This is a genomic window from Rhodococcus jostii NBRC 16295, from assembly GCF_001894825.1.
Classification (GTDB): domain Bacteria; phylum Actinomycetota; class Actinomycetes; order Mycobacteriales; family Mycobacteriaceae; genus Rhodococcus_F; species Rhodococcus_F jostii.
The window spans coordinates 1-52396 of sequence record NZ_BCWY01000069.1 but is presented as its reverse complement, the minus strand read 5'-3'; the positions used below and the strand labels follow the sequence as shown (position 1 = coordinate 52396).

The window sequence follows — 52396 nt, the reverse complement described above, 5'->3', positions numbered from 1 at the left end:
CTAGACCTGCACCGCCGCAGAAACGCTCGATTCGACGCCCGAATACGGTCGTTGTGTCGCGTCGCTGTGCCCGGGCGTATGGCGAACATGAAGGACAAGACGAAGCTATCGGGCAGTGATCTGGTGCATGTCTTCCCGATCGATTGCGTCCGGCGACCTGCATGACGGCGACGCTGGACACGTGGCACATGGCGAAGGCCTGCCGGCCGGGACTGTGGTCACCGGCAGGCAGGCCTCGTATGTGGGTCAGACTCCGCGCTGCGCCTTCGCGGCTTCGCTGGCGGCCTTGCTCTTCTCCCGGGCGGTTGCCCAGTCCTCGCTGCTCATCGAGGTCAGACCGGCGAAAGTGCCGGGGCCGGCGAGCATCTGGCCACCGTCCATGGCGATGGTCTGGCCGGTGAGGTAGTCGCAGGCATCCGACAGCAGGAAAATGGTGAGGTTGGCGAGTTCCTCCATCGTGCCCATCCGGCCCATCGGCACCTGGTCGGCCTGGGTTGCACCGACGGCACTCTCTTCGGTCGGGTTGAGCATCTCCCACGCGTAGTCCGTCGGGATGGGTCCGGGAGCCAAGGCGTTGAGGCGGATGCCGTAGCGAGCCCATTCGACGGCGAGCGACATCGTCATCGAGTGCACGGCGGCCTTCGCCATTGCGGACGGGACCACGAACGCGGATCCGCTCCACACCCAGGTGGTGAGCGTCGACAGGACGACACCCTTGGTTCCGCTTTCGATCCAGCGGCTGCCCGCGGCGTGGGTGGTGTTGAACGACCCGTTCATCACGGTGGAGGTGACGGCCTCGAAGGCGCGCGGGCTGAGCGATTCGGTGGGGGCGATGAAGTTCGCGGCGGCGTTGTTGATCACGCCGGTCAGCGGGCCGTGCAGCGTCCAGATCTCGTCCATCGCCGACGACACCAGTTCGGCGTTGCGGACGTCGACGGTCTGCCAGTGGACCGAGCCCGGCCGGGAGACGGACGCCTCCGCCGCGGCCTCCTCGAGGACCGCGGGCCGGCGGCCCCACAGGTGGACTTCGGCGCCGTGGTCGACGAGGTGCTTGGCTACGCCGCGGCCGAGTCCGGTGCCGCCGCCGGTGATGAGGACGCGCTTGCCCGCGAGGGTGTCGGGACTGAACGGAGAAGTGGTCATGCGATGGTCCTAAAGGTCGGGAACGAGGGCTACAGGCCCAGGCTCTTGCTGATGATCTCGCGCTGAATCTCGTTGGTGCCGCCGTAGATCGGCGGTGCCAGAGAACGGCGAACCTGTTCCTCCATGCCGTACTCGCGGGTGTAGCCGTAGCCGCCCATCATCTGCATCGCCTCGAGTGCGGTCTTCTTCGCGATCTCGGTACATTTCAGCTTGGCCATCGAGCCCTCGCGGTTGAGGTTGTCTTCCTCGCCGGCGTCGATCCGCTCGGCCACCTCGTACACGAAGGACTTCGCGAAAGCGATCTCCGTGGCGAGGTCCGCGATCCGGTGCCGGACGGCCTGGAAACTGCTGATCTTGCGGCCGAACTGTTCGCGCTCGGTGACGAAGGCGATCACGTCGTCGAGCGACCGCTGGGCTGCACCCAGGGCCATCGTCGCGATGATGAGCCTCTCGACGCTCAGCCCGCGCATGAGGTGGCGCCACGCCTGGTTCGGTGTGCCGACGACCGCGGTCACCGGGACCGCGACGTCGGTGAAGTACAGGTCGTTGCAGGTCCGGGCCTCCATGGTCTTGATTTCGTGAATCTGGAGGCCGGGCGCGTCGGTCGGCACCATGAACAGGGTCAGACCCTGGTGCTTGTTACCGGACGAATCGGTCCGGGCGAGCAGGAGGATGTGCTCGGCGACGTGGGCTGCGGAGATCCAGGTCTTCTGCCCGTTGACGACGTAGTGGTCGTCGACCAGTTCGGCCTTGATCCGCACACCACCGAGGTCGGAGCCGGCGCCGGGCTCGCTGAGGGCGATCGCCTCGAGCTTGCCGGCCGCCATGTTGCCGACGATGGTGCGCTTCTGGTCCTCGGTTCCGTAGCGCAGGTAGGTCTGCGCGGCCGTGAGGCCGGTGGAGTAGCCGGTGATGGGGGCCAGGCCGCGGGCGGATTCCTCGAGGAAGATGCATTCCTCGACCATTCCGGCCCCGCCTCCGCCGTATTCTTCGGGCAGCGAGACGGCGAGCCAGCCGAGGCCGGCGAACTTGTCGAGGATGACGGTGCTGTTGGCCAGGGTGCCGCCGTCGGTCAGCAGATCGCGCTGCTGGAGGGTCTTGCATTCGGCGTCGCAGAACTCGCGGACAGCGACCGCGAACTCTCGTTGTTCTCGGGTGAAACGCATAGCGGCGGCTGCTCTCTCGCGTGAGCGGGCGGGGTAGGTTCGAAGCGGCCGGCGAGGAGGCGGAGCGAATACGCCCCGCCTCCTCGATCCGTCAGGCGCCGCGGAACTTCGAGAAGTCGGGCTTGCGCTTCTCGTTGAACGCGCTGATGCCCTCGATCGCCTCGGCGGACTCGCCGAACAGCTTGAGCGTCGAGTAGGCCATGTTGCCCTGCGCGATGAAGTGCTCGGTGTCGGCGTTGAGGGACTGCTTGAGTACCTTCAGCGACGTCGGCGACAGCTGCAGAATCTCGTCGGCCCAGGCCCGGACCTCTGCCCGCAACTGGTCACCGGGCACCACCTTGTTGACCAGGCCCCAGTCGAGGGCCTGCTCCGCGCTGTAGCGCCGGCACAGGAACCAGATCTCCCGCGCCCGCTTCTCGCCGATGGCGCGGGCGAGGTACCCGGTGCCGAGGCCGGCATCGAACGATCCGACGCGCGGCCCGTTCTGCCCGAAGATCGCGTGTTCGGCGGCGATGGACAGGTCGCACAGCAGGTGCAGCACGTGTCCGCCACCGACCGCGACACCGTTGACCGCGGCGATCACGGGCTTGGGCACGTCCCGGATCACCCGGTGCAGCGCCTCGACCTCGAACAGGCCGCTGTCGGACGGGCCGTAGTCGCCCGTCTCCATCCGCTGCTTCTGGTCGCCACCCGAGCAGAACGCCTTCTCCCCGGCGCCGGTGAGCGCGATCGCTCCGACCTCGGAGCTGCCCCACGCCTTCTTGAACGACTTCACCAACTCGTCGACGGTCCGCGCGCGGAACGCGTTGTACCGGTCGGGCCGGTTGATCGTGATCCAGGCGAGTCCGTCCTCGACCTCGTACGTCACATCTGTGAAGTCACTCATCGACCTGCTGGTCCTTTCCTGTTGCACGCGAAACGGGAGTCCGCCCGCGAAGCTCTTTGGTCTTACCTTATGACGAAAGTACCGCTGATAACGAGCGTTTTCAAGAGCGGCGGAGAAGAAGGCTGTCACCTGCAGTGATGGATTCGCTTCGATCTGCAAAAATGGCGCTGCGATGTGTAATCGGGTCGCAGGGTTCGGCGCGCCGAGGCCTGGTCGGTCTGGATTCGTCAGGCGGTACTCACGCACTGAATTCGAAACTCTGTCAACGGAATCGGGTCGAGGATTGCCGCTGACGCGCATCTTTTCGGTGGACGCACCCGTTGTCGGGCCCTAAAACGCACGCGGGAACCGAGGAGGTGTGCGTCTGTCCCGGATGCTTGGAAGGAACGTTGCTCAGGCCCGGGCGCGGATACCCATCGCGCCGCAGACGGGGGCGGCCCAGTCGACGTCGGTGCGGGCCAGTTCCCGATCGACCGCGTCCGCGACGTCGTCGGCGAAGGGCACGACCCGGCGGGTGGTGAGGTCGACGTGGGTCGCGGTGACCTCGAGCGTGCTCGCGAGGCGTTCGGTGGCGTCGTCGACGAGGAACGCCATGGCGTGGACGATCTTGTCGGAGCGTTCGACGATCCGCGCGTGGACCGACACCCGGTCGCCGACGTGCACCTCCGCGTAGTACCGGATGTGGTGCTCGGCGGTGAAGAAGCCCTGGCTGCGGGTGGCGCGGTAGCTGTCGGTGATGCCCATTCTGTCGAACACGACGGCGATCGCCTGTGCTTCGAGGTCGAAGTAGTGGCGGATGTTCATGTGGCCGTTCTCGTCCTCGTAATCGGACGGAACGAGCACCGGACCGGCCTCGCGGGGCAGTGCGACCACCTGGGCGTATGCGGGGATTCCGGCTGGGGGCGTCATCGATATATAATAACGATCGTTCACGCCCGGTGCTAGAATGGCCCGGTGGACCGCAACCGCAAGATCCTCGACACCGCCGCAGAGCTGTTCTACGAAAAAGGCTTTCACGGTACGAGTGTCGACGAACTGGGATCGCGGGCCGGCCTGAGTGGTCCCGCGATCTACCGCCATTTCTCCGGCAAGGACGAGATCCTGGCCACCCTGTTCGACGAGGCGATGGACGAGTTGATCGGTGCCACCGAACCGGTGCACGACGACGCGGAACTCGATCTCCAGAGGATGATCCGGCACCACGCCCTCTTCGCTGCCCGGCACCGCCATCTCGTCAACGTCAGCCAGCGCGAGGACAGGTCGCTCGTCGACCCGTGGCGGAAGGCGATCAATCGGCGGCGCAAGCAGTACGTCCAGGGCTGGGAGGCAGCGGTCGCGCGGTCGATACCGGCCGCGTCCGCCGCCGAAGTCACCGTCGCAACGCAGTCCTGCCTGGGCATGATCTTCTCGATCGCGTACTGGCCCGCGAAGGCGACCCGCACCGCCGGGCTCGCCGACCTCATGGTGCGAATGGCGAGCGAGGGCCTGGACGCGTTCCGCGCATAGCGCTGCCCCTGCACCTTTCGGTCGGTGCAGGGGCAGTGACCGGCGCGGGTCAGCGCGTCAGCGTGGGGCGGTAGGTGTACGACGACGACCGCGACAGGGCGAATTCGAAGATGCCGTAGCCGGTCTGCCCGTTCCACTCGAACGTGCAGCACCGGTCGGTGAGGGCCGAGTCGAGAGTCTTCGGGCCCACGGTTCCGTCGAGTGGGTAGACGTCGAACTCTTCGTGGTCGCGGCCACGGACCTTGCCGTGGTGCCCGCCGTAACCGCCGCCCGCCATGTAGCCGCCGCCCGCCGAGGCGTCCGAATCGATGCGGTAGGTCGCGCCGGCGGCCGTCACGACCTCGACCGGGCCGCCGGTGAGGTCGTTGCCGGTCGTGAACACCAAGTCGTGCCGGACGTCGGTGATGTCGTCGAGTCGCCCGTCGTCGTGCATGACGGCACCCTCCAACAGGATTCGTCCGCCTTCGCGATCCTCGACGAGCAGGAATCCGAACGTGCGGTCCGGGAACTGCGCCTGATACCAGATGTGCAGTCCCTGGCCCCCGGACATGGTGCGGACCCCGCGGGAGCGGTCCCGCAGTCCGTACCAGCCCCCGACGTCGGTGGTGGTTCCGTCCAGGGTGAGCTTGCCCTCGTAGCGGCCGGGCTGGAAGAGGTGGTCGAAGGAGGTGACGTTTCCGTCGGTGTTCTCCACGTCCACCGATCCGAGCCAGTACGGTGCCCTCGCGTGCCAGGACAGTTCCAGCTCGAGTCCGGTTTTGTTCTCGCCCAGCTCGATTCGCCAGATCTTGTTGTCCTCGAGCGTTTCCCACCTCAGCGGTCCGACGGAGGCGCCGTCGGTCGCGTCGTGTTCGGTGGAGAAGCGGAGGTTTCGTTGCTCCGACTCCGTGGTGAGGACGACGAATCCGTCCACGACGTTCCTGGGCGGATAGACCCCGGCGCCGAGGATCACCGACGGTGCGGTGCCGCCGTCCGGATGAAGATTGAACATGAACCGGTCGAAGAACCTCTCCGGCATGTCCGAGGTAGCCCGAGTTACCAGGGCGTCGTGGAATCCGTCGGTCATACGTGCTCCTTCTGTTCGATGGCTACATTGTCGGCGCCGATCTCGCGGTGGTCCAGGGTGAAACGGTACGAACCCATCATCAGCAGGCAGGCGATGGCGACGCCGACCAGCACGATGATCGGCAACGCGCCGGCGCGATAGGAGCCGGTGGCACCGTAGACCTGCCCGAGCAGGAAGATGCCGAACGCCGACCCCTGCGCGTACAAGAAGTAGATGAATCCCAGCACCCGGCCGTACGAGTGCTTGGGGAAGTAGCGGCTCACCATGTAGGCGGCGAGATCACCTTCGGCACCCAGACCGAGTCCGATCAGTGCAGCGCCCAGGAAGAGCAGGCCGGCCTCCGTCGACGTGATCATGAAGAAGACGCCGACCCCGCACAGCGCGAAGATGATCGACCCGATGGCGGGGGCGTAGAACCGGTCCAGCAGGTAGCCGACCAGCAGTCGGGCGGAGATGGACGCCAGGCTGAGGACGGACAGGACGGAGACGGCGGTGCCCTGACTGATGCCCTTGTCGGTGGTCATGGGAACGATCTGGGACATCAGGCCGAAAGTCGCCGAGGACACCAGGAAGATGGCGATGGAGAGCAGCCAGAACTGTCGGTATTTTCTTGCCACGGTCAGCAGTGATTCTCCGGCAACGTGCCCTTGCACGCGCGCGGCCTTGCGCTCGGCCTCGTGCTGGGCGGGCATCCGGGTGACGAACGCGTAGACCGACGCCGGAATGACCGTGCACAGGGCACCGATGACCAGGAAGGCCATCCGCCACCCGCCGATGCCGAGCATCCAATTGGCGAGGTACGGCATGAGTACTCCGCAGGAGCCGAGGCCGGCCATGAGGATGCCCAGCGCCATGCCGCGACGGTCCTGGAACCACGCGCTCACCACGGTGGAGTGCGCGACCGGGTTCACGGCGCCCGCTCCGGCACCGATCACCACACAGAGCAGGTAGAAGGTGAGTTGACTGTTCGGGAGGGCAGACATCAGCATCAGGCCGAATCCGAACGCCAGCGACAGCGGCACCGAGGGGATCTTGGGCCCGTAGCGGTCGATGAGGAAACCCAGGATGACGATGCTGATACCCACCAGCACCGTTTCGATGGACAGACCGTTGCTGATGACACTGCGTTCCCAGCCGAATTCCTCGGTCATGGGCTTACCCAGGATGTTGAACAAGACGTTGACCGCGGTCGTGCCGAACAGCAGAGTCAGAAAGCCAGTGACGACGTACCACCAGCGGTTCAACTGCCGTGTGGAGGCCTGCGGCTGAGTGGTGCCGACTGCGCTCATGGAAGCTCCTGTCGATCGATGTCGATGGTCGGAGAGGGACTGGGGGTGCGGGCGCGCCGCGGCGGGTGGCGCTCGTCACAGCATGAGATCATATGGACAGTCCAAATGCAAAGGACAGACCAAAGAGGTTCAAGAGATTCCCACCGTCACCCCCGTCGTGATCCGAAGTCGAACATCGTGCTCGCGATGCGGCGCAGCTGGAGTTCGTCGGTGCCCTCGGTGATGCGGTAGCGACGGTGGTGGCGGTAGATGTGCTCGAACTGCTTGTGCCGGGTGTATCCGACGCCGCCGTGGATCTGGATCGCGCGGTCGGCGGCCCGGCAGGCGAGCTGGTTGCTGCGCAGGTTCACCATCGCTACCTTGTCGGTGACGGCCGTCTTCCCGAGCTCGTCCATCATCGACGCCGTCTTGTAGATCGTGTTGCGGATCAGCTCCGCGTCGGTCTGCAGTTCCACCAGCTGCCACTGGATGCCCTGATGCTCGTGCAGCGGCTTCCCGAAGACCACGCGTTCCTGCGCGTACCGCACGCTCTCGTCGATGCAGTATTGCGCGGCGCCGAGCGACGACGCCGCCTGCCGGATCCGGTTCTCGTGAACGAACAGCTGCGCGCAGTCGAGACCGCGACCGACTTCGCCGACCACGGCGCTCGCCGGAACGCGCACGTCGTCGAGATGGACCTCCGAGTGGTCGCTGGGCATGTTGAACGTCCAGTGGTTGAACGGCACCGAGAAGCCGGGGGAGTTCGTGGGCACCAGGAACGCGGTGATCCCGTCCGCCTTGCCTGCCTGCCCGGACGTCCGCGCGAACACGAGGTCGACGTCGGAACAGTCGACGAGACTGTTGAAGCGCTTCGCCCCGGTGATGATCCAGTCGTCACCGTCGCGTCGGGCGGTCGTCTCGAGGTAGGTCGCATCGCTGCCGTGTCCCGGTTCGGTGAGTCCGAAGGCGATCTCGATGTCGCCGCGGATCAGCGGTTCGAGATACTGCTCCCGCTGTTCACCGGTGCCGTATTCGTGGAGCACGAGGGCGAGCGGGAGGTTCGCGACCACCGACGCCTCGTCGGAATGGGGGAAATGCAGACCGGAGCCTCGGGTGAGGAGGTGTTCGCGGACAACGGCCATCGCGAGGTTGCTGCCGTCGTTCCCGCCGAGGGCCTGCGGCAGCGGAAACCGGAAGAATCCGGCGGCGTCGGATCGACGCCGCGCCTCGAGCAGCAATTCACGCCACTCCTGCTTGGGGAAGCCGTCCCGCTCCCAGTCGGTGCGCGCGTACTCGCGGCGGTGATCGAAGAACTGCGGGTGCTTGGCCTCGAGCGGCGCGATCTCGCGATCGATGAACGCGTCGAGGTCGGTGACGAACTGTTGCACGTCGTCGGGAATGGTCCAGTCCATGGGGCGTCCTCCGAGTCGGGATCCGATGTGTCGGACGGTAGGGAGCACCTGGACGCACGGCGAGGACCACGGTGCACGGCACTGTTGATTTCTCCAGTGCCCGGACCGACGCCTCCTGTGGTCCCCGGGGTCGCCGTGGTTGCATGCGGGCATGCTGAAGCTGAACGGGATCGACGAGTTGATCGCGAGGGTCGGCACCGACCTCGGCACGACGGACTGGTACGACGTGTCCCAGGCTCGCATCACGGCGTTCGCCCAGGGCACCGAGGACTTCGAGAGCATCCACCTCGACCCCGACCGAGGCCGGGAGGCCGGATTCGGCGGCACGATCGCCCACGGGCTGTACACGCTGTCCCTCGGCCCGAAGTTCCTCTACGAGATCTTCGAGATGACCGGGCACTCGCTGGGACTCAACTACGGGTTCGACACGGTGCGGTTCCTGAGCCCCGTCCGGGTCGGCTCCCGGATCCGCATGACCGCGCGGCTGATCGACACGCGGCCGATCGAGAACGGATACCGGTTCACGATCCGGCAGATCTTCCAGATCGAGGGCCCCGACAAGGCGGCCTGCGTCGCCGACTCGGTCGTGGCCTACTTCCACTGAACAGAAGAAGGTGACCTACATGCGCGCAGTCGTCGTCGAGGAACTGACCGGACCGGAGGCCGCGAGGTTGGTGGACGTGCCCGAACCACCCGGCGCCCACCCGCGGGCGGAGGGACAGCGACTGCTCGTCGACGTGCACGCCGCCGGGCTGTCGTTCATCGACCCGTTGCAGACCTGGGGGAAATACCAGAACGGCGTACCCACGCCCTACGTGTGTGGCAGTGAGTTCGCGGGCGTCGTGGTCGAGTCGCCGGCCGGCACCGACTTCCGGCCGGGGGACCGGGTCGGCGGCATCGTCTGGCACGGGGCTCTGGCCGACCGCGCACTGGCTCTGCCCGATTACACGGTCAAGCTGCCGGCGTCGATGTCGTTCGTGGAAGGTGCTGCCCTGTGCATGAATTACTCGACGGCCTGGTACGCGCTCCATCGAGCGCAGGTTCAACCGGGTGAGTTCGTTCTCGTCCACGGCGCCGCGGGTGGGGTGGGCACCGCGGCCCTCGACCTCGCGGCGGCCTTCGGTGTGAAGGCGATCGCCGTGGTGTCGAATGACGAGAAGGCGGCCGTTGCGCGGCGGTGCGGTGCACACGCGGTCGTGCGGTCGGACGGACCCTGGCTCGACGACGTCCGCGATCTGACCGACGGGCGCGGCGTGCACGTCGTGATCGACCCGGTCGGTGGCGACCGGTTCACCGACTCCCTCCGTTCACTGCGGCAGGGCGGCCGACTCGTCGTCGTCGGATTCACCGGAGGTGCGATCCCGACCGTGAAGGTCAACCGGCTCCTCCACCGGAATCTCACCGTCACGGGAATCACCATGGACAACATGGAAACCGAATATCCCGGGACGCTGCGGATGGTCCGGGACGCCGTCGAGACACTGGCGGCCGAGGGACGGATCCGCCCGTACGTCGGTGCGACATTTTCGCTCGACCGGACCGCAGCGGCGCTGCGCACGCTCGACCAGCGGGGTGCGATCGGGAAGGTCGTCGTCGAGGTGGTGCCGTCGGCCTGACGGCAGCCGACTCAGTGAACTGCCGGGGCGCCGAGGACGGCCAGGCCTCGTTCGACGACCTCCGCGAGGCTCTCGGCGGCGACGACCAGCGAGGGGTCCGGATCGGACCTCCTCCGGTTGCGTTTGACGAAGACTGAGAGCGTCGACGCCGTCTTGTAGTAGCAGTAGCCGAGGAACCAGTCGAGTTCGGTGACGGGAACTTCGCGCTCGGCACGGTAGGCATCGAGGAGTTCGGCGCGGGAGAGCATGCCGACTCCCGCTGCGGTATCGGCGGCGGGACGGGACCGCCGGAACCGGTGGGCCGGGTCGGTGTGCATCAGCAACCACGCGAGGTCGGTGCGGGGATCGCCGACGGACCAGATCTCCCAGTCGATGATCGCGGCGAGGTCTTCGCCCGCGAACAGCATGTTCGCGAGTCGGTAGTCGCCGTGCAACAGCGTAGGAGCCACTGCCGCAGGGATCCGTTCCGCCAGGGCGGCATGGAGTTCGGCGTGCCGGGGTGCGATGTCGTCGTCGACCGTGTCGAGCAGACGCCGCCAGCGGCCGAGTTCCTCCGCGACCGTGACGACGGGTTCGTCGCCGACGCCGAGCGCGACGGGATCGAGGTTCTGCATCCGCGCGAGCATCCCGGCGGCCGCACGGGCGCGGACACCGACGGTGCCGGGATCAGGCGGGGAGTCGGCAACATCGAGCAGCGGTTCGTAGGACTGGCCGTCGACGAGCGACATGGCGAAGAACGGCGGGCGATCGGCGGTTCCGTCCTCCTCGAAGAAAATCGACGGCACGCGGACGCCGGGCGCGGCAGCGAGGAGACGGATGACGCGCGCCTGTCGGAGCACATCGCGGTTACGGACCGGTTCCAGCCCGGGCGGTGCCATCTTGAGCACGATCCCGGTGTCGGTCAGGCCGGGTCGCGTCAGCGTGGCCCGATACGTCAGGCTCGACACCCCACCCGGTAGCGCCGAGGGCGCGGACACCACGGCTCCCGGCCATCGGCGACCGGCCGCCCGGGTTGCGCGTGTGGTCAGCGAGTTCACGTCGAATTCCGTCACGAGACCACCATCGGACCGGCCCGTCCGTCCCGCAAGCACGGGCGCGGGCGGCGCTGAAGAAACCCACAGTGGCTTCCTGGTCGATGCTTCGGCAGGCACCGGACCGCGTGGTAGAGCTTGCCTATGACGAATACCGCCCATGACCGAAACAATGCTGTGCTGGAGCGATTCTCGTTGCACGGCAAGGTGGCGATCGTGACCGGGGCTTCGTCCGGACTCGGAGTGGCGTACGCACTCGCGCTGGCGCAGGCGGGGGCGGACGTCGTCCTCGGCGCCCGGCGCGGCGACACACTGGCCGCGACCGCGGAGCAGGTGCGGCAGTTCAACCCCCGCGTGGTGGCGGTGGAGACCGACGTGACGCAGGTGGAGCAGTGTGAACGGCTCGTCGAGGCCGCCGTCGAGACGTTCGGGCGGGTGGACGTCCTCGTCAACAACGCCGGCACCGGCGGCGAGTACCACCACGTGACGCAGGACCCGCCCGACCACTTCCGGTCGGTCGTCGACGTCAACCTGCACGGTTCCTACTGGATGATTCAGGCGTGCGCACGGGTGATGGGGCGCGGCAGTTCGATCGTGAACGTCTCCAGCGTCATGGCGCTGACGACCGCTAAGATGCCCGCCGCCGCGTACAGCGCGAGCAAGGCGGCCGTCCTCGGCATGACCCGCGACCTCGCCGCGCAACTGGGGCCGAGCGGCATTCGTGTCAATGCGATTCTGCCGGGGGTTTTTCCGTCCGAGGCAACCGCGCACTACACCGAGAACTACAAGCGCAAGATCATCGACGCCCGGATTCCCCTCGGACGCATCGGCGATCCCGAAGACATCGCCGCGGTGGTGGTGTTCCTGGCGGGCGACGCGTCCGCGTATCTGACCGGCGTGAGTCTTCCCGTAGACGGCGGCGTGCTGGTGAACTGAGAACCTGCGCTCGGTTTCCGTCCGTCAGTGCTGTGCCACCGAGGAGGTGACCGTGCGGGTGTTGAGACCGTCGCCGGCGTCGACGGTGAGGAACTGTCCGGTGACGCTGCGGGCGGTGGGGGAGGCGAAGAACGCGACTGCGTCCGCGATGTCGGCCGGGTCGACGAATCCGTTGGGCATCGACGCGAGCCACGCGTCCTGAATGTCCTGGGGCATCGACAGGATGCCGGAACTGGCCGTCATGCCGGGGAGGACCGCGTTGGCGGTGATGCCGAGAGCGACGTTTTCCGCCGCCACCGTCTTGACCAGACCGAGCAACCCGGCCTTCGTGGTGCTGTACGAGACCTGGGCGGGCATACCGTGCGTGCCCGCGGTACTGGAGATGACGACGACGCGCCCGTACCGCCGTTCCCGCATCCCCGGCAGGCACTGTTGGAGCACCCGGAACGTCCCGGTGAGGTTGACGTCGAGGTCTTTCCGCCACTTGTCGATCGACAAACTGTGTGCGGCACCGAACATCGTCGTCAGCCCGGCGTTCGCGACGTAGACGTCGATGTCGTCGAGCGGAGGCAGCTCGTCGGTGGAAATGTCGGCCTGGTACGTGCACCCGGGGGAGCGGTCGAGAGTGACGACTTCCAACCCGTCGGCTTCGAGCCGGGCGACGATGGCCTTGCCGATACTGCCCTCGCGTGCGGCACCGGTCACCAGTGCCTTGCGGCGGTGCGGGTCGGTCATGCGGATCTCCGTTCGTCGGGAAGCGGCAAGGTGTCGTCCTTCGTTTCGGCGCACCGGCTGTCGATGTGGAGCGCCGGATGGTCGCGTAGTCGGAGGACGAGGAGCGCGGTGTGGATGCTCAATTGATGGGTCGCGTCGCCGGTGACATCGAGACCGGTGAGGGCGTGCACTCGCGACAACCGGAGGCGGACCGTGTTCTCGTGCACGCTCAGCCGGGTGGCCGTGCGGCGCATGCTGCGATTCTCCTCGAACCAGACGGCAAGTGTGCGAATCAGTTCGGTCGAGGCCGCGTCGTCGCCCAGGAGGGGGCCGAGCATGTCGTCGATGAAATGCCGGATCGCCGAGACCTCGCCGTTCGCCAGGAACAGCCGGGCCGGTCCCAGATCGTCGACAGCGAGAACCCGGTGGCCCGTTCCGTCGGTGAAACGATCGATACAGCGCACGACCTCGCGTGCCTCCCGGTATGCGCGGGCGAACGAATCCGGTTCGTACACGGACGACACCCCGGCAATCAGCCCACCCGTCGGGCTCAACTCGGTGGCCGCCCTCTCCAACGTCGACGTGATGCGCCCGACGACAGTGGGGGACGCGACATGCGGATGCGCCTCGATGAGCAGGAGGATTCCCTCCGACCCCCGCGTCGACAGCACCTCCAGGCCGAGAGCCCGCTCGGTGTACTCGGCGAGTGACCGGTCGAGGTCCTCGTGAGCACCGTCCGGTTCGAGGACGTACACCAGGGCGCGGTGGGCGTGGACGTTCACGCCGAGATACTCGGCACCGGCCGCGAGATCGGCCCAGGCGCCGGAACCACGGACGAGTTGCCGGGCGAGATTCGACCGGGCGTTCCAGGCGACCCGAGTGATGCGGCGCTGGGCAAGGAACTGTGCCCCGATGCGGCGAGCGCAGCGCAACGTCACGTACTCGTCGGTGGGATGGAACGGCGTCGGATGTTCGTCGACGACGAGCCATCCGAGGTGTTCGCCGCGTTCGACGACTGCGCTGAGGAGCTTCCGCCGAGACAACCCGGTGCCGAGTTCGGCTGCCAGCAGGACGGGGTCCGCGCTGGGCGGCACGGTCGTGGTTCGTCTGCGCAGGATGTCGCGGAGTGGCGGGAACGTCGCCTGCCCTCCGGCACCCGGGCGGGTGGATGCGACGGAATGTCCCTGCAGATCGAAGAGCGTCACCGCTTTGCCGGTAGCCTCCGAACAGACCCGGACGATGGCGGACAGGCAGTCGACCGCGACGGCGGCGTCGTCGAGAAGCTCGTCGAACACACTGAGTGGCAGGTGCTTACGGCCGGTGCGCTCATCGGAGGTGGACATCGGTGTCCTCGATTCTGCCCCGGTCAGCTGTGATGGCCGAGTAGCAGCGCACGGACCGAGGCCGTGTGCTCGATCGCTGCTTCCATCGAGGCGGCTGCCGGGACCAAGGTGATGTTGTCGGCCCCCGCGTCGACGAACGTGCTCAGCCATTCGGCCACTTGCTCGGGCGTTCCTGCGGGTGCCAGGTGGCGGAACTTCTCGCGTGGCAACTGGTACAGCGCCTGCATCTGGTCGCCGACAAGCCGATCCGCGACATCCGCGTCGGCGTCGAGCCCGCACCAGACGTTGACACCGAACGAGTCGGGGGCACGGTTCTCACGGGCGGCGGCGTCGAGGATCGCGGCGCGCGTCTCGGCGAACCGGCGTGGAGTGCAGAAGATTCCGAGCCAGCCGTCACCGTAGCGGGCGGTGCGGCGGACGGCGGACTCGCCGCGGCCACCGATCAGGATCGGCACCTGCGGCTGTGGCGCCGGCAGGATGCGCGCCCGGTCGAGGGTGAAGAACTCACCGTGATGCGTCACTTCCTCGCCGGTGAGGACGGCGCGCAACACCTCGAGGGTCTCGTCGAGACGGCGACCGCGGGTGCTGGGGTCGACCCCGCTGTTGGAGATCTCGGAGCGGTCCTCCCCGCCCACCCCGGCGCCGAGGACCAACCGTCCGGGCGCGATCTGCGACAGTGTCGCGATCTGACGGGCGGCGAGCATCGGATGCCGCAGGCCGAGCAGGTAGACACCGATGATCACCGACAACGTGTCGTGGGTCGAGAGGATGGACGTCGCCGACACCAAGCCGTCGAACCCGGTACCGCCGTGGAAGCTGATGTGGTCGCCCACCGTGATGTGGTCGAGTCCCGCCTCCGCCGCCGTATCCAGCAGCAGTCGCCGGTCAGCGGGTTTCGGGACGAGGAGCCCTTCGGTGACCGACAATCCCACTCTGATCGACACGCTGATCTCCTCTCATGCGAATGGACTGACCATAAACTTCTCAGGTAAGGGCGGCGGGGAATCTGGGGTTCAGAGAAGCCGTCTGAACTGGGCGTATCGAGCCGATGGCCGAGGACCAGCCGACCTGTGAATCCCATCCACGGTCATCGTGCCTGGCTTTTCAGGTCGAGTGCGATGTCGGTGATCATGTCTTCTTGTCCTCCGATGAGGCGGCGTTTGCCGACTTCGAGGAGGATGGTGCGGACGTCGATGCCGTGTTGTGTGGAGGCGGTTTCGGCGTGGCGGAGGAAGGACGAGTAGACGCCGGCGTAGCCGAGGGTGAGGGTTTCGCGGTCGACGCGCACGGGTCGGTCCTGCAGCGGCCGGACGAGGTCGTCGGCGGTGTCCTGGAGGGCGAACAGGTCGCAGCCGTGCTTCCAGCTCTGGAGGTTGGCGACGGCGATGAAGGGTTCGATGGGGCAGTTGCCGGCGCCGGCGCCGTGTCCGGCGAGGGAGGCGTCGACGCGGGTGACGCCTTCCTCGACGGCGACGACGGAATTCGCGACCGAGAGGGAGAGGTTTTCGTGGGCGTGGATGCCGATCTGGGTGTTCGGGTCGAGGATGTCGCGGTAGGCGCGGACGCGTTCGCGGACCCCGTTCATGGTGAGGCGGCCGCCGGAGTCGGTGACGTAGACGCAGTGCGCACCATACGATTCCATGAGTTTGGCCTGTGCGGCGAGCTCGGATGCGGGCACGAGGTGGCTCATCATCAGGAACCCCGAGACGTCCATGCCGAGGTCGCGGGCCTTGGCGATGTGCTGGGCGGAGACGTCCGCTTCGGTGCAGTGGGTGGCGATGCGGATGGAGCGGACCCCGAGTGTGTGGGCGTGTTCGAGTTCGGCGATGGTGCCGATGCCGGGTAGCAGCAGCGTGGTGAGGGTGGCGTGGGTGAGGTTGTCGGCGGCGGCCTCGATCCATTCCCAGTCGGTGTTGCTGCCGGGCCCGTAGTTCAGGGAGCCACCGGCGAGGCCGTCGCCGTGGGCGACCTCGATGGCGTCGACACCGGCGGCGTCGAGGGCGGCGACGATCGTTCCGACGTCGCCGGGGGTGATGCGGTGCCGGACCGCGTGCATGCCGTCGCGGAGGGTGACGTCCTGGATGTAGAGCTGGGGGGTGGTCACGGGTGGGCCTCCGCGGGAATCGTGGTCTGGATGCGTCGGGCGATATCTTCGGCGGTGCGCAGGGCCGCGGAGGTCATGATGTCGAGGTTGCCGGCGTAGGCGGGCAGGTAGTGGGCGGCGCCCTCGACCTCGAGGAAGGTCGACACCTTGGTGGTGACCGGGCCGGCGCCGTCGGGTAGCAGGGTGTGGATGGGTTCGCCGTCGGGGATGGGGGTGAACTGGACGTGCTGTTTGAGCCGGTAGCCGGGCACGTATTCGGCGACGCGGGCGGCCATGTCGTTGACGGACGCGCGGATGGCGTCGTGGTCGGCGTCGCCGATCAGGGCGTAGACGGTGTCGCGCATCAGCAGGGGCGGTTCGGCGGGGTTGAGGATGATGATGGCTTTGCCGCGTGCGGCGCCGCCGACCTGTTCGATGGCGTGGGCGGTGGTTTCGGTGAATTCGTCGATGTTCGCCCTGGTGCCGGGCCCGGCGGATTTGGAGGCGATGGACGCGACGATCTCGGCGTAGGCGACCGGTGTCACGCGGGAGACGGCGGCGACGATCGGGATGGTGGCCTGACCGCCGCACGTGACCATGTTGACGTTGGCGGCGTCCCGGTGTTCGTCGAGGTTGACCGGGGGCACCACGAACGGGCCGATGGCGGCGGGGGTGAGGTCGACGAGTTTCTTCCCGTAGGGGGCGAGCTTGGCGGCGTTGGCGTGGTGGGCCTTGGCGGAGGTGGCGTCGAAGACGATGCCGATGTCGGCGAAGTTGTCCATTTCGATGAGGCCGTCCACGCCGTCGGCGGTGGTCGGGACCTTCAGCCGGGCGGCGCGGGCGAGTCCGTCGGAGGTGGGGTCGATGCCGACCATCGCGCCCATCTAGAGGGTGTCTGAGTTGCGCAGGACCTTGATCATCAGGTCGGTGCCGATGTTGCCGGATCCGATGATCGCGACCTTGATCTTGTTGTCGGTCATGCGTTGTCCTTCGAGAAGGTGGCGGTGACGTTACCGAGGGTGGACAGTTCGGCGCGGATGATGGTGCCTGGTGGGGTGGGGACCATCGGGCCGAGGGCACCGGCGAGGATGATCTGCCCGGCGCGCAGGGGGTGGCCGTAGTCGCGGGCGGTGCGGGCGAGCCAGGCGAGGGCCTCGAGGGGGTCGCCCAGGCAGGCGGCGCCGGTGCCCTCGGAGGCGAGTCCATCGTTGGCGTACAGGTGCATGGTGACGTCGCGGGGTTCGAATTCGTCTAGGGTCAGCCAGTTGTCGCCGAGGATGTAGAGGCCGGACGAGCCGTTGTCGGCCACGGTATCGGTGATGGTGATGTCCCAGTCGGCGATCCGCGAGTCGACGATCTCGAGGGCCGCGGCGGCGCGGGCGACGGCGGCCCGGACCTGGGTGAGGTCGAGGTCTCCGTCGGTGAGGTCGGTGCCGAGTTCGAACGCGATCTCGGCTTCGGCCTTGGGCTGCAGCAACCGGCGGCTGGGCACTTCGGGTAAGTCGGTGACGTTCATATCGGCGAACAGCACCCCGAAGTCCGGTTGGTTCACGCCAAGCTGCTGCTGCACCGCGGGGGAGGTGAGGCCGATCTTGCGGCCGGTGACCGTGCCGCCGGCGGTGAGCCGCTGGTCGGTCAGCAGCTGCTGGACAGCGTAGGCGGTGTCGACGTCGGTGGTACCGAGCAGGTCCCGGACCGGGGGACACGGCCGTGCGGTGGCGGATGCCGCGGTGAGGCGGTCCGCGGCGGCAATGATCGCGGAATCAGTGTGCGTGAGAGAAGAATTGATGGTCATTCGAGTCCTCGACAATCGAGTTGCGAAATCGTTTCGTACACCGGACAAACCGTGGTCAGAGCATCGAACTTCCGCCGTTCACGCTGATTACCTGACCCGTCACGTAGGAGGCCTCTTCCGAGGCGACGAAGGCGACTGCGGCGGCGACCTCTTCGACCGTTCCTGGACGATTCATCGGGATGAGGTTGCGCATCTGGGCGCCGAAGACCGCCATGTCGTCTTTCACTTCGGGGGCTGCGGACGCCAATGTGGCCGCGGCCTCCGGGGTCTCGATCCACGCCGGAGCGACCGTGTTCACGGTGATTCCGGAATCCGCGAACTCACGCGCGAGCCCGGTTCCGAATGCATGGACTCCGCCCTTGGCAGCGTTGTAGATCGCGTGCCGGTACAGCCCGTTGCGTACGGATTCGGCGCCTATGTGAACGATCCGGCCGTATCCGGCGTCCACCATGTGGGGTAGTGCTTCGAGGGTGGTGTACAGGGTCGTCCAGAGGTTGCGGTCGATGGTGGCCCGCAACGTTTCCTCGGTGTGGTCGAACGTCGGACGGATGACGCCTCCACCCGCGCAGTTCACCAGTACATCAACCGCGCCGCGCTCGGTGACCGTCCGTCGGATGAGGTCGGCGGCGCCCTCTCGTTGCGAGAGGTCTCCGACGACCGTGGTCACCGACGCCGCGTTGCCGGGCCGAAGGTGTTCGGCCACGGCCTCTACTGCGTCCGCGCTGAGGTCTCCGAGGACGAGATCGGCACCCTCGTCCGCCAGTCGCACGGCGATGGCGCGGCCGATGCCGCTGCCGGCGCCGGTGACAACCGCGGTCCGGCCTTTGAACCTGTTCATGTGGTGGTACTACCTTCCGCTGGAATGCGCTGGACGCGAGGGTGCTCAGTCGTTGTTCGGCGCTATGTACACCCGGCCGTCGGTTACGACGGTTCGGTACTTCTTCAGTGCGATAACCGCGGGAAAGCACAAGGGTGCTCCGGTGCGGACGTCGAACCGGGCCATGTGGAGCGTGCAGAGCACCTCGTGCCCCTCTAGTTCGCCCTCCTCGCCGAGCGACCACTTCTCGTGACTACAGGAGTCGGATGTGGCGTAGAATTCGCCGTCGACGCGATACACGGCGATCCCACCTTCCGCCTCCAACCGAAGGTTTTCACCGTCAGCCAGATCCTTCTCGTTGCACGCGAAGGTCAGTGCTTCGGTGGACATTTCTGGTGCCATGGTCGGCCCTCTCGTCAAGCGCGGATGCGGGGATCGCCTATTCGCCGGCGGTGCGAATTGTGGATCGTGGAGGCGTTCAGATGATGAAGCTGATCTTGCCCTGGGGATCGAGCATGTCGTGAGCCAGGACGGCTCGTTTGCGACGGATCAGGAACGACGAGTTCCGGGGTATGAGTTCGTAGTCGTATCGGCCTACGTAGGTGTCGAACTTGCCAGCCTTTGCGCGGTTGATGATGAAATTCGCAGTGACGGAGACCGATTCGTCGATCTCTGCAAGGATCCGCACGTTGCCGACGATCCGACTGGTCTGAGAGTGGGGAAACTCGGCATGCGCCTCCGGCTTCTTGAGACGAATCACCCTCTGTTCGAGCATGGTGCGACCGTCGTGGATGAGCGACCACGTGAGACCGGGGTCTGCGTCCGGCCGATCCGTGGCGGGCACTTCGTACGTGCAGTCGAGGGTGAACAGGTCGAGCCACTCCTCGAGGCGCCATTGATCGATCAGGCCGGCTTCGTGGAACAGGAATTCCTCGATCGCGCTACGAGTGGTGATGGATGGTGCCTCTGACACGGAAGTCATAGGGATGCCTTTCTGAGGTGACTGGCGGCGTTGTGGATGATTCGGCGTGATCGAGAGAGGTCAGGCATCGACGCCCTGCTTGTCGAAGGGAACGAACGACGTGCCCTCGGTGGGGAGTTGCTGTCCGGTGATTCGCCTGTTCCATTCTCGCCACCACGAGCGCATCTGCAGCTCGTCGTTTGCTGCGGGGACGGGCTTGCCCATACCTTTCGACACGTCGGACCAGCCGACTTCGCCCCGTGCACCGAACCCCTTCTGGGCCTGTTCGAGAGCCTCGACATCGTCTGGTGTCGCGAGCCCCGCCGGTCCCCAGAAGGTGAGTGCATTGTTGATGCGGTATTTGACGAACTCCTCGTCGACACCCTTGGGGATGATCTGCCAGCCGGTGACAAGGGTTTCCGATGGGCTCACCGGGTAGAATGTGCGCAGCGTCAATCCGAAGCTGAGATCGATCAGGATGAGAGTGGGGAAGAACACCGAGTTTCGTGCGAGGCCGAACATCGCGGTGGCGTAGTTCTCACCGAAGGCCTGCTCGGCCTGTGCTCGAAGGTTGGCGAGGGTCTGCTTGACACTGTCGGTCGCCAGCGGGAGTCCGTTGGCCGGATACATCAATGTGGCATGCCCGTTCGGGAATTCGGTGCCCATGCCGGCCGGCGCCACACCGTTGACGGTTTCCTTACCCAGCATCGGGGGTGTGGCACCCAGTTCCATCATCATTTCGAAGTAGGTGTGGTGGACGGATTTGGCGTGATATCCGTCGATGCTGTTCTCGACGAGGAGCTTCCAGTTGGCCTTCAGCGAGTACTTGTGAGTTCCCTCCAGGATGGCGACGCCTTCGGGGGACTGATCGGCTGCCAGATCGATGAAGTAGCGAGCTTCGCCGAGGAACGTCAGCAGATCTGGCGCGTCGGGATCGAAGTTCACGAAGTAGAGCCCGCGGTAGCTGTCCACCTGTGCCGGGGACTGCAGACCCTTGTACACCGCTGCCGGCTCGCTCTTGTAGTCCTCGTTACCTGGCACGTTGACCAACTCGCCCGAGTTTCGGTACGCCCAGCCGTGGTAGAAGCAGGTGAAGATCTTGGCGTTGCCTGAACTGTGCCGACAGACGGACGACCCCCTGTGCAGGCAGGTGTTGAGCAGCACCCGCACATCACCATGGCGGTCGCGGTTGAAGATCACCGGTCGGCCGCCGACATCCCGGGTCTGGAAGTCGTTCTTGCCGGGAATTTCGGATTCGTGTCCGACGTAGAGCCACGTCCTACCGAAGATCTCTTTTCGCTCGCGCTGCAGCACGTCCTCGGAAGTGAAGGCTTCACGGTTGACCCGGAAGAGGTTGTTGTCGCGGTCGTCGATGATGAATTGCTCTGCGGTCATGGGGATGATCCGTTCTGATGAGTGCGGGCCGCGCCGGCGGCGTGCATTAGTGGTGGTCGGCGACGCTGGGATTGGTCGTGGCGAGGTCCCGGAAGAGCCAACTGTCGGGATCGGAGTCGGTGGCCGGGACGACCAGCACGGCCGTGGGACCGATTGCCATCCAGTTTCGTCCGTCGTCGTCAGGTTCGGCGGGCAGGATCTCGACGGTCGTGAAGAACTCGTTGCTCAGGTCGTGGGTCCCGATGATCACGTTGATCTTGCAGCCCTCGGTCTCGATATGAAGGATCTTGTCGGGACCGTCCTTGAAATGCTGGATCTGACGCATGGGTGCCTTCCTTTATCGGGCGGGTGTCTGTTCGCCGACGAGGTCCACGAGACTCCCGCCGCGACGGTGGTTCTTGCGAAACGCGGCTACTGCTCGGGCATCGTTGACGCTGACCTGGGCGATCGGTTTGTGGTTCTCGTCGGTGTAGACGGCGCGGAAGCGGCCCTCCGCGATCGACCCCTCGCGATGGGCGAGTTCGCCGAGCGAGGGCCTCCCGACTAGCTGGATCCGGGCGCCGTACTGGTCCGACCAGACGTACGGAAGCTGGGGAGAGGGGGGCTCTGCACCGGTCACGATCGCGGCGACAGCGTCGGCTTGTTCGCCGGCATTTGTCCAGTGCTCGATCCGGGCAGTGACACCCAACAGCGGATGTCGACGCAGGGCGAGGTCGCCTATGGCGAAGATCGACGGGAACCCGTCGACCTCGAAGCGGTCGCCGCAGTGCACTCCACCGTCGATGGGAAGCCCACTGTCCGCGAGCCAGTGCGTGTTCGGTACTGCGCCGACGCCGACGACGACGACGTCGGCAGGTACCTCCGTTCCGTCGGCGAGGACGACGCCCTCGACCTGCTCGCTGCCGAGGAAGCGCTCGACCCGTGCTCCGGTGACGAGCCCGGCGCCGTGAAGTGTGTGGATCGAGGAGATCTCGCGTCCGACTTCGTCGCCGAGCACCTGGCTCATCGGGACCTCGAGTGCCTCGATCAGGGTGACGTCGAGGCCACGCCCTCGTGCCGCGGAGGCGAATTCGGCGCCGATGAATCCGGCGCCCACCACGGCCACGCGCGGCCTGCCGGCGAGAGCTTCACGCAGGGCCGTCGCGTCGTCGAGCGTTCGCAGCGTGTGAACCCCCGCCAAGCCGGACGGAACCGGCAGGGCGCGCGCATGAGCTCCGGTAGCGATCACCATCCGCTCGTACGAGAACTCCTCACCGGTGTGGGTGACCAGCACCCGCCGCGCCGGGTCCAGACCGGTGGCGCGCACACCCAACCGGACGTCGAGGTCGAGCTCTGCTGCGAGTTCCGGTGTGAGAAGTCGCGGAACGTCCGGATCAGGTCCGTCGGCCAGGAGGTCCTTGGACAGAGGGGGTTTGTCGTACGGCCAGTGCTCTTCGCTCTCCAGGAGCGCTATGTGCCCGGCGAAGCCGCGCTGCCGCAAAGCGATTGCTGTTCGAGTGCCTGCAACCGAGGCACCGACGATCAGGAAGGACATAGTCGAAACGTAGCCACGTCGCACGCCCGGGTGGTGCGTAGTTCCGACCGCTGGAACTGCGCACACGGCGCCCCGTCGCGCAGTGCCCGGCCGGAGTTCCGTTCACTGGAACACCCCAACGGCAGTGACCTGCATCTCACCTAGGTTCGGCTGTCGCAGGCACGGTCACAGAGACCGTGCGCTGGAAAGGAGTTTAGAGTACTGCGACTCGACCAAGGGGACTCCCTGCAGGAGAGTGAAACTGAGCCCGTTGCGGTGCGAGCACACGAGGATGCCGGCTAGAGCAAAATCAATTGATTTGGCGAGATGCTTTAGCCCGCATGCGTTCTTCGTGTGATGCCGAGAATGACAGCACCTGCAACGTTGGTCGCGACAGCCGCAGCGGCGACCCACAACAACGATGTCGTCGTGCCGATCGCGAATGAACTGTGCAGCCATGCGATCGCGGTCGGTAGTCCGAACCCGAGATAGCCCAGGCAGTAGACCCGGCCGGTCATCGTCCCGAGCCGGCCGGGCGGGGCTGATCGCTCGCAGTCACGCAAGCACCCGACCAACGTCAATCCGTATCCGATCCCCAGCACGGATGCCGCGACCGCGACCAGCCAGACAGACGCGGTTCTGGCAGCGACGGCGGCGGCGAGCGTGCCGACCACGAACAGCGTAAGTCCGATCGCACGTGTCGGACCCGATCGTCTCGGCGTGCGCCCGACGAGACGTTGCGCGACGAAGCCCAGTCCCAAACTCAGCAGACACAGCAGTCCGGAGAATGCTGAATCGAAGCCTGCCAGCTCAGCCGCCACGATGGGCGGGAGGACCGCGTAAGCGATGCCCAGGGCACCGAAGATCCACGGTGCGGCGGGTATCACCAGGAGATGGAATGCTCTCGGAAGTGGTGTTCGGTTCCCCTCCGACGGGTCTGACCGTGTGCACGCAGTACTGGTCATGGATTGCGTGATCAGTACGGCACCACCTGCGCAGAGCACCACGTGCAGCACGAAGGGCGCGGTGGTCGGTGCGGGAGCCCACTGGGCGAGTGCGCCCGCAGCACCCGCACCCACCGCGAATCCGCTGGTCAGGCTCATTGCCGATGCGCGTGGAGCACGGCCGGATGTGGTCGACAATGAGTCGAGCGCCAGCCCGCCGACCACCATCCCGATCCCCAGCGCCACACCGGTCGACATACGCCCCGCGAACATCAGCGCAGGGTTGTGTGACCCGGCCGCGACCAGGATCGAGCCCAGTGCACTGAGGGGTACGGCGAGAACGAGGGGACCCCGGGTGCCCCAACGGGCCGCCAGCCGATGCGCGAGCAAGAGCGAGGGGATCAGACCGACGACATACGCGAACAGCAGTGTGTTCACGGCGAGTTCGCTGAATCCGCGTTCCGTCCGGTACATGGTCAGCAGTGGAGTGAACTGATTGCCACCCCACGCGACCACGAACATTGCCGCGCAGATCGAGAACCAGGTCCGGTCACGACGACCGGTTCGCACCGACATTGCCGGAACAGTGGGTGATATTTCGGTCGGCACAGTCTGCGGTCGAGCCATCGGACACTTCCTCGGTTCGCGGACGAAACAACCGATGGCCGACGCCGGATCGTGGACCCCGGAGTCGGCCAACGGTTGTCGCCGGAGATTCAGGCAGAAACCAGGGAACGGTTGATCAGTGGGAGTTCGGGGCGGCGATCGGAGACACCAGCGGCGTCTGCGAGCTCACCGGAGACCGTGCCGTCCCGGAAGAATTCCAGAAAGACCGGGTTGAATAGGTCGGGCCGGTCGGTCTGACCCTGGTGGCCACACTCGTCGGGGTAGAAGAACTGGACATTGGGCAGGTGGTCCTCCTGGACGTACCCCCACTCGACCGGCGTCAGGATGTCCTGGCGACCGTAGAGGTAGAGCCCGGGGGTGCTCAACCGGTCGAGGCGCCCATTGGTGACCAGGCGGGCGGCACGATTCTCGTTCGTCCAGTCCGTGATTCGACGGTACTGAAGGAGACTCGGCCAGAACTTCGCGTGCGCATCCATCCGGTCCTTCGCAGAGAGGTAACGCATGTCGATCAGATCTTCACTGATGGCCTCGCCGCGGTGGATGATCGCCTCCATCATGGTGCGCATGCCCTCACGTGTGCCGTCGTACGCCGTGAGACGGAACTCGCCCGCTGGTGGTGTCAAGTGTTCCGGGACCACGTCGCCGACATCGCCCGCGATCAGAACGAAGCTCTTGACCTTGTCGGGGTGTGCAACCGTGTAGTTGACCGTGTTCATGCAGCCCATGGAATTCCCTGCGAGGTGGAACTCGTCGAGGCACAGTGCGGTGGCGAACTGGTCGATGAAGTCGACGAAGGACTCCATGCCGTCCGGCCAATATTCTTCCCTTGTGTCGGACAGTCCGAAGCCGGGCATGTCGGGACAGTAGACGCGAAAACCGTTGTCGCCGAGATAGGGGGCCATGAAACGCCACCCCGCGAGACCTGACGAGCCGGGCAAACCGCCGTGCAGCAGGATCACCGCGGGGCCGGAGGTGCCGGCAGTCATGTAGTGCGCGCGGGCGCCGTTCGCCAGGCGTACCCATCGGCTGGCCATGCCGGGAACGTCGACGAGATTTTCATCAGTGAGTGCCATGGTGGTCTTCCTTTGTCGGTGAGAAGTGAGCGGTGACGAGCGCACCGGATGACAGTCCGAGGAATTCGAGTGCATTTTCACGGAGGATTTTCGGTACGGTTCCGGGCGGCAAATGCGCTGCCATAGAGGCCAAGTCCGCGATTCCCTCTTCGGGTTGGCCCGGGATGAACGGGTGGTCGCTGCCGAGGAGGACCCTGTTCGGACCGAAGCGATGCACCAGAGTCGGCAGGTGCGCCGGATCGAACACCAGGGTGTCTGCGTAGAGCCGCGACACGGTCCGATTCAGCTCGTCCGGGAGGTGTGTGGCGGCAAGCTGGGCGCCGAGGCGAAGTCTCGGATATGCCCACGGGAAGGTTCCGCAGCCGTGGACCGTGGCCACCCGTAGTCCTGGATGGTGATCCAGAACCCCGCCGAAGACGAGGGCAGTGGCCGCCAACGCAGTGTCGGAGGGCATTCCGAGTCCGAAGTCGTAGGTGAACCCGGAACGCCGCACTGCGCCGCCACCGCCGTCGACCGGGTGAACAAGTACCGCGAGCCCGAGGCTGTCGACGGCGTCGAAGAAGTACCTCAGCGCCGGGTCGTCCAACTCCATTCGGTTGATCCGCGTGCCGATCTCGACGCCGCGAAGCCCCAAAACTTCGGACAGATAACGTAGTTCGGGCAGGCACTCACGGGGTGATGCGACGGGGGCGGTTCCGATTCCGACGAGCCTGCCGTCAGCGGCGTCGACCGCACGGGCGACGGACTCGTTCATCCATCGGCAGTAGGCGGCAAACGGTGCTGCCGGAGCACCGTATTCCAATGTGACCGGCACGGGAGAAATCGCCTGAACTCCGACGCCCGCCCGATCCATGTCCTCCAAGCGCTCCTGCACATCCCAGAGGGCGCGCCGGACGGTACGGAAGGCTTCGGATCCGCGGACCAGCCGTCCCTCCGCAGGAGAGTCGACCACCAACCGAGGTGCTCGCGGAAAACCTGCGATGACCTCGACGGGAGGGGCGTCACGGGGGAAGTAGTGCGCATGCACATCGATGGTGCCGGGTGGAACCACGAGGGTCTCCTTTCGCACGCATCCGCTTCAGTTCCGTCGGCTCGCCCACGTCGTCGGGTAAGCCGGATCTGGGGAACGTTAGAGGCCCTCGCACGGTGGCCGCCGCAGCTGTTCCAGGGGCTGGAACCGGTCGGTGAAACCCGTACCCTGAATACGTGCGCGTTGTGACCGCCGTTACAGTTGGTTTCCCGCTGGGTCGGCGGAGCGGAGAGTGCGGAGGCCCGGATGATGCACATGGCAGATGACAAACACGACGTCGGTGGCGCGGAGAGTGCGCCTCCCTCCATCCTGGCGAAGGCGTTCCTGGTCATCGGGGCGTTCAACGAGCGAGATCGGGTTCTGACCCTGACACAGATCAGCCGTAAGACCGGCTTACCCAAGTCGACGGTCCACAGATTGCTGCAGCGGTTGGGTGAGCTGGATGTGATCGAGGAACACGGTGCGGGTTACCGACTCGGTATCCGTCTGTTGCAGCTGGTTTCCTCCATGCCGGTGGACGGAATGCGCGAGGTCGCGTTGCCACACCTGGCCCAGTTGCAGGCGTGGTCGAAGGAATCGGTGCACTTCGGCGTCCTCAGGGGCAACGAGGTCGTCGTGCTGCAGGCGCTCTTCGCCGTGGATCACGCCCGGCCCATAGGTGAGGTGGGTACGCGGATCCCCGCGCACCTGTCTGCGATGGGCCGGGCGATGATGGCCTACCTCCCCGAGGACGAGCTCACCGAACTGCTCGCGGGCACTCTCGTCGGTCTGACGCTCAAGTCCGTGACGGATCCGATGCAGATTCACGACGAATTGAAGCGCATACGGGTGTCGGGAGCCGCTGTCCAGAAGGATGGTGTGGTTCTCGGCCTGGGCAACATTGCCGCGCCCGTCCTGATCAAAGGCCGGCCGATGGGTGCGGTCGCCGTTCAGTTCGACTCGTCGAAGCAAGTCTCCGAGCCGGTGATCAACGCGGTCAAACTGACCGCCCACCGCATCAGCCGCGACACCAACCAGATGCTGTCCCAGGGCAGAGGAGAGCTCTTTCCGTTCGACGACTGACGCCGCGTTCCGGGCAGTGGAACTTGGCTGTGCGTGCGGCACCGGCACGTCACACGATGGGGGAGCGATCCGCCCGGCGCGTGTGACGGCGCCCGAGGCGTCACCTCAGAAAGGACGGCCAATGGGAGACTTCCTCGCTCTCGGCATGACCCATTACCCGCTGCTGGCGGGAACCGACGAGCATATGGCAGGCCTGTTGCGATGGACCCTCACCGACCCGGACATCCCGGTCGAGGAGAAGGACCCGGCCCATTGGCCGGACCGGATGCGCTCCGAGTGGTCCGACGACGGTGGAACGGCAGCCGCGGCAGCACACCGCGCGGAGCTGGTGACGAATTTGACGCGGGTGCGTGAAGCAGTCGACGAGTTCGCTCCCGATGTCGTCGTGGTGTGGGGCGACGACCAGTACGAGAATTTCCGCGAGGAGGTGGTGCCACCGTTCTGTGTGCTCGCCTACGGTGACCTCGAGGTGCCGGCCTTCGAGGTCATGAACGAAAGAGGCAGCCCGAACTTCTGGGACAAACCGGACGATTTCGAGATCGTCATGCGTGGTGACGCGTCGGGAGCAAGGCAACTCACCGACGGCCTGATCGAGCGCGGATTCGACATGGCCTACTCGTACAAGAAACGTGCCGGCGCACACTTTCCACACGCCATCCTCAACACGCAATTGTTCCTCGACTACGCGAACGCCGGCGCGGAGATGTCGTACCCCTTCATCCCGATGACCGTCAATTGCTATGGGCAGCACGCGATCGCGCGGAAGGGTGGATTGGCTAGATTCGCCGCCATCGAATCGGAGGTCCTCGACCCCGCGGGCCCGACACCGGCCCGGTGTTTCCAAGTGGGTCGAGCCGTCGCGCAGCATTTCCGCGACCGCGATCTCAGGGTGGCGTTCGTCGCCTCCTCGAGCTGGTCCCACGCCTTCTTGGCGGACAAGCTGTGGCATATGCGTCCCGATACCGAAGCTGACATGCGAATTTACAAGGCGCTGCTCGACGACGATTACGCAATGATGCGCAGATACACCAGCGCAGAAGTCGTCGATGCAGGCCAGCACGAGATCCTGAACTGGTTCTGCATGCTCGGTGCGGTCGAGGAACTCGGCCTGCGTCGGGAATGGTCCGACCTGGTGGTTACTGACGTCTTCAATTCCAACAAGGCATTTGCGATCTATGCATAGCGTAGTGCAGCGGTAGCGGCGGGTGGTTCTCGAACCACCCGCCACTACCGTGCTCCCTGGATGGAGCGGGGGCTCACGCCGCCGAGATACCCCCGTTCACGCTGATCGCCTGTCCGGTCAGCCGACGCGCTGCCGGTGAAGCGAGGAAGACGGCCAGAGCGGCCAAGTCCTCGGATTCGGGAACACCGAGATGCGCCTGCTGTGCTGCCTTGGCGAACAGTTTCGAACTGAATCCGTCGGAGGTGATCCGTTCGGTCGACCCGGTCCCGATGACGAGCGAGGGAGTCAGGACGTTGGCGCGGATTCCGCTTCGTTTCGCTTCGATGGCGAGGGTGCGAGTGAACATGACGATCGCCGCCTTCGCTGCTCCGATCACCGATTCGCCTGGCGTCGCCGTCTTGGCGGCATCGGAGGCGACGTTGATGATCACACCGCCCTTCCGTGCCGTCATGTGGGGGACGATTTCGCTCGCGAGGTACATGCACGGCAGCGCAAGCTGGTTCAGAATTCGTGCGATGTCGGTAATGGGAATGTCCGCGAAGAGCTCCGGCCGTGTGTCTGCGGCCGTCGTGGAGACGAGGACGTCCACGCCGCTCAGGATCCGCTCGGCCTCGGACGCGATGTACGCGACGCCCTCGACGGTGGTTGCATCGGCGGAAAGGAAGGTCACGTCGCACGATGAATTGACGGACGAAACATGCTCTCGTGCAGCTTCTCCGCGTTCCTCTCCTCGTCCGACGATCACGATCCGCGGAGCGCCGGCCCGGGCGAGGCCGACCGCGGTCGCGAGACCGATCCCGGCCGTGCCGCCCACGACCAGTGCGCTGCTTTCCTTCAGTTCCTTCGGGGGCGCGATTTCATGCGTACCCATTTGTGTACTCCGTTCAGGGGGCGATGTCAGAGGGAAACTGTGCCGCGAGCGAAGATGTCCTTCGCAATGATGCGCTTCTGGATCTCTGCAGTGCCGTCCGCGACGAGATAGGCGGTGACATCGCGGTAGCGCTGCTGCAGGGGAGATTCCGTGGAGTAGCCGAGGTTTCCGTGCACTCGCATCGCGAACTCGATCGCGTTCTTGGCCACGACTGGCGGCCACCACTTGCTCATCGACGCCAACGCCGTGTGTGGCTGAGCGGTCTCACGTAACCACAGCGCCCGGTAGCAGATCCAGCGTGCGCCTTCCAGATAGGTGGCGTGCTCGGCGAATTGGAATGCGAGACCCTGGTGCTCGGACAGTGGCTGCCCAAATGTCTCCCGCTGCTGGGCGTACGCCGCTGCTTCCTCCAGGCTCTGCTTTGCGGCTCCGAGGCACAGGAGACCGAGGGCAGCGCGGCTGAAGTCGAAGTGGTCCATGACCGAGTGGAAGCCCTTGCCGAGCTCACCGACGAGGTGGGATTCGGGAATGAAGACATCCGACAGGTGAACGCTTCCCCAGCCCAGCGGTAGGCATCCCATGCCGGGCATATGGCTGATGCTGACGCCTTCCGCGTCGAGCGGCACGACGAAGCAACTGACGCCTCGCGCACGACTCGATCCCGGCTCGCGCGCATAGACGAGCGCAGCGGTGGCATTCATCGCCCACGAGATTGCAGTCTTCTCGCCGTTGAGTTGCCAGCCGCCCTCTACTGCTGTTGCGGTGGTAGTCAGGGCACTTGCGTCGGACCCCGATCCGGGTTCCGTCAGCGCGATAGCGATGGTCTGCTCGCCGCGAATCAATTGCGGAAGGTACCGGTCTTGGATCTCGTCCCGGCACAGAGCCAGTTGGGATGCGACAAGCCCGATCTGGACGGGCGCCGACGCCATGTTCACGTCGCCGTAAGCCAGAGTCTCGGTCGCGATCCCGAGGAGGACGGGGTCTTCGGTGCCCGTGCCTCCGTACTGCTCGGGCAGGCCGATGCCGAGCAGATCCAGGTCGCCGAGTCTCTTCATGATGTCGAAGGGGAATTCGGTTGATGCCGCTCGGTCGCGGTAGCCCGGGAGGAGGACGCGATCACTGAACGCCGCCAGTGTCTTCCGGAACTCTTCCTGTTCGTCGGTGAACGCGAATGAAACCATCGGAGTGTGCTCCTGTGTGAATCGGTGGAGTGGTCACGGCGAGGGAGCGTTGTCGTGCGTGGGGACGCCGGACGGGCCGTTCCTCGCACCGTGAGAAGTATTCTAGATTTGAATAGTAGGGCGTCAAAGTGTCCGGGGCAAGAGGTGCCGGACCAGTTCTACGCCCTCATCCGTGCTGCGCGAACGTCTGCGTCAGAGCCCGGTCTCGACGTCGCCGACGGCACCGCGCACGAGTTGCAGTTGGGCGATAAGGGATTCCAGAGTCTCGGTGTCGACCGAGGCCAAGCCGAAGCGCACCGCTGCGAGGCGATCGTTCGCTTCCTCGACGACGGTCGTGCCGGCCGGGGTCAGAGTCGCGAGAACGGTCCGGCGATCCGTCGTATGGGCGCGGCGTTCGACGAGTCCGGCCTTCACGAGTTGGTCGACCGCCATCGACACGGTGGTGGGATGAACCATGAGGTACTTGCTCAATTTGCCGAGCGTCCGAGCATGTCCCTCGGACAGTTGGAGCGAAGTCAGAATGAGATAGGCATTGCGCGAGAGACGGAGTGAGCGCAGTTCCTGGTCCATGGCGCGGACGACCCACTGGTGTGTACGCAGCAATGCCATGGTGGTGACGAACTCCAGTTCGGCCGAATCCCGGCGCTCCGCCCATTCGGTCCGCATCCAGTCGATCACGTCGCGGCGACCGTCGTCGGCAGGCGTGGGCAGGTCACTCGCCACTGCGTGTCCTCTCGTCGTCACCGAACCGCTGTCGCGGTCGATGATAGACACCGCTCTCAGCCGTGTGAGAGAACGATCTTGCCGAACCCGCTTCCCTGCTCGAGGTGTTTGTGCGCGTCGGCCGCCTCGGCGAGTGGGAATACCGCGCTGATGGGGACCGGGGGGACGGCATTCGCATCGAGAAGTTTCAGAAGTCCCGTGAAGTCCTGCGGGCTGCCCATCGTGGTGCCGATCAGTTCGTACTGGCCGAAGTAGAACGGGCGGACGTCGAGGGTGGCGAGATCGCTGCGCGATGCGCCGAGCACGACCAGTCGGCCGCCCGGCCGCAGGGCCTCGATGGACTGTTGCCAGGTCCCCACCGAATCCAGGACGAGGTCGTATCCCTGCCCGTCGGGGGAGAGGTGGCGTGCGGCGTGCGGCCAGTCGGGTTCCGTGTAGAGCACGCCGTCCGCCGCGCCGAGTTCTCGTGCCTGCGCGATCTTGGCGGTCGACGAGGACGTCACTGTGACGTGCGCGCCCACGGCGGCTGCCAGCATCACGGCCATCGTCGCGACACCGCCGCCGGCGCCCAGGACCAGGAGATTCTCGCCGGCGCGGAGACGACCGCGAGTGAACAGGGCGCGGTAGGTCGTGAGGCCGACGAGAGGCAGCGCAGCGGCCTGCTCCCAGCTGAGTCCACGGGGTTTCGGGGCGACGCAGTCTGCGGGAACTCGTACGAACTCGGCGTAGGTGCCGCGCTGGTGGTCACCGAGGATCTCCCACTGCGCGCTCGGTGCCGCCTCTCGATCGCCCCACCACAGTGACGGGAGGACGAGAACCTCCTCGCCCGTGTCCGTCCGGATACCGGCGCCGTCCGCGCCGAGAACGTGCGGCAGTGGTGACGAGTACTTGCCCTGGCGGACAAGGACGTCGTGCCAGTTGAGCGCGGCGGCCTTCAGGCGGACGGTGACCCAACCGGGGGTCGCGACCGGATCAGGGGCCGACTCCAACCGTAAGACATCAGGCTCCCCGAATTCGCGCAAAACTACGGCGTCCACAGCAATCCTTTCGGTCGTACCTTTAAAATGGTAGCATTGTTGCAGCGTCGAACGCCAGGTCGACGATCTTCTGCGCGTTCATTGAGCCGATATCCGGAATTACCACTCCTCCAACATGGTTGGTGGCAGTTTGCCGTGCGCGGCTCGCCCCGGTCGCGACTTGCTCCCGGCGAATGATTCGTGTTTAGTGATGCCAGTCACATACAATGGATGTCGGTGGGATCGTCTGCCTCGTGGCGTCAGCAACGTCGTGAGGCGACCGAACTACGGAGCGCAATGATTCGGACAGAGCAGTCAGTCGAAGTGCGGGATGAGGATCTTCTCGACAACGCGCTCGAGTACATGAGCGTCGCCGCGAAGATCCTCGGTTCGGATTTCCGGGCATCCTGCCCGAACACCGTGTACGGAGCGCTTGCCGCCACGCGACATCAACTCGGATTCGCGCTGACCGAAGGACTACTGCCCGAGTCCAACATCGAGGAAGCGTGTTTCCTCCTGGTCCGGATCGAAGAACTCCAGGAGCAGCGCGCCGAAAGCGCGGCGATCCGTCGTGCCGCCGAATTGCGTTCTGTTCACGATGCCGCCGCCGGACTCCGTGATCTCGCGTCCGATGACATCGTCCAGTCGGCACCGGGGGCAATCTGCTCCGCGCTCCCGTTCGCGCGTGCCATGATCTCGGCGATCAGCGGGTCACTGTGGCAACCACAGAGACTTCACGTCGAGCCGGAATTCGATGGGTCGCCGATGGATTTTTCGGACTTCGTGGATTCCGCGGAGTTTCCGTTGTCCGAGGCGCGGCTGGAGACCGAACTCGTACGCAGACGGGTGCCCGCCCTGGTCTCGGCGCCCGCTCGAGACGAACGGACGTTGAAGGAAATCGTGCTCGCATCAGGCTCTTCGAGCTATGTCGCCGCACCCATTGTCTCCAGGGGCAGGGTAATCGGCCTCATTCACGCTGACCGTCCCGGCGTGCGGGATCCACTCGATCCGGACGATCGCGACCGACTGGACGCGTTCGCGACATTCTTCGCTCTCGTATACGAGCAGGCGGTGCTGCGGGAACGGATCAGCGCGCAGCGGTCCCGGCTCGCTGCTTCCTTCGACGCCACCGACATACTGCTCGAGCGTATCCAGAAGGCGGATCTGGGCCTGCGTCCCCGATTGAATGAGCATCCTCACCTCCCTCGGCGCACCATCGACGAAGTATCCGCAGTGGAGGTCGATGCAGTTTTGACGTTCCGTGAACGCGAGATCCTTTCTCATGTCGCCACCGGAGCCACCAATAGTCAGATCGCGCAAACACTCGTCATCTCAGAGGGGACCGTGAAGTCGCACGTCAAGCACATCCTCAAGAAGCTGCGTGTGCCGACCCGGGCGGCGGCGGCAGTGCTCTATTCCCACCAGAACCGACGATGACGGACACGACGCCGTGAACAGTGGCCAATCCCCGGTACAGAGCGCTGCACGATCGAGAGGCGACAGCGAAGCCATGAAGACGGCTTTGTCGCTACTCGGTCGCTTGCGCCACGACTTCGGTCTCGGACCCGAGGCTCCGAGCGAGACTCGCAAGATGTCACCGGGCCTCGTGCTCGCCATGCTCGACGAGGCCACGGAAGCCGGGCTCCGTGGACTGCCGACGATCGCCGCGGACAGAAGGTTGTCCTTCGGGAGGCTCCTCGTCGAGATCCGAGATGTCCGCCAACGTCTGCACGCAGCACCGTCCTCGTCTGCCGTCGTCTGCGCCGCCGAGTTCGCCGGTGCAATTCGACGTCTTCGCGGTGCCGAAACAGTGGCCGGGTTGTCCAGGAGTGTGTGCGCCGAGGCCGCCGCGATGACCGGCCTCGGTCGTGTGCTGCTCTCGGAGGTCCGCGGTAATGCCTGGACCGTCGTGGAGACGCAGTTCGAGAGGGGCGCTGTGCCCGAAGTCGGTTCACTCGCTACCACCCGGATAGCGCCCGGATCGCCGGAGGAACAAGCCGTCCAGACGCGCACCGCAGTCCTCGTGTTGCCGAATCCGCATGCTTCTCCGGGGAATCCCACAGCCATCGCAGGTGCGTCGTTTTTCGGTACCGAAGGGTATGCCGTAGCCCCCATCGCCGTCTCTACTGGGGTCATCGGCTTGATTCACGCCGGTCGCCCCGACGGCAGAAAGCCGACAGTCGCCGAACGGGACCTGCTTGAAGCCTTCGCCGCCAGCTTCGGGACTCTCTTCGAACGAGCGATCGTGTCCGAACGACTGACCGAGCAGAAGCGGCTGATCGTCGAACGCCTGCAACAGGAAAGTCTCGAGGCGGAAGGGCTGTCGCATACAGATGTCGCCTTCGGGAAGCCACGTGTCGAGGGTGCCGCGTCGTTGTCACCTGCGCCCCTGTCCTCCACGTGCAACGCACCGGGTCTGGAAGAACTCACCGGGCGGGAGCGCGAAGTCTTCCATCTCCTTGCGGCGGGCAAATCCAACACGGAGATCGCGGATGTACTGGTGATCAGCGTCTTCACGGTGAAATCGCATGTCAAGAAGATCCTGCGAAAGCTGGGAGCGATGAACCGGTCCGAGGCGATCTATCGGTACCTGGAGATGGCCAAGTCCGACGCCTCGTCCCGCCGCATCACTTGATCAACCACTGGTGTCCGGTACGACGACCCGGACACCGTCGCACCGGCCGTTGACGATCAACTGGCACGCCAGGCGTGAGTGTGGTTGTACCCCTTCGAGGTATTCGAGTGGGTCACGCTCCTCGTCGAACAGCTCCGTGGAGTCCTCGTCGAGGAGGACGTGACACGTTGCGCACGAGCAACTTTCCCCCGCATTCGGCCGGCACCGAACAGGAACAGGAGCTGCGCAATATCGTTGCGCAGCCCCTGTTTCGCGGGCACTCGGCAGGTCCGGGTGGTCCTACTCTTTTCCGGCGAGTTCGGCGGCCTCCTGGCGGAGCAAGAACTTCTGGATTTTTCCGGTGGCGGTGGTGGGAAGCTGATCGACGACGACCACCTTCTCGGGAATCTTCTGCATCATGGCCTTCCGCTCGTTCCGGAGGAAGTCTGCGAGCTCGTCCAACGTCGGCGCCGGACCGTTCACAACGATGAAGGCGCACACCTTCTCGCCTAGGCGGGGATCCGGCATGGATACCGCGGCCGCGCCGGCTATCGCTGGATGCGCCAGGAGGTGTTCTTCCACCTCACGCGCTGAGATGTTCATGCCGCCGCGGATGATCAGGTCTTTGATCCGTCCTGTGACCCGCAGATACCCCTCTGAGTCGACGCGCCCCAGATCGCCCGAGGAGAGGAAGCCTCGATCGTCGACCGATGCAGCCGTACGCGCGGGATCGCGCCAGTAGCCGAGGAAGATTCCCGGCCCTCCGTAGAAGATCTGGCCTTCCTCGCCGGTCGTCGCGGCGGTGCCTTCCTCGTCGCGGATCTCGAGATGGACCCCGTCGAAGGCCCGTCCGTCGGAGGAAAGTACCTTCTCGATGGGGTCGTCCGAGCGCACCGCGGTCACCAGCAATCCCTCGCTGCTGCCGTATACGGGGAGAAGGACGCATTGGGGGAGTGCCTTCTTCCACGCCCGCAGTAGTGCTTCCGGAATGGGTGCGCCGGCACTGACCCAGAGTCGCATCGAGCTGACGTCGTGGTCGGTGCCGGCATCGATGGCCCCGAGTGCCATCTGGAGGAATGGCGTCGCGGCCATGCTCACCGTCGTCTTGAATTCCGCGATACGCCGGAGGCCCTCGCTCGGCTCCCACACGTCGAGGAGATGGATTCCGCTGCCGAGGATCAGCGGTGTCGCAACGCCCACAGCGAGTCCGGTCGCGTGCGTGACGGGTGAGGGCATGAACATGACGTCGTCCGGATTCAGGCCCATCACCTGCCCACCCAGTCCGTAGGCGGTGAAGGAGAGCGTGTTGAAGGTGTGCTGACAGCCCTTCGGTCGAGACTCCGTTCCTGAGGTGTAGATGATGGCGTGGGCCGCATCGGCAGACGGCGGTGGCCCGAGTTCTTCGTCACCGGGGACGTCGTCGCCGGCGATCAGTGAATCGAACGCGATCTCATCGACCCCCGCTTTTCCGCGCACGACGACGACGTGCGCGAGCCCGGGAACCTCCGCGCGGACCTCGGTCAGCATGTCGGTGTAGCGGAACTTTCGGAATTCCTCTGTGACGAAAGAGATCTTGGCGCCCGAGTGCTCCAGAACGTACCGCACCTCGTCGTGCCGATACACCGGCATCGTCGGCACGAGTACGGCGCCGATCCTGGCGAGCGCCACATAGATGACGACGAATTCGTTCCAGTTCGGCAACTGCACCTGGACGCGGTCACCCTGCTCGATTCCCAGCTTTTTCAATGAGGCCGCGAGACGGTATGCCTGCGCCCGAAGCTCACCGCGGGTGAGCGCTCCGTAGCCGTCGGTGACAGCGACGAAGTCCGGGTCGATCGTCGCCCATCGATCCACATGTTCGGCCAGGCTCTCGTCGCGCCAATACCCGTTCGATCGGAACGCCTCGAGGGTGCTCGCACTGTAGCGGTCCTCGGGGAGAATGGCTCCCGCGTGTTCCATGACATCCATGTGCGGATCCTTGCTTTCAGGTGCCTCTCCTCGACAGGATAAGGCCAAAGTGTTTGGTCAAACCATAATACCGACCAAGGGGGATAAGTGGTATGAATCGGACGCCTTCTCATCCTTCGGGTTGAGGGAAATACCCCGTCGGGATGAATGGCGTTATCAGGTGCGGGTGCGGCCCCGAGCGCCGCACTCGCATCACACCCTTACAGGTAGATCGACTTCGGCACGAGGTAGGCCGACAGGGCTTCCGGGCCCAGTTCGCGGCCGAGGCCGCTGGCCTTGACGCCACCGAAGGGCGCCGTCGGGTCGGGAAGGTAGCCGTTGATGCCGATCGTTCCCGTCTGGATGCGCCGGGCGACGGCGACCCCGTGGTCGTGATCGGCAGTGAAGACGGTGCCACCGAGGCCGAAGTCGCTGTCGTTCGCGATGCGGACGGCATCCTCGTCGTCACGGTACGAAATGATCGAGAGAACCGGGCCGAAGATCTCCTCCTGGGCGATGGTGTAGTTGTTGTCGACGTCCGCGAAGATGGTCGGTTCGACGAACCATCCCTTGTCGAGGTCGGCAGGGCGCCCACCACCGACCGTGATGCGGGCGCCGTCGCCCTTGCCCTTCGCGATGTAGGACTCCACCCGGTCGCGCTGCCGGGCGCTCGCCATCGGTCCGATCATCGTGGCGGGGTCGAGGGAACTTCCTACGGTCAGCGACCCGGCGAGAGCGCTGAACGTGTCGACCACTTCCTGGTAGCGCGACTGCGGTGCCAGGATGCGGGTGCCGAGGTAGCAGACCTGCCCGTTGTTCAACATGGTCGCGCCGAAAAGCTGCTCACCGACCGTGGCGAGATCCAGATTCGCGTCGTCGAGGATGATCGCCGCCGACTTTCCACCCAGTTCCAGCGTGACCGGCCGGAGCAGTCGACCGCAGGCCTCGGCGATGTTGCGGCCCGCAGCCGACGACCCGGTGAATGCCACCTTGTCGATGCCGGGGTGCGAGACCAGGTACGCGCCCAGTTCGCGGCCACCGGGCACGATGTTGATCACGCCCGCCGGCAGGTCCGCCTCTTCGATCGCTTCCGCGAGAACGTAGCTGTCGAGGACCGTTTCGGGGGACGGTTTGATGACGATCGTGCACCCGGCAGCGAGAGCAGGAGCGTATTTGAATGCGGCGAGCGCCTGTGGGAAGTTCCACGGGACGATCGCCCCGACGACGCCGATCGGGGTCTTGGTCACGAGAGTCGATCCGCCGAGCAGACCCGGGCGGGTCTCCTCGAAGCTGTCGTTCTCGATCAGGCCGGCGTAGTAGCGGAGCAGAATCTGCGGAAAGACCGCTTCCAACTTCTCCGCGACGGCGACGGGCATCCCGTTCTGAGAACTCACCGCCTGGACCATCTCGGGTGCGCGTTTGTCGAGCGCATCGGCGAGGCGCCCCAGTGCCTGCGCTCGCCGTGCCGGCTCCCACTGCGACCAACCGGTCGGATCGTCGAATGCCCGGCGCGCCGCGTCGACGGCGGCGTCCATGTCCGGTTCGGCGCCGTCGGGGGCGTGGCCCACCACCTGTTCGTCGTTGGGTGATACCACCGTGATCACGCCACTCGAGGTGGGCGGATGCCATTCGCCTCCGATGAAGAAGGCGTTGTTGTTCGTCGTCATGACGGTTCCTCTCGTCGATCTGGATTGGGTCTTGCTGAGTCGTGAACTCGAACGGTGGATTACACGGATTCGAGGGGTTCCTCGTAGACGCGAAACTCTTCGGTGTCGTCGTACGAGCCGAAGCCCTCCTCGAAGCTTTCTTGGATGGCGATCTGGGCGTTCTCGGGGAGGGTGTGCATGATGTCGCGGACGCGTTCTTGGCGGCGGGCGACGGCCTGCCGGAACGGCATTCCGGGGGTGGCTTTCATTTGCGGGACGATGCCCTCGACGTCGTCGACACCACCGGCGTGGTGCCCGGCGTCGACCATGGCCTGTTCGGCGGCCATGGTGGCTTCGTCTTTTTCCTCGGACATGCCGATCGGGCCGATCATGGTGCCGTTGAGGAACTGTTTGACGACCGGTTGGTCGCTGGTGAGCAGGACCTCGCGGGGTCCGAACATCACCAGTTCTCGGCGGAAGAGCATGCCGATGTTGTCGGGCACGGTGCGGGCGAGGTTGATGTTGTGGGAGACGATCAGGATCGTCGCGTCGATCTCGGCGTTGATGTCGATCAACGTCTGCGAGATGTAGGTGGTGCGCACCGGGTCCAGACCGGAGTCCGGCTCGTCGACGAGGATGATCTGCGGGTCCAGCACCAGGGCGCGGGCCAGGCCGGCGCGTTTGCGCATACCGCCGGAGATCTCGCCGGGCAGTTTGTCCTCGGCGCCGAGGAGGCCGACGAGTTCCATCTTCTCCATGACGACCTTGCGGACTTCGGATTCGGACTTCTTGGTGTGTTCGCGTAGTGGGAACGCGACGTTGTCGTAGAGGTTCATCGACCCGAACAGTGCACCGTCCTGGAACAGCACCCCGAACAGCTTGCGGATCTCGTAGAGCTCTTTGCTGGAGCACTCGAGAATGTTGGTGCCGTCGATCACGATGGAGCCCTGTTCCGGGCGGAGCAGACCGATCAGCGATTTCAGGAACACCGACTTACCGGTTCCCGACGGGCCCAGCAACGCGCTGACCTCACCTGTCGGAAGGGTCAATGTGACGTCCTGCCAGATCCTTTGCGAGCCGAACGACTTGGTCAGTCCCTCGACGGATACCTCGACTCCCACGACTACCTCCTACGATTGCGAAAAAAGCGACTGATCCCCGTGTTCCGGGGATGCGGTCAGACCGGGGTCATTTCCGTCATGACCCACGTTCCCTCCTGCTCGGTCATGCCGACCCGGACGCGACTTCCGTCCAACTTCGGTGCGGCGCTGTCGGTGCTGGTGGTCGACTGGTTGACGAAGAACAGCAGCGTCACTGCGTCCTCGGACGCGGAGACGACGGACGATTCGACGACGGTCGCCGAGGTGACGACTTGGCGTTCTTTTGCCGAGGGGATGATGACTTCTTTGCCGACACTGTCGAACTGGTCGCGGAGATCGCCACCGAGATTGGGAAGCACGTCGGCGAAGTGCGCGTCGACGGTGTTGAAGTCGTACGACAGCACGTCCGCGATCAGCTGCGTTCCGCGTTCGCGCGCCTGGGCCTCCGCGGTGTTCACCTGGCGGTGATCGTGTACCTGGAGAGCGGTGGCGACGGCGACCGCGACGAGTCCGCCGGCGAGAAGGACTGCGAGGTAACGGGTGGCCCGCCGGCGTGCGAAGGTCCAGGATTCGACTGCCTCGGGGATTCGGGCGAGTGTGTTTCTCATGCTACGAACTCCACATCTGAGACCAGCCAGTTGCCGTCCACCGAATCGAGGGAGACCTTCATTCGGTAGACGCGGATCTCGCCGTCGGGTGCTTCGGTGTTCTTCACCGTGGAGGTCACGGCAGCGAGGACCACGGCATGGTCGTCGTCGGCCTCGACGAGCCCGGCTTCCTTCACTTCGCCGGTCGACTCGACTTGGCCCTGGTTCAACACGTCACCGAAACTTCCCGATGCGCTGGTGAACTGGTCCCGGAAAGGTCCGGTGGTGCCGTCCGCGACGCGCTGGATGTCTTCGTCCACGCTTTGATGTCGCAGCGTCACAAGGTTGACCACCACCTGCCGCGCCGTTTCGAGAACCTGTTCATCTCGGGACTGTGCGGCTTGTTCGGCGCGGAGGTTCGTCCACGAGATGCCGCCGCCGACCGCGGCGGCGATCGCGATCACCAGCGTTGCGGCCAGTCCGATGAGGAATCTGCGCGTCGGTACCCGCTCCTCGGAGTCGTGTGTCGTCGCCGGGACGTCGTCCGTGTCGTGGTCAACGTCGGTGTGGTCGAGGTTGGTCTCGACCTCTACCGGAGCAGAAGTGCCTGCCATGTTGATTCCTCCTTCGAGTGTGGTGCAGAAACGCTGGCGAGCGAGTAGAGATCGCCGTTCGGTGCCCGGAAGTTTCCGGTGACCGGGTCATAGGGGACGCTGAGGGAGCCGTCGCTGTCGGTGAAGCCTTGCGGGGTCGTCCACGAGGCCGGCGTGGCGGTCCCGGGGGGGATGGTGTCAGGGGTCGGCGGGGTCGAGATCGGGCCCGTGTTCGGTGCGCCGGTGTCCGTCGACGGCGGGACGTACGGTTGGCCGGGCCGGGCCAGCATTTCCGGCCAGGTGGACGGCAGACCCCCGGGGCAGTTCGCGATTTCCGCGGTTCGCACCGCGGGATTCGTTGCGCAGGGGACGTTCCGCGCCCCTCGCGCGACCCGGGGGTCGGCCTGCGGCAGCTTGCAGTAGGAATTCTCCGGTGCCGGGGCGGTGCTGAGATCGCTGGGGTCGCGTCGTTGCGTTTCCTGGTAGCCCTCGGTGCAGGGGAGCGGGTTCGCGGAGTTGCCGAGTTTGACGTCGAGGGCGCCCTGACCGTAGACCCGATCTTCGCCCTGAACTCCGCGATGCATGTAGTTGATCGAGGCGGACACCGCCGGGTAGATCACCAGGATCTGCTCAATCCCAGGGATGTTCACTCGGGCGACCTCGCCGACCGTCTGCAGGTTTGCCAGCAGCAGCGGAACGGTGGGGCGTACGTCGTCGAGTGTGCCGCTGACGGTATCGAAGAACTGTGATCCGTTGTCGAGGACGCCGCGGACCTGGGCATCGCTCATCACCAACTGCTCGGAGAACGAGGACAGATCGTGGGAGAAGCTCGCGATGTCGGCACCTGAGTCGACACCTGCGTCGAGGACGGGTTCGGCGTCATCGAGGAGGGTCGTCGTAGTACCGATCTTCGCCTGCGCGAGTTCGATCAGGGGACGCGAGGAGTCGATGAGCCGCGATAGAGCCGGCCCCGTCCCATTGAAGGCGCTGTAGGCCTCGTCGACGGTGACTCGGAGATCGTCCTTGGGCAGCTCGGAGAGAAGCACGTTCACCTTGTCGACGACCTCGGAGGCGGGCACCGGGATTTCGGTGTTCTCCTTCGAAATCACATCACCGTCGGTGAGGAAGGGGCCTTCGGACGACGCCGGCACCACGTCCAGGTACTGCTCGCCGATGGCGGAGACACTGCGGACGAATGCCTGGCTGTTGCTCGGGATCGCGAAATCTGAATCGAGCTGCAATTCTGCGGCCGCCCGATCGGGACCCAGGTCGATCGACTTCACGACGCCGACGTCGACGCCTCGATAGGTCACCAAGGAGTTCACATAAAGTCCTCCGGCACGGTCGAACTCCGCTGTGATCGTGTACATCCCGATTCCGGTGACCCTCTTCAGGCCAAGGTAGTTCACCGCGGCGTTGCCGACGGCGAGAACCGCCACGACCGTGAAGACGATGAGTTGGAAGCGAACGAGTTTTGTTCTCATCAGCGCGGTGCTCCGTTCTGCGGTGCGGACGCTGCGGGCCCGTCGGATGTTGTTGCACCGGTAGGTGCCAACAGAGGGTTCACCGCTTGACGGGCCGGGTTCAGTCCCGCCAACTCGTCGAGGGGAATGCTGCCGAGAACCTTGCCGCCGATCGTCTCGGCGCTGACATCGAGGGTGAGGAACAGATTCATATAGTCCCCCCTGACGGCGCGCTGAGTGGTCGTGACAGGGAATGGAATAGTTCCGGCGATCTTGAGTGCTTCCGGGAGGTGATCGCCGGCCGCGGCGAGCTGCGACAGCACCGGCTGGAGCGACCTCAGATTCGCGTCGAGGTCCTCGCGGCTGCTCTCGAGCACGTCGGTGGCGACCTCGCCGAACCGTCCCACATCGTTCAGCATCGTCGTGAGTTGCTTCTGCTGTTCGTCGAGGATCTGCAGGGCGGGCTGAATCGACGTGATCCCCCGGTCGATCGTCTGATTCTGACTGGCCAATTCCGCGCCGAGGCGATCGAGGCCGTCGATTGCCCGAACTATGTCGTCGCGCTGTTGGTCGACACCGCCGACGAACTCTTCGAGGTTGCCGAACAGGCTGCGCAGCGATTCCTCACGGCCGCCCAGGACGCGGTTGAGCTCAGATGTCACGGTGCGAATCTGCTGCAGCCCACTGCCGTTGAGGACGGGAGCGAGCGCTGAGAGCACCTCCTCGGTCGAGGGATACTGGCTGGTGCGGTCGAGGGGGATCAGGTCACCGTCGGCGAGTCGGCCGACTGCGTCGACACCGGGCGGCACCGTGAGCTCGAGGTACTGGGAGCCGAGCACACTGGTTTGCGCGAGCTTGGCGCTGACATTCGCGGGGATCTCTGCGTCCGGGTCGAGCTCGAGTGTCAGTTTGGCACCCCAGTTGTCTCCCGTGATGTGGCTGATGTTCCCCACGATCACGTTGCCGGCCTTCACCGGTGAGTTGCCGACCAGATTCTGGATGTCCGCGAGCTCGACGGTCACCTCGTGTGCGTCACCTCCGACCGCGTTGCCGGGCAGCCCGATCGAATTGATTCCGTCGAATCGGCATCCGGCCGCAGCGGCCACGACGGCGACGAGCATGGTTGCCGTGAGCGCCGATCTTCGCAAAGAGTTCGTCATCGTGGTCCCTCCGGAAGAATGAGGTTCTGCAGACTCTGGGTGATGGAGGCGACGGGATCATTCGGTGCGGAAACGCCTGGCATGACCCCCGGCGGTAGCGGGTTGGTGATCGGTGCAGGTACCGCCTGTCGCACAGCCGCGTTGGCCAATGGTGCCGCGAAAGCGTTCGTAGCCGTGGCGCATTCGTCACCCGGAGCGTCGACTGTGGTCAAGAGTGCGCAGATGAGTGAGCGCGGGTCCGGCATCTCGGGCACGGCGAGCGCGCCGGTCAGCGAGTTGGATTCGGGATCGTAGATGTTGTAGAAGTCGGACAGTGCTGTCGGTCCGGAGTGCAGGATCGACATCAGGGTGTCCTGGCGGTCGACGAGTAACCGGGTGATCTCCTCGAGCTGCCCGACATTCTCGACCAGCGAGCCACGGTTGTCCTCGATGAACTTCGTGACTTCCTGGAACGTGGTCAGCATGCTGCTCAACATCGCGTCGAGCTCGGTGCGGTTGGCGTTGAGCAGGCCCGATACGTTCGCGAGTTCGCCACTGAACGCCCGGATCTGCTGGTCGCTGGCCGCGAGCGCAGTAGTGAACTTCTGCAGGTTCTCGACAGTGCCGAACAGGTCCTCGCCGCTCGCGTTCAGGGTGGTGGCGGCGTCCGAGAGGTGGGTGAGCGAATCGTGCAGCGCCGAACCCGTCCCGTCCAGAGTCCGCGCGGTGCTGTTCACGAAGCGGTTGAGCGAACCGTCCGGGTGCGCCGGGGTGCGGCCGGCGTCCTCGCTGAGCTTGACCACCTGCTTCTTGATCTCGTCGAACTCCACCGGAACGGCGGTTCGATCGAGGGGAATCTCGTCACCGTCCGCCAGGGTCGCTCCACCCGAGTACGCCGGTGCGAGCTGAATGTAGCGGCCGGTCACCAGTGTCGGGGCGACGACAGCGGCCTTCGCGTCGGCGGGAACGTCGTACTCGTTGTCGTAATCGAATTCGACCCGGACCCGCTCGCCATCCGGCTCGATCGTCGTGATGCGGCCGACCTCGACGCCGAGAATCATCACCCGGTCCCCGACGTACATGCCGGTGGTGTTCCGGAAGTATGCCGTGACGTGGTTGACGGAGTGATTTTCGATCCACGCGGCGGTCAGCAACCCGACAAGGGCGACCGCGATCACCACGGCGAGCAGTCTCGCCGGCAGTGCCCGTGCCATTTCCCGTACCGAGGCCATCAGCGCGGCCCCCCGAAACTTCCCGGAAGCTGCCCGGAGAGGTTGGCCGGCACGATGTTGTGGAGCAGCACCCCGAAGAACGGACCACTGCCCACCGCCTCGCCGACCTGCTTCGCGAATCGATCGAGGCCGGTCAGCGATGCGTTGATATTGTCGTAATTGCTGTTCAATGTGGCCACCAGAGTCTTCAACTGTTCGAGAGTAGGTCCGAGTGTTGCCGCGTTGTCACGGGAAAGCCCGGTGAGTGCATCGGCCACCTGACGTGACTGCACGAGAACGCGATGGATTGTGTCTGCCCGGCTGTTCAGCGCGGCGAAGAGCGACTGCCCCTGGCCGAACAGCGACGCGACCTGGACGTCTCGGTCCGCGAGGATGTGGGACACGTCGGCCGCACCCGAGAGCAACTGACGCAGTTCCTCGTCCCGGCTCGCCACCGTGTTCGACAGCCGGGACAGACCGTCGAGGGATGACCGCAGATCGGGCGGAAGCTCGTCCTCGACCGAGGAAACCTGCTCGAGCGCGCCGGAGAGGTTGACGGTGTCGGTATCGGAGACCTTGTCGGTGACTTCCTCGAGCGCCCGGGTGATGTCGTATCCGGAGCTGGTGTGTGCCAACGGGATGGTCGCGTCGTCGGCGAGTTCACCGTGACGTCCCGGAGTGATTTCCACGTATCGCCGCCCGAGAGCGGTTTCGACCTTGATCGCCGCCGTGGTGTCCTCGCCGAGCCCGACCGCACCGCTGTCCACGTCGAATTCCACGTCGACTTTTCCATCGTCGATCGAAAGCTGCTTCACCTCTCCGACTTTCACGCCGGCAATCTGCGTCGTGTCACCGACTGCAAGGCCGCTGGCGTCGGCGAACTCCGCATGGTAGGTCGTGGCCCTGTTGATACCGGGAATGGAGTTGAAGTTGAGCGCGAGGAACATGACGCCGATCAGGACCGCTGTTCCCATGAGGCCGATGCGGAACGCATCGCGCTCGAGGAATGACTTCTGAGCCATCACTGACACCTTTCTGCGGGAGCCTTGAACATCGGTGTGTATCCACCGGGCCCGGGCGCGTACTTGATAGCGAGGCCACAGACGAAGAAGTTCACGAAGCTTCCGTAACCCGCGACGCGGCCGATCAGACGGTAGTTCTCGGGCAGCGTCGACAGCACCATGTTGAGCGTGTCGGTGTTCGTATTGAGGTTGCCCGCTAGATCGCCCAGCGCAACGACGTCCTGCGCAATCGCGGGCCGATTCTGGTCGAGCACTCCTGCGAGGCTGTCCGTGACACGGTCGATGCTCACCAGAGAGTTGGTGATCAGGTCACGGTCACCGTCGAGGCCGGCGACCAGCCGTTGAAGCTGGTCGATCAGCGCCGAGAATTGGTCGCCGCGGTTGTTCACGGTCCCGACGACGGTGTTGAAGTTGTTCACCACCTGACCGATCGCCTGATCCCGGTCCGCCAGTGTGTTACTGAGAGTTCCGATCTGACTTACCAGACGCCCGATACTTGCTTCCTGGCCGTTGAGTACTTCGATCAGCGAGGCGGAGAGTTGATTGGTCTGATCCGGGTCGAGACCTTGAAGCAGAGGTCGGAAGCCGTTGACCACCTGGTCGAGGTCCAGCGCCGGCGTGGTCTGTTCGAGCGGAATCGGGCCGTCGAGCGCACCGATGGCCCCTGGTCCGTTCGACAACTCCACGAAGCGGTCACCGATCAGGTTCTTGTACTTGATTCGCGCCGTGGTCCCCGCCGTGAGCGGGCGTTCGGTGGAGAGAGAGAACGACACCACTGCCGTGCCGTCGCCGGCCAACTCCACGTCCTTCACCTTGCCCATCGGCACACCGCCGACCTTGACGTCTTCGCCGTTGCCCAGCCCGGACGCGTTCGAGAAGACGGCCTGATAGGTGTGTGTGCTGCCGAAGCGCATGTTGCCCACCACCGTCGCCACACCGAATCCGGTCAACGACGTGACCAGAACGAAGATCAGCAACTTGATTCCCGGTGCCTTCGTCATCAGCGTGCACCTCCGAACATGAACTGCGCGAATGGATTACCGATCAGATCTTCGACACCGCGTGCCGGCTGGTATGCCTTGCTGCCGTCGTCGAAGTCGGTATGTCCGGGTGCCTGCCCGGGGTCGTAACACCGCGGTGGGCCGTCCGCACCGTTCTTCGGCGCGTTCTCCGGGTATGTGTACGGCGGATCGCCCATCAGCAGGGTGCCGAGGATGTTCAGCCCCGCCTGATCACTACCGCCGACGGTGCGCTCGAGGTACCTGTTGGTCTGATCCATACTCGCCAGGAAGCACGGGTACATCGGCGCGTGCTGGGCGAGCAGCGCCGTCGTCGGCTCCAACGCGTCCAACGACTTCTCGAGCGGATCCCCGGAGGCCTCGAAGAAGCTCCGCCCGCTGTTGCCGAAACCGCTGAAACTGAGCAGGAAGGCGCTCAGCTGCTGCTCCCGCCCGGTCACCGTGTCACCGGTGGTACTCACGTGATCGACGGTCCGCAGCAGGTCCGGAGCCGCGCCGGCGAGGATGTCGGAGACCTCCGCGCCCTTGACCAGGTCGCGCTGCAGTGTGGGGAGGCTGCCGTTGAACTCGGACAGGTAGGTGTCCAGCTCGACCATCATGTCGCCGAGTTGGTCGCCGCGGCCCTGCAACGAGGTGGACAGCGCACTCAACGTCGCGTTGACCTTTTCCGGTTCCACAGTCCGCAGCACCGTCACCAGCGAATCGAGGAGGTCGTTCACCTCGGTGGCCACAGCGGTCCCTTGAACCACAGATCCAGCCGAAAGGGGTGAACTCGAGGGATGTTCCGGCTGCACCAGCGTGACGAACTTGCGTCCGAACAACGTGCTCGGATCGATCACGGCCGTGATGTTCTCCGGGATCGCCGACGTTCGGCTCTCGTCGATGTTCATGGTGATCTCGGCCTGGTCGTCGACGAGTTGTACCTTCGACACCCGGCCCACGACGACATCGCGCATCTTGATGTCCGAGCCGGGTTCGAGCATCAGGCCCGACCGCGCCGAGTACAGCGTGACCGGAACGGTCGAGGAGAACGATCCGCGGTAGATGCCGACGGACACTGCCGTCGCGATCGCCATCAACACGATCAGACACATACCCAGGAGCGCGTAGACGAGGCGGCTCCGCTCTTCGATGTGGCCACCCATGTCAGCCCGACACTTTCACGGCGCCGGCGGAACCACCGTAGACGGCAATTCCGACGAGAAGGTCGATGACCATGATCGCGATCAGGGACGTGCGCACCGCGCGTCCGACCGCGACACCGACTCCCGCCGGCCCGCCCTTGGCGTTGTAGCCGTGGTAGCAGTGCACACACATCACCACTACCGACATCGCGACAACTTTCACCATCGACCAGGCGACGTCGCTCGGTACGAGGAAGACGTTGAAATAGTGCTGGTACGTTCCGCTTGCTCCACCGAGATACTCGGTGACCAGTTGCGTGGCGACATAGCCTACGAACAGCGCCACGCAGTACAGCGGAATCACCGCGATGACCCCGGCGGTGACGCGAGTGGTCACGAGGTAGGGCAGCGACGGGATCGACATGGTCTCCATGGCGTCGATTTCCTCGCTCACCCGCATCGCACCGAGTTGCGCGGTGAAACCCGCACCGACCGTCGCGGTCAGCGCGATGCCCGCAATGACGGGAATCGCCTCCCGGGTATTGAAGAATGCCGAGATGAATCCGGACAGCGCACCGATTCCGATGCGGCCCATCGACGTCGCTCCCTGCTGGCCGACTTCGTATCCGACCGCGGTGGTGAGAAGCGAGATGACCACAAGGGTTCCCCCGATCACCGCAAGGGCACCGGTGCCCATGCTGACCTCGGCGAGCAGCCGGATCGTTTCCTTCCGGTAGCGCCGAACCGTGTGCGGTATCGAGGTGACGGCGTGACTGTAGAAGTGGAGCTGTCTGCCCATCTCCTCCATGTGACCAACCGGTGCACTGACCGTGCGGAGCGCGAGCCCGGCGACTTGCGGCCTCGCGCCCGCGGCCCGAGTAACTTTCGACACAGAATTCTCCCGTTCACAGCCGACTGTGCGGCGACGTGTTGAGCGCTGTCAGTGCAGCGCAAGCGTGGTGATGACCGAGTTTGCGAGGAAGAGCAGCAGGAAGCTGAACACCACCGTCTGATTTACCGCGTCCCCCACTCCCTTGGGCCCACCTTTCGCGTTGAGCCCCAGATGGCAGGCGACGAGACCGGCAAGCATGCCGAACACTGCCGCCTTCACCTCACTGACGAGGAAGTCGGGCAGTCCCGTGAGAATCGAGATGGACGTGACGTACTGCCCCGGCGACGCACCCTGCATGTAGACCGTCGCAAAGTAGCCACCCACCAGCCCGACTGCCGAGACGAGTCCGTTGAGAAACATTGCGATGAGAGTCGAAGCCAGCACCCTCGGCACGCAGAGTCTTTGAATTGGATCGATCCCCAACACCTTCATCGCGTCGATCTCTTCGCGAATGGTCCGCGAACCCAGATCGGCGCAGATGGCGGTCGAACCGGCACCGGCCACCACGAGAACGGTCACCACCGGGCCGATTTCACGGATGATCGCGACGCCGGCGCCGGCGCCGGCGAGATCCACAGCACCGATTTCAGCCAACAAGATATTGATCTGATAAACGAACATCATGCAAAAGGGAATCGCCATGAGCAACGCCGGCATGATCGATACACCGGCGATGAACCACGCCTGCTGCACGAACTCACGAGCGTGGAAGGGTCGCTTGAACATGCAGCGGAACGTTTCCATCGACGTCGCGTAGAACGCACCGACGGCCGTGGGCGCTACCTGGACGGCCTTCCTGACAGCGCTCGTCCGCGGCGGGCGGGCTTTCAGATCGACTGACATCGAACTGCCTTTCTCACTATTTCCGGAGCATCCGATTGGCGGTGGCGTCGGCCATCATTCGTGAACGAGGACGATCTTCACCGCCTCACCTCGATGCTGTACGGCCACAGCTTCGTTGATCTGTGAGAACGGCATCGTCGTGATCAACTTGTCGAACGGGAACTTGCCTTGACGGTGCAGATCGAGAAGGTAGGGAATGAATGTATCGGGGTCGGCATCGCCCTCGACGATGCCGCGGATCGTGAGACCGAACAGCTGCGTCGACATCATGCCGATCGGGATTGTGGCGGCCGGGTCGGCGGGGACACCGATGAGGCCGAGGGACCCCCGGACGCCCAGCGACTGCAGGATCTGGTCCAGCACGGGGACGAGGGCCGTCGTGTCGATGGCGTAGTCGACACCGTCGGGAACGATCCCCCGAATCTGTTCGGAGAGAGCACCGTCCGCGGGATCGACAACGTGCGTCGCGCCCAGCGAGAGAGCGAGTTCACGCCGCGACTGATGGGGTTCGACGACGATGATCACGCCGACCTCGCGGACCACGGCCGCGAGCACGGATGCCAGACCGACCGAACCCGCCCCGACGACCACCAGCGACGATCCCGGATCGACGTCGAGCGAATTCAACACGGCGCCCGCGCCGGTCTGGATCCCACAGCCGAGCGGGCCGACGAGTTCGAGTGGGGCGTCGTCCGCGACCTTCACGACATTGCGCTCGTGCGCGATGGCATGTGTCGCGAGGGAGGACTGCCCGAAGAAGTTGCCGCCGAGCGCAGCGTCACCCGCGGCCAGTGCCGAACTGCCGTCCGGGCGCACCCCGCCGAAGTTGAATGCCATGAAGTTGTGGCAGTACGCGGGCTCGCCCTTCCCACAGTGGGCACACTGACCGCAACTGTTGAAGCTAATGGCGACCTTGTCGCCTTCACTGACCTTGGTGACACCCGGTCCGACCCGCACGACCGTGCCGCTGCCTTCGTGGCCGACGACGCCCGGGAGGGGAAACGGGAGATGGCCTTCCTTGACGGCCAGGTCGGTGTGGCAGAGACCGACGCCGGCGATCTCCACGAGGACTTCGTTGTCCCCGGGTTCGCTCAGGGACACGGTCTCGATGGCGAAGTCGCCCGCGACTTCGTGGATTACGGCGGCACTGATCTGCACGATTGCTCCTAGCTCGAGTTGCTTGTGCCTCTGCCTGTTGGCGGGCATCACTTGCGTAGGGGTGATGTTAGGTAGGTCACAAGGTCGAAAAATAGGGCTGAACGATAAGTTCGCTCCAATCTCCCCCTTCACCCCCCCGGTAGGGGGAGGTAGGGAACGGGGACCTTGTCCGTGCCGATTGGTTCGTAGCTCCGATGACGTATCCCAACCACCCTCTGGTGCGACGCGGCGAGGAAAGCCGGCGCGGGAGACTCGAGTCACATCTCGGGGTCGTATTGATCTGGCTCACACATCAGGAGGAAACGAATGTCTGTTGATCCTTCGGCGATCATCGTCGGGGTAGCCGCGGCAATCGGGGGCATCGTGCATGGCGCGGATCTCCCAGAACCCGCACAGGGCATTGCGACGCAGCAGGTTCAATCGGTCGTGGAGGCCGCACCGGCGCTGGACGCACAGATCGACGAGTCCATCGCGGGCCTACCCCGAGAAGTTCAGGACCCGGCTCGTCGAGCCGTCGACGCTGCGGCCGTAGCCGTTCAGGATGCGGTAGCACCGTATCTACCGCCCGTGCCCGTGCCGCCGCAGGACCCACTGCCACCCCGGGACCCTCGACCTGAGGAGAACAAGAACCCGCAATCCTCCGGACCCGTCGCGACGGAGCCCCATGCCCCGTCGGCGTGGCCGTCGCAGACGACGGATGATGCATTCGCGCAAGGAGAGAGGGATGACGCTCTGCCGCAATTGATGCCCTCGGTGCTCGACTATCCCGCGGCGTCGTCGACCATCGGTTCCATCGCAGTGTTCGTTCCGTGGTTCCAGAAGGCGGGCGCCATCTGCGACGGAGTGAAGGCGCCCGTTCTCGCCGCACTGTACGCCGCGGAGAACGGATTTCGCTTTGGCGCTACCGCTCCGGTGTCGCCGTCCGGCGCTCGCGGCCCGGGGCAGTTCATGCCGGCCACCTGGGCGAGATACGGCAAGGACGCCGACGGTGACGGAAAGGCCGACATTCTCGATATCGCTGACTCGGTGATGGCGTCAGGCCACCTTCTCTGCGACATGTATGACCAGATCGAACAGTGGAAATCGCAGGGCGAGGTGGTCGGAGACACTCTCGACCTCACGATCGCGGGATACAACGCTGGTGTCGGCGCCGTTCGAGTGAATCGCGGTATGCCCTCGGGAGCAGCAGATTATGAGAATCAGACGAAGCCCTACGTCGCCAAGATCCGTGCATCGGAATCACGGTATGCGTCCCTTCTCGGAGTCTTCGGAGGCGGGGCGGAAGGCATCGGCGGCAAGATTGTCGAAGCCGCTGTCCGGTACCTCGGTCTTCCGTATGTGTGGGGTGGCGGGAACGTGCATGGTCCCTCGGCGGGCGGGTTCGACTGCTCTGGACTGACGTCGTACGCCGTCTACGCGGCCACGTCGGGGATTTCGCTTCCGCGCACGTCCGAGACGCAATGGAATGTCGGTACGGAGGTGCCCTTGGCCGACGCGATGCCGGGAGATCTGCTGTTCGGAAACTGGGGTCCTGCGGGTCCCGGTCATGTTGCGATCTACGTCGGGAACGGGCAGATGGTTCACGCTCCGACGACGGGCGATGTGGTTCGCGTCGCGCCGGTGTTCGACGGGATGAAGGCCCGCCGGGTGGTGTGAAAGGCGCCTCGACGCCGCCAC

General features: G+C 65.1%; 49 protein-coding genes and 2 pseudogenes. 9 read left to right on the top strand and 42 right to left on the bottom strand.

Translation table 11 applies throughout. The features are described 5' to 3' along the window. Positions 1-246 precede the first annotated feature (246 nt). From RJ1_RS32570 to RJ1_RS32555, 4 genes are all read right to left on the bottom strand, one after another. Positions 247-1143: an SDR family oxidoreductase gene (locus tag RJ1_RS32570; RefSeq protein ID WP_073366606.1), complete on the bottom strand. Its 897-nt coding sequence runs from the start codon at positions 1141-1143 to the stop codon at positions 247-249. Positions 1144-1172: 29 nt separating this feature from the next. After that, the gene (locus RJ1_RS32565) at positions 1173-2309 is read right to left on the bottom strand and encodes an acyl-CoA dehydrogenase family protein (RefSeq protein WP_073366605.1); all 1137 of its coding nucleotides are present in this window, start codon (positions 2307-2309) and stop codon (positions 1173-1175) included. A gap of 91 nt (positions 2310-2400) precedes the next feature. Beyond that, positions 2401-3195 carry an enoyl-CoA hydratase-related protein gene (locus tag RJ1_RS32560; RefSeq protein WP_073366604.1) on the bottom strand — a complete coding sequence of 265 codons (795 nt, stop codon included), beginning with the start codon at positions 3193-3195 and terminating at the stop codon, positions 2401-2403. Between the two features lie 393 nt (positions 3196-3588). Continuing rightward, entirely contained in the window at positions 3589-4104 is a 516-nt protein-coding gene (locus RJ1_RS32555) for a thioesterase family protein (protein WP_073366603.1), read from the bottom strand. A 45-nt stretch (positions 4105-4149) separates the two neighbouring features. Between RJ1_RS32555 and RJ1_RS32550 the strand changes: the two genes are divergently transcribed. Next, positions 4150-4701, top strand: coding sequence for a TetR/AcrR family transcriptional regulator (locus RJ1_RS32550; protein WP_073366602.1), 552 nt, complete (start codon positions 4150-4152; stop codon positions 4699-4701). Between the two features lie 49 nt (positions 4702-4750). Here the strand turns inward: RJ1_RS32550 and RJ1_RS32545 are convergent, their stop codons facing one another. From RJ1_RS32545 to RJ1_RS32535, 3 genes are all read right to left on the bottom strand, one after another. Beyond that, positions 4751-5767 (bottom strand): Rv3169 family protein, encoded by a 1017-nt coding sequence (locus tag RJ1_RS32545; protein ID WP_073366601.1) that lies wholly within the window; start codon positions 5765-5767, stop codon positions 4751-4753. After that, on the bottom strand, positions 5764-7056 hold the full coding sequence (locus RJ1_RS32540) for an MFS transporter (protein WP_073366600.1): 1293 nt from the start codon (positions 7054-7056) through the stop codon (positions 5764-5766). The genes RJ1_RS32545 and RJ1_RS32540 overlap by 4 nt, the downstream gene beginning before the upstream one ends. 146 nt (positions 7057-7202) lie before the next feature. Next, entirely contained in the window at positions 7203-8447 is a 1245-nt protein-coding gene (locus RJ1_RS32535; protein ID WP_073366599.1) for an acyl-CoA dehydrogenase family protein, read from the bottom strand. Between the two features lie 151 nt (positions 8448-8598). On the opposite strand from RJ1_RS32535, the gene RJ1_RS32530 reads away from it, so the two are divergent. Beyond that, positions 8599-9051, top strand: a complete 453-nt coding sequence (locus tag RJ1_RS32530) for a MaoC family dehydratase (protein ID WP_073366598.1) — start codon at positions 8599-8601, stop codon at positions 9049-9051. A 19-nt stretch (positions 9052-9070) separates the two neighbouring features. Continuing rightward, a complete protein-coding gene (locus tag RJ1_RS32525; protein WP_073366608.1) occupies positions 9071-10063 on the top strand; it encodes an NADPH:quinone oxidoreductase family protein in 993 nt (330 codons plus the stop codon). Positions 10064-10074: 11 nt separating this feature from the next. On the opposite strand, the gene RJ1_RS32520 is transcribed toward RJ1_RS32525, so the two are convergent. Then, positions 10075-11115, bottom strand: coding sequence for a phosphotransferase family protein (locus RJ1_RS32520; RefSeq protein ID WP_073366597.1), 1041 nt, complete (start codon positions 11113-11115; stop codon positions 10075-10077). Between the two features lie 123 nt (positions 11116-11238). Between RJ1_RS32520 and RJ1_RS32515 the strand changes: the two genes are divergently transcribed. Next, on the top strand, positions 11239-12030 hold the full coding sequence (locus RJ1_RS32515; RefSeq protein ID WP_073366596.1) for an SDR family NAD(P)-dependent oxidoreductase: 792 nt from the start codon (positions 11239-11241) through the stop codon (positions 12028-12030). A 24-nt stretch (positions 12031-12054) separates the two neighbouring features. On the opposite strand, the gene RJ1_RS32510 is transcribed toward RJ1_RS32515, so the two are convergent. The 15 genes and pseudogenes from RJ1_RS32510 to RJ1_RS32440 form a co-directional block, all read right to left on the bottom strand. Then, the gene (locus RJ1_RS32510) at positions 12055-12765 is read right to left on the bottom strand and encodes an SDR family oxidoreductase (protein WP_073366595.1); all 711 of its coding nucleotides are present in this window, start codon (positions 12763-12765) and stop codon (positions 12055-12057) included. Next, positions 12762-14087, bottom strand: coding sequence for a PucR family transcriptional regulator (locus tag RJ1_RS32505; protein ID WP_073366594.1), 1326 nt, complete (start codon positions 14085-14087; stop codon positions 12762-12764). Before RJ1_RS32505 ends, RJ1_RS32510 begins: the two co-directional genes overlap by 4 nt. A gap of 23 nt (positions 14088-14110) precedes the next feature. Continuing rightward, positions 14111-15031, bottom strand: coding sequence for an LLM class flavin-dependent oxidoreductase (locus RJ1_RS32500; RefSeq protein ID WP_073366593.1), 921 nt, complete (start codon positions 15029-15031; stop codon positions 14111-14113). Between the two features lie 143 nt (positions 15032-15174). Further along, positions 15175-16191: a 4-hydroxy-2-oxovalerate aldolase gene (gene dmpG, locus RJ1_RS32495; protein WP_073366592.1), complete on the bottom strand. Its 1017-nt coding sequence runs from the start codon at positions 16189-16191 to the stop codon at positions 15175-15177. Beyond that, positions 16188-17150 (bottom strand): annotated as a pseudogene (locus tag RJ1_RS32490) (acetaldehyde dehydrogenase (acetylating)). Before RJ1_RS32490 ends, dmpG begins: the two are co-directional and overlap by 4 nt. Further along, positions 17147-17965 carry a 2-keto-4-pentenoate hydratase gene (locus RJ1_RS32485; protein ID WP_073366591.1) on the bottom strand — a complete coding sequence of 273 codons (819 nt, stop codon included), beginning with the start codon at positions 17963-17965 and terminating at the stop codon, positions 17147-17149. Before RJ1_RS32485 ends, RJ1_RS32490 begins: the two are co-directional and overlap by 4 nt. Before the next feature lie 55 nt (positions 17966-18020). Then, the gene (locus RJ1_RS32480) at positions 18021-18803 is read right to left on the bottom strand and encodes an SDR family NAD(P)-dependent oxidoreductase (protein ID WP_073366590.1); all 783 of its coding nucleotides are present in this window, start codon (positions 18801-18803) and stop codon (positions 18021-18023) included. Between the two features lie 45 nt (positions 18804-18848). Then, positions 18849-19172 (bottom strand): non-heme iron oxygenase ferredoxin subunit, encoded by a 324-nt coding sequence (locus tag RJ1_RS32475; RefSeq protein WP_073366589.1) that lies wholly within the window; start codon positions 19170-19172, stop codon positions 18849-18851. Between the two features lie 88 nt (positions 19173-19260). Next, positions 19261-19764, bottom strand: a complete 504-nt coding sequence (locus RJ1_RS32470; protein ID WP_073366588.1) for an aromatic-ring-hydroxylating dioxygenase subunit beta — start codon at positions 19762-19764, stop codon at positions 19261-19263. A 60-nt stretch (positions 19765-19824) separates the two neighbouring features. Then, entirely contained in the window at positions 19825-21138 is a 1314-nt protein-coding gene (locus RJ1_RS32465; RefSeq protein WP_073366587.1) for an aromatic ring-hydroxylating oxygenase subunit alpha, read from the bottom strand. Positions 21139-21184: 46 nt separating this feature from the next. Beyond that, positions 21185-21463 carry a hypothetical protein gene (locus RJ1_RS32460; RefSeq protein WP_073366586.1) on the bottom strand — a complete coding sequence of 93 codons (279 nt, stop codon included), beginning with the start codon at positions 21461-21463 and terminating at the stop codon, positions 21185-21187. A 12-nt stretch (positions 21464-21475) separates the two neighbouring features. After that, entirely contained in the window at positions 21476-22672 is a 1197-nt protein-coding gene (locus RJ1_RS32455) for an NAD(P)/FAD-dependent oxidoreductase (RefSeq protein WP_073366585.1), read from the bottom strand. A gap of 311 nt (positions 22673-22983) precedes the next feature. Then, positions 22984-24171 carry an MFS transporter gene (locus RJ1_RS32450; protein WP_073366584.1) on the bottom strand — a complete coding sequence of 396 codons (1188 nt, stop codon included), beginning with the start codon at positions 24169-24171 and terminating at the stop codon, positions 22984-22986. A 140-nt stretch (positions 24172-24311) separates the two neighbouring features. Then, positions 24312-25295: an alpha/beta fold hydrolase gene (locus RJ1_RS32445; protein ID WP_073366583.1), complete on the bottom strand. Its 984-nt coding sequence runs from the start codon at positions 25293-25295 to the stop codon at positions 24312-24314. Further along, entirely contained in the window at positions 25282-26346 is a 1065-nt protein-coding gene (locus RJ1_RS32440) for an amidohydrolase family protein (protein ID WP_073366607.1), read from the bottom strand. Before RJ1_RS32440 ends, RJ1_RS32445 begins: the two co-directional genes overlap by 14 nt. Before the next feature lie 234 nt (positions 26347-26580). Between RJ1_RS32440 and RJ1_RS32435 the strand changes: the two genes are divergently transcribed. After that, a complete protein-coding gene (locus RJ1_RS32435; protein ID WP_240319794.1) occupies positions 26581-27387 on the top strand; it encodes an IclR family transcriptional regulator in 807 nt (268 codons plus the stop codon). A gap of 121 nt (positions 27388-27508) precedes the next feature. Further along, positions 27509-28570 carry a DODA-type extradiol aromatic ring-opening family dioxygenase gene (locus RJ1_RS32430; RefSeq protein WP_073366581.1) on the top strand — a complete coding sequence of 354 codons (1062 nt, stop codon included), beginning with the start codon at positions 27509-27511 and terminating at the stop codon, positions 28568-28570. 73 nt (positions 28571-28643) lie between these two features. On the opposite strand, the gene RJ1_RS32425 is transcribed toward RJ1_RS32430, so the two are convergent. From RJ1_RS32425 to RJ1_RS32410, 4 genes are all read right to left on the bottom strand, one after another. Then, entirely contained in the window at positions 28644-29441 is a 798-nt protein-coding gene (locus RJ1_RS32425; protein ID WP_073366580.1) for an SDR family NAD(P)-dependent oxidoreductase, read from the bottom strand. Positions 29442-29467: 26 nt separating this feature from the next. Next, on the bottom strand, positions 29468-30622 hold the full coding sequence (locus RJ1_RS32420; protein ID WP_073366579.1) for an acyl-CoA dehydrogenase family protein: 1155 nt from the start codon (positions 30620-30622) through the stop codon (positions 29468-29470). Between the two features lie 192 nt (positions 30623-30814). Next, on the bottom strand, positions 30815-31345 hold the full coding sequence (locus RJ1_RS32415) for a MarR family winged helix-turn-helix transcriptional regulator (protein WP_073366578.1): 531 nt from the start codon (positions 31343-31345) through the stop codon (positions 30815-30817). Between the two features lie 56 nt (positions 31346-31401). Next, positions 31402-32382: a quinone oxidoreductase family protein gene (locus tag RJ1_RS32410; RefSeq protein ID WP_073366577.1), complete on the bottom strand. Its 981-nt coding sequence runs from the start codon at positions 32380-32382 to the stop codon at positions 31402-31404. Positions 32383-32658: 276 nt separating this feature from the next. Here RJ1_RS32410 and RJ1_RS32405 point away from each other — a divergent pair, with 276 nt between their 5' ends. Together RJ1_RS32405 and RJ1_RS48680 are read left to right on the top strand one after the other, a co-directional pair. After that, positions 32659-33798 carry a helix-turn-helix transcriptional regulator gene (locus tag RJ1_RS32405; protein WP_073366576.1) on the top strand — a complete coding sequence of 380 codons (1140 nt, stop codon included), beginning with the start codon at positions 32659-32661 and terminating at the stop codon, positions 33796-33798. Between the two features lie 154 nt (positions 33799-33952). Next, entirely contained in the window at positions 33953-34996 is a 1044-nt protein-coding gene (locus RJ1_RS48680; protein ID WP_275887641.1) for a LuxR C-terminal-related transcriptional regulator, read from the top strand. Here the strand turns inward: RJ1_RS48680 and RJ1_RS49400 are convergent. From RJ1_RS49400 to RJ1_RS32325, 15 genes and pseudogenes are all read right to left on the bottom strand, one after another. After that, positions 34997-35201, bottom strand: a pseudogene (locus tag RJ1_RS49400) (2Fe-2S iron-sulfur cluster-binding protein); the annotation flags it as partial. 74 nt (positions 35202-35275) lie between these two features. Continuing rightward, entirely contained in the window at positions 35276-36943 is a 1668-nt protein-coding gene (locus RJ1_RS32390; RefSeq protein WP_073366574.1) for an AMP-binding protein, read from the bottom strand. Positions 36944-37143: 200 nt separating this feature from the next. After that, entirely contained in the window at positions 37144-38589 is a 1446-nt protein-coding gene (locus RJ1_RS32385; RefSeq protein WP_073366573.1) for an aldehyde dehydrogenase, read from the bottom strand. Positions 38590-38648: 59 nt separating this feature from the next. Then, positions 38649-39689 carry an ABC transporter ATP-binding protein gene (locus RJ1_RS32380; RefSeq protein WP_073366572.1) on the bottom strand — a complete coding sequence of 347 codons (1041 nt, stop codon included), beginning with the start codon at positions 39687-39689 and terminating at the stop codon, positions 38649-38651. 56 nt (positions 39690-39745) lie between these two features. After that, entirely contained in the window at positions 39746-40276 is a 531-nt protein-coding gene (locus tag RJ1_RS32375) for an Rv1363c family protein (RefSeq protein ID WP_073366571.1), read from the bottom strand. Then, positions 40273-40869 carry an Rv1363c family protein gene (locus tag RJ1_RS32370; protein ID WP_073366570.1) on the bottom strand — a complete coding sequence of 199 codons (597 nt, stop codon included), beginning with the start codon at positions 40867-40869 and terminating at the stop codon, positions 40273-40275. The genes RJ1_RS32375 and RJ1_RS32370 overlap by 4 nt, the downstream gene beginning before the upstream one ends. Beyond that, positions 40845-42332: an MCE family protein gene (locus RJ1_RS32365; protein WP_073366569.1), complete on the bottom strand. Its 1488-nt coding sequence runs from the start codon at positions 42330-42332 to the stop codon at positions 40845-40847. Before RJ1_RS32365 ends, RJ1_RS32370 begins: the two co-directional genes overlap by 25 nt. Continuing rightward, entirely contained in the window at positions 42332-43471 is a 1140-nt protein-coding gene (locus RJ1_RS32360) for an MCE family protein (protein ID WP_073366568.1), read from the bottom strand. The genes RJ1_RS32365 and RJ1_RS32360 overlap by 1 nt, the downstream gene beginning before the upstream one ends. Further along, positions 43468-44664 (bottom strand): MCE family protein, encoded by a 1197-nt coding sequence (locus RJ1_RS32355; protein ID WP_240319793.1) that lies wholly within the window; start codon positions 44662-44664, stop codon positions 43468-43470. The genes RJ1_RS32360 and RJ1_RS32355 overlap by 4 nt, the downstream gene beginning before the upstream one ends. Before the next feature lie 17 nt (positions 44665-44681). Continuing rightward, the gene (locus tag RJ1_RS32350) at positions 44682-45683 is read right to left on the bottom strand and encodes an MCE family protein (protein WP_073366566.1); all 1002 of its coding nucleotides are present in this window, start codon (positions 45681-45683) and stop codon (positions 44682-44684) included. Continuing rightward, positions 45683-46684: an MCE family protein gene (locus RJ1_RS32345; protein WP_073366565.1), complete on the bottom strand. Its 1002-nt coding sequence runs from the start codon at positions 46682-46684 to the stop codon at positions 45683-45685. The genes RJ1_RS32350 and RJ1_RS32345 overlap by 1 nt, the downstream gene beginning before the upstream one ends. Then, entirely contained in the window at positions 46684-47847 is a 1164-nt protein-coding gene (locus RJ1_RS32340) for an MCE family protein (RefSeq protein WP_073366564.1), read from the bottom strand. Before RJ1_RS32340 ends, RJ1_RS32345 begins: the two co-directional genes overlap by 1 nt. Before the next feature lies 1 nt (position 47848). Continuing rightward, positions 47849-48634: an MlaE family ABC transporter permease gene (locus RJ1_RS32335; protein ID WP_378382463.1), complete on the bottom strand. Its 786-nt coding sequence runs from the start codon at positions 48632-48634 to the stop codon at positions 47849-47851. 132 nt (positions 48635-48766) lie between these two features. Beyond that, the gene (locus tag RJ1_RS32330; protein WP_073366562.1) at positions 48767-49561 is read right to left on the bottom strand and encodes an MlaE family ABC transporter permease; all 795 of its coding nucleotides are present in this window, start codon (positions 49559-49561) and stop codon (positions 48767-48769) included. A 54-nt stretch (positions 49562-49615) separates the two neighbouring features. Then, positions 49616-50719, bottom strand: coding sequence for an NAD(P)-dependent alcohol dehydrogenase (locus tag RJ1_RS32325; RefSeq protein ID WP_073366561.1), 1104 nt, complete (start codon positions 50717-50719; stop codon positions 49616-49618). A 306-nt stretch (positions 50720-51025) separates the two neighbouring features. Between RJ1_RS32325 and RJ1_RS32320 the strand changes: the two genes are divergently transcribed. After that, on the top strand, positions 51026-52375 hold the full coding sequence (locus RJ1_RS32320; protein WP_073366560.1) for a C40 family peptidase: 1350 nt from the start codon (positions 51026-51028) through the stop codon (positions 52373-52375). Positions 52376-52396 lie beyond the last annotated feature (21 nt).

Bases quoted from the DNA above. Each gene is read 5' to 3' on its own strand.
- RJ1_RS32570 (WP_073366606.1), bottom strand. From the start codon at position 1,143: ATGACCACTTCTCCGTTCAGTCCCGACACCCTCGCGGGCAAGCGCGTC.
- RJ1_RS32565 (WP_073366605.1), bottom strand. From the start codon at position 2,309: ATGCGTTTCACCCGAGAACAACGAGAGTTCGCGGTCGCTGTCCGCGAG.
- RJ1_RS32560 (WP_073366604.1), bottom strand. From the start codon at position 3,195: ATGAGTGACTTCACAGATGTGACGTACGAGGTCGAGGACGGACTCGCC.
- RJ1_RS32555 (WP_073366603.1), bottom strand. From the start codon at position 4,104: ATGACGCCCCCAGCCGGAATCCCCGCATACGCCCAGGTGGTCGCACTG.
- RJ1_RS32545 (WP_073366601.1), bottom strand. From the start codon at position 5,767: ATGACCGACGGATTCCACGACGCCCTGGTAACTCGGGCTACCTCGGAC.
- RJ1_RS32540 (WP_073366600.1), bottom strand. From the start codon at position 7,056: ATGAGCGCAGTCGGCACCACTCAGCCGCAGGCCTCCACACGGCAGTTG.
- RJ1_RS32535 (WP_073366599.1), bottom strand. From the start codon at position 8,447: ATGGACTGGACCATTCCCGACGACGTGCAACAGTTCGTCACCGACCTC.
- RJ1_RS32530 (WP_073366598.1), top strand. From the start codon at position 8,599: ATGCTGAAGCTGAACGGGATCGACGAGTTGATCGCGAGGGTCGGCACC.
- RJ1_RS32525 (WP_073366608.1), top strand. From the start codon at position 9,071: ATGCGCGCAGTCGTCGTCGAGGAACTGACCGGACCGGAGGCCGCGAGG.
- RJ1_RS32515 (WP_073366596.1), top strand. From the start codon at position 11,239: ATGACGAATACCGCCCATGACCGAAACAATGCTGTGCTGGAGCGATTC.
- RJ1_RS32510 (WP_073366595.1), bottom strand. From the start codon at position 12,765: ATGACCGACCCGCACCGCCGCAAGGCACTGGTGACCGGTGCCGCACGC.
- RJ1_RS32505 (WP_073366594.1), bottom strand. From the start codon at position 14,087: ATGTCCACCTCCGATGAGCGCACCGGCCGTAAGCACCTGCCACTCAGT.
- RJ1_RS32485 (WP_073366591.1), bottom strand. From the start codon at position 17,965: ATGACCATCAATTCTTCTCTCACGCACACTGATTCCGCGATCATTGCC.
- RJ1_RS32480 (WP_073366590.1), bottom strand. From the start codon at position 18,803: ATGAACAGGTTCAAAGGCCGGACCGCGGTTGTCACCGGCGCCGGCAGC.
- RJ1_RS32475 (WP_073366589.1), bottom strand. From the start codon at position 19,172: ATGTCCACCGAAGCACTGACCTTCGCGTGCAACGAGAAGGATCTGGCT.
- RJ1_RS32470 (WP_073366588.1), bottom strand. From the start codon at position 19,764: ATGACTTCCGTGTCAGAGGCACCATCCATCACCACTCGTAGCGCGATC.
- RJ1_RS32465 (WP_073366587.1), bottom strand. From the start codon at position 21,138: ATGACCGCAGAGCAATTCATCATCGACGACCGCGACAACAACCTCTTC.
- RJ1_RS32460 (WP_073366586.1), bottom strand. From the start codon at position 21,463: ATGCGTCAGATCCAGCATTTCAAGGACGGTCCCGACAAGATCCTTCAT.
- RJ1_RS32455 (WP_073366585.1), bottom strand. From the start codon at position 22,672: ATGTCCTTCCTGATCGTCGGTGCCTCGGTTGCAGGCACTCGAACAGCA.
- RJ1_RS32450 (WP_073366584.1), bottom strand. From the start codon at position 24,171: ATGTCGGTGCGAACCGGTCGTCGTGACCGGACCTGGTTCTCGATCTGC.
- RJ1_RS32445 (WP_073366583.1), bottom strand. From the start codon at position 25,295: ATGGCACTCACTGATGAAAATCTCGTCGACGTTCCCGGCATGGCCAGC.
- RJ1_RS32435 (WP_240319794.1), top strand. From the start codon at position 26,581: ATGGCAGATGACAAACACGACGTCGGTGGCGCGGAGAGTGCGCCTCCC.
- RJ1_RS32430 (WP_073366581.1), top strand. From the start codon at position 27,509: ATGGGAGACTTCCTCGCTCTCGGCATGACCCATTACCCGCTGCTGGCG.
- RJ1_RS32425 (WP_073366580.1), bottom strand. From the start codon at position 29,441: ATGGGTACGCATGAAATCGCGCCCCCGAAGGAACTGAAGGAAAGCAGC.
- RJ1_RS32420 (WP_073366579.1), bottom strand. From the start codon at position 30,622: ATGGTTTCATTCGCGTTCACCGACGAACAGGAAGAGTTCCGGAAGACA.
- RJ1_RS32405 (WP_073366576.1), top strand. From the start codon at position 32,659: ATGATTCGGACAGAGCAGTCAGTCGAAGTGCGGGATGAGGATCTTCTC.
- RJ1_RS48680 (WP_275887641.1), top strand. From the start codon at position 33,953: ATGTCACCGGGCCTCGTGCTCGCCATGCTCGACGAGGCCACGGAAGCC.
- RJ1_RS32390 (WP_073366574.1), bottom strand. From the start codon at position 36,943: ATGGATGTCATGGAACACGCGGGAGCCATTCTCCCCGAGGACCGCTAC.
- RJ1_RS32385 (WP_073366573.1), bottom strand. From the start codon at position 38,589: ATGACGACGAACAACAACGCCTTCTTCATCGGAGGCGAATGGCATCCG.
- RJ1_RS32375 (WP_073366571.1), bottom strand. From the start codon at position 40,276: ATGAGAAACACACTCGCCCGAATCCCCGAGGCAGTCGAATCCTGGACC.
- RJ1_RS32370 (WP_073366570.1), bottom strand. From the start codon at position 40,869: ATGGCAGGCACTTCTGCTCCGGTAGAGGTCGAGACCAACCTCGACCAC.
- RJ1_RS32365 (WP_073366569.1), bottom strand. From the start codon at position 42,332: ATGAGAACAAAACTCGTTCGCTTCCAACTCATCGTCTTCACGGTCGTG.
- RJ1_RS32360 (WP_073366568.1), bottom strand. From the start codon at position 43,471: ATGACGAACTCTTTGCGAAGATCGGCGCTCACGGCAACCATGCTCGTC.
- RJ1_RS32355 (WP_240319793.1), bottom strand. From the start codon at position 44,664: ATGGCACGGGCACTGCCGGCGAGACTGCTCGCCGTGGTGATCGCGGTC.
- RJ1_RS32350 (WP_073366566.1), bottom strand. From the start codon at position 45,683: ATGGCTCAGAAGTCATTCCTCGAGCGCGATGCGTTCCGCATCGGCCTC.
- RJ1_RS32345 (WP_073366565.1), bottom strand. From the start codon at position 46,684: ATGACGAAGGCACCGGGAATCAAGTTGCTGATCTTCGTTCTGGTCACG.
- RJ1_RS32340 (WP_073366564.1), bottom strand. From the start codon at position 47,847: ATGGGTGGCCACATCGAAGAGCGGAGCCGCCTCGTCTACGCGCTCCTG.
- RJ1_RS32335 (WP_378382463.1), bottom strand. From the start codon at position 48,634: ATGGAGGAGATGGGCAGACAGCTCCACTTCTACAGTCACGCCGTCACC.
- RJ1_RS32330 (WP_073366562.1), bottom strand. From the start codon at position 49,561: ATGTCAGTCGATCTGAAAGCCCGCCCGCCGCGGACGAGCGCTGTCAGG.
- RJ1_RS32320 (WP_073366560.1), top strand. From the start codon at position 51,026: ATGTCTGTTGATCCTTCGGCGATCATCGTCGGGGTAGCCGCGGCAATC.